The sequence below is a fragment of the Mycobacterium cookii genome (genome assembly GCF_010727945.1).
In the GTDB taxonomy this organism is placed as follows: domain Bacteria; phylum Actinomycetota; class Actinomycetes; order Mycobacteriales; family Mycobacteriaceae; genus Mycobacterium; species Mycobacterium cookii.
In genome coordinates this window covers 114352-172022 of sequence record NZ_AP022569.1, presented here as the reverse complement: position 1 = coordinate 172022, position 57671 = coordinate 114352, and the positions used below count along the sequence as shown (strand labels likewise).

Here is a 57671-nt window from a genome sequence, read left to right as displayed (position 1 = left end):
AGGCTTGCAAGGTGGTCACGAACATTTGGTGAATCGCGGCCGCTCGCGCACCGGCCTCCTGGTACATCGCGCCCTGGGCGGCGAACGCGGCCGCGGTCAGCGCCGAAACATCGTCCGCCGCAGCCGGCGCCAGGCTGGTGGTCGGGCTGGCTACGGCGGCATTCAGCGAACTCATCGCCGCGCCGATACCTGTCAAATCGCCAGCCGCCGATGTCAGCGCGTCCGGTTGTGTGATTACGAAAGACATATCCTTCTCTCCCAACGAGCGATGTGCGCCCTCCTCGGTTGAGAGCCGTGCCGTTACGTACAGCAAGCGGCAAAGAACCGACTCAACGATCAGGATGGCTGGCGCGCTGTTCTGATGTCATCCGGGTTAGCGTCCATAGGGCCCCCTGCTAGCTGTAAATAAGTCGTCCGCGAAACATACTGGGCGGGAACGATGCAACATAGCTCCGATCGGGGCAGCGGTGATCAGGTTTCCTGCGGTGTCCCACACGCCGGCCGGATGGGCGCTACCGTCGTCTATTCGCTTTGACAGGAGCAGGATTCGCGGGCTACCGGTCGGTAGCCCTTAGCGAGATGTGCAAATTGGCGGAGCGTGACCGGTAAGCGGAATTCCGGCTAGCGGGGGGCATCGAGTGGTGTCAGCCGGGAAGACAGCGATGGATTAAGGCGGAACGCTTGAGGCGCAACCTACAACTCCGGCCATCACCTCAACCACCGCGTCATTTAGCTTCATGGCAAGGAGCCACTCAGGTGATCACACATTTCATGACCACGCCCGACCAGATGCGTTCGATGGCAGGCCGTTTCGTGTTCTGCCAGGAGTTCATCACAGTGTTGGGCCGCAATTTCCAGGTCACCTACGAGGAGGCCAACGCCCTTGGCTCCAAGGTGCAGAACGCCGGCAACATCATGGCTGACACCGACAGTGCTGTCGACCCCAGTTGGGCGTAACACACGAATGCCTTTTCAGCACATGATCATAGTGACCGCCTGTCGACGATCGGCAGCGACGCCTGACGGCTCGAACAGCAGCCAGAAGGCTCGCGCCACGCGCCGGTGCGAGGCCACCGCATCAGGTGCGGCAGAACATCATCTGAATGTCGGTGAAGCCTTCAAGGCGGGCTGGTGTAGCTGAAATGCGTAGCTTCTCGCGGGCGTTGGTCGTGTTTTCGCTGCTTTGCGCGAGCGCGGCGTTGGGCTTCATGCTGAAGTCGCAATTACTCGGTCCATATACGCAGACAGAAGCGCTCAATTTTCTCGGTGTGATCATCGGGTTTCTGGTCACGATAGCGTCCATCGTCATGGGATTGATGATCAGCGCAGCGAAGAACTTCATCGAAACCACCGAAGATCGTTGGGCCAAGTACGCGGCGCTGCTGATTCGACTCGATCAGTCGATGCGCAATTACGGCCCAGGGTCAGAACCGATACGTAGGCGATTGCAGAGTTTTACCGCCGCAGGAATCGTCAATTTCTGGCGGCATGAGTCGATCCCGGCTGGTGTGAGCTACGTAGATGTGCGCGAAAAGTCCAGAGCGGACGTGCATCAGGTGCTCACCGACACCCTCAATCGCATCAAGCTCGACATCTTCCAATTAAAACCGTCTGATCCGCTCCATGAAAGATTAGCGGCCGACTGCATTGACCAGTACAAAGATTTCGCAATGGCCCGATGGTCCCTCGTCATGGAACCTGAACGTTCGATACCCGCGCCCTTTCTGAGAATGCTGATGTCTTGGCTCATGATCATATTCCTGTGCTTCGGCCTGCGGACGACAGCGAGTCCCTTGGTGATAATCGCCATCGCCTTAGCCGGGATTACCCTGAGTAGCATGACGTTCACGATCGCAGACATGGTGGATCCGTATGAAGGCCGATTCAACATCTCTAGTAAGAGCATGCGTAATGCGCTAGACGTCATGCTCATCCACAACATCACGCCCACCGATTGAGCCATCGACGCAGGGCCGACGCCACTATATACGTCAATTTCGTTGCGGCAGAACAATTTTCATAAGATCGGTGGCAGCATTGGGAGCAGGCCGCGGTCGGGGTCTACCGATCAACTCGTGAATGGAATGGTCACCTGCAGCGACGTCCCGCACCCTTGGGGACTGGCGATCTGCAGGTTACCGCCCAGTGCTTCGACGCGGTCTTTCAGTCCGATCAGTCCCGACCCGTTGTGTGAATCGGCGCCGCCGACGCCGTCGTCCTGAATCGACAAATAGAGCGCGGCGTCGTTGGTTTCCGCGTGGATGGTGACTTGGCCGGCGCGAGCGTACTTCGCGGTATTGGTCAGGGCTTCGGCGACCACGTAGTAAGCGGCGACCTCGACTGGATCAGGCAATCGTCGGTCGATAGCAATATTCAGCGTGACCGGAACCGGGCAGCGGCGCGCCAGTGTTTTCAGCGCGGGACTTAGCCCGCCTTGTGAGAGGGTCGCCGGATGGATCCCGCGGGAAATCTCTTGTAGATCTTTCGAGACCGCGGTCAAACCGTCGACCACGCGCGACAACTGGTCTTTGAGGTCGCGATGTTCGGGCGGCACGGAATCGGCAGCCAGCCGCAGTTGCAGTCCCAGTGACACCAGCCGCTGCTGGGCTCCGTCGTGGAGGTCGCGTTCTATCCGGCGCCGAGCATCATCAGCGGCGGCCACGATCCGCGCGCGCGAGGCCGTCAGTTCGTCATGGGCGGCGGCGTTGGCGATGGCGGTGGCAACCAAGTCGGCGAAATCACCGAGACGCACCTCGATGTCCGGTGGCATCATGTCAGGCTCGGCAGCGCCGACGCCAACCACGCCCCAGACCCGACCATCTACGGTGATGGGAACCCCCACTGTGCAACCGAGTTCATTGTCGCGCATGCGTTCGGCGATCGGACCAACAGCGTTCTCAAGCTCCGCGCCGTCCAGGCGTGCGGGGCGACCGCTGTGCAACACGCGCGTCGCGATATTGTCGCCCGCCAAGCTCGCGCGCTCGCCGACGACCAGAGGATTGTGGATCCTCGGGTCAGTACGAGACAGCGCGACGATGGCCAACTCCTCGCCGTCAAAGCGGCCCACTGCCACGTTGTCGGTATTCAAGTACCGACCCACTTCGTCGGCGACCGCTGCGAAGACCTCCGACGGGCTGGCGCCCCGCGCAACCAATGTCGCGACGCGCCGCAATGATGCCTGCTGCTCGGCGAGCTCGCGAAGTTCGTCCCGACGTGCGTCCGACACGCTAGCCTCTGAGCAGTCGGATGATCCAGGCCCGGCTGTCCGCCGGGTCGATGACGTCGTCGAGTTCGAACGTGGTGGCCGAGGTGAGCGCCTTGCCATGCTGATAGGCAGCCTCGACCAGCTTGTCGAATAGGTTTTGTCGTTCGACCGGATCTGTCACTGCGGCAAGCTCTTTGCTGAACCCGAGGCGCACAGCACCTTCGAGACCCATCCCGCCGATCTCCCCGGTCGGCCAGGCGACCGTAAACTCCGGCGCGTGGAAGGAGCCTCCGGCCATCGCCATCGCGCCCAACCCATAACCCTTGCGCAGGATGATCATTCCGAACGGCACGGTCAGCCTCGCACCGACGATGAACAGCCGGCTGAATCGCCGGACTGCGGCCTCGACTTCGGCATCCGGCCCGACCATGAACCCCGGTGTGTCACACAGCGAAATGATCGGTAGTCCCGCCGATTCGCAGAGCGTCAGAAAGTCGGCGATCTTGTCGGCGGCTTCGGCGTCGATGGCCCCGCCGAGATGATGGCTGCTGTTGGCGAGCAACCCGAATGGGATGCCTTCGACGCGGACGAACGCGGTGACCACGCCGACGCCGTAGTCGGCCCGCAGCTCCAGGACGGACCCAACGTCGACGATCGCCTCGATCGCATGATGAACGTCGTAGGCACGTAATCGGTTCTCCGGCACCACATGTCGTGCCCGCCGCGGATCCGGAGCCGTCCAGTCGTCGATCCCTCCGTGGAAGTACGACAGGTACTGCTTGGCCAGCGACACCGCGTGCGCTTCGTCGCGGGCGACCAGGCCGACGACACCGTTGCGCCGCTGCACGTCGATGGGACCGATGTCTTCCGGCCGGTATTCGCCGAGTCCGCCGCCTTCGATCATCGCCGGGCCACCCATGCCGATGTTGGCGTCCGGGGTCGCGATGATCACGTCGCAGGTGCCGGCCAGCGCCGCGTTGCCGGCGAAGCAGCGCCCGGACACGATCGACACCAGCGGCACCTTGCCGCTCAGCGCACCGAGGGAACGGAACGTCATCAACTCCAGACCCGCCATATTCGCCACGTCAGTGTCGCCCGGCCGCCCGCCGCCGCCTTCGGCGAACAGCACCACCGGCAGCTTGCGACGTGCCGCCAGGTCGAAGACACGATCGGTTTTGGCGTGGTTGCGCATGCCCTGCGTGCCGGCCAGCACCGTGTAGTCGTAGGACAGCACCGCCGTCTCGACACCGCCGATGTGTGCCACCCCGGCGACCAGACCATCGGCCGGGGTGTTGGCGATCAGGTCCTCCTCCGAACGCCGGCTGCGCTGCGCGGCGACCGCCAGCGCGCCGTATTCGACGAAACTCCCGGGGTCCACCAGGTCGGCGATGTTCTCTCTGGCGCTGCGTCGACTCTGCTTGTGCCGCTTGGCAATCGCCGCTGGGCGCCCCTCGTCGAGGGTGAGCAGGTGGCGTCGTCGGACATCGTCGAGGTCATCGCGCGACCGGTCCAAGTCGACGGCGGCGACATCGCTGGCCGCCGCGCCCTCGCCGGTCCGGACGAAGATCACCAGCGGGTCTCCGGTCCCGACGACCTGCCCAGGCGCGACCAGCGTCCGGACCGCGCGCACGGCGTCCGGGGCGGTCAGCACGTGCTGCATCTTCATCGCCTCGAGCACCACCAGTTGCGCGCCCGCAGCGAAATCCGTGTCCTCCGGAGCGATCTCGATCACGGTGCCGGCGAGCTGCGCGCGCAGCACTTCTTCACCCGCCCGCAGTTCGACCGGTGCGACTCGAATCTCCGGGCGGCGGCCCTGGGCGGTACGCGCGAAACCGGCAAGGTTTTCGTCGAGGAAACCCGTTGTGAACGTGCCTGATTGCAGCTGGCTGCTGGACAGCACCTCGCGCAGCAACCCGATGTTGGTGCGGATACCCTCGATGTGGAACTCCAACAGCGCGGTCTGCGCTTTGCGCACCGCCGCGGGAAACGACGGTTCGCGTACCTGAGTGATCACCTTGGCCAGCAACGAGTCGTAGCGCGGGCTCGGCGTCAAGCCCGGGCGGCCGTAGGTGTCGACGCGCACGCCGGGTCCGGTCGGCGGCGAGAACACGCTCAGCGTGCCCGCCGTCGGCGAGAACGTCCCGTCGGCGGCGAGAGTTTCCATGTTGACCCGGGCCTGGATCGCGATACCCCGGGCCAACGCCGGCTCGCCGCTGGCCTCCCTGCCGTCGTCGCTGATTCCCGCGGGCAGGGCGAGCTCGTCGAAGGTCGCGCCGCGGGCGATCGCCAACTGCACGGCCACCAGGTCGAGCCCGGTGGTCTCTTCGGTGACGGTGTGCTCGACCTGGATTCGCGGGTTGACCTCGAGGAACACGAATCGCTCTCCGGCGAACAGGAATTCGACGGTCGCCAGCCCGCGGTAGTCGGCTCGCGCGCACAACGTCGCGGCGGCACGGTGCAGTTCACGTCGCAGCGTGTCGGAAAGGCCTTGTGCGGGCGCGATTTCGATCAGCTTCTGATGCCGGCGCTGGATGCTGCAGTCGCGGTCGCCGAGTGCCAGCGCCCGGGACACCGGCCCCGACGGCGCCGCGACGATCTGCACCTCGATGTGCCGGGCATCCGCCAGACGAGCTTCGGCGAACAGTGACCCGTCGCCGAACCCCAACTCCGCCTCGCCGGCGCACTGCCGGTAGGCGTCGTCGACCTGATCTGCGCTGCGGACGACTCGCATCCCCCGGCCACCACCACCGGCCAGCGCTTTGATGACGATCCCATCCTTGTGCTCGGCGGCGAATGCACGAATGTCCTCGATGCTGCTGGGCCCGTCGGTGGCGGGAAGCACCGGCACGTCGGCGGCGACGGCGGCACGACGGGCCGAGGATTTGTTGCCGAACAGTTCCAGCGCTGCGGCGTCCGGTCCGACGAAGGTGAAGCCAGCCGCCGCGCACGCCCGCGCGAATCCGGTTTGCTCGCTGAGAAAGCCATAGCCGGGATGGATCAGCTCGGCGCCGGACTCCTTGGCCGCCGACAGGATCGCCGCATGGTCGAGGTAGGCGGCCGGACCGGCCCCGGGCAGGGCGATCGCCTCGTCAGCAGCGTGCACGTGCGGGCTGTCCGCATCGTCCTCGGCATACACGGCGACCGTGCCGAGCCCCAACTCGACTGCGGTGCGGATGATCCGGAGCGCGATCTCGCCGCGGTTCGCAATCAGCAGGCGCGTCACGTCCCGTCCTTTGTCCGGTCGTCCATTCCCCATCCGGATCACATCATGCCGCGACCAGGTTTTCTGGCTTTCACCGGATCACAGGGGCTAGCTTCATGCCATGAAGCAATACATCGTCGGAGCGTTGGCTGCCGTCGTGACCACGGGCGGGCTGGTCGCCGTCGCGCCATCGGCGAGCGCCGGTTGTATCGATCCCGGGGAGGCGGGGCACCCGTTCGCAAAGATGTGTGACGGCCCGATCGACGACGGCATGTGGGAACGCTGTTTGACGACTTTCCCAAATGGGCCGCTGCATCCCGCCGAAACCGACTGCAACACCATGAGCGTTGGTGACCCGCCCAAAGAAGCCGACCCGATATTCAGCACGCCGCCGACGCATATCGACCCGTAGCGGCAAGCGTCCGGCGGGGGCGGAAACAGGGTCTATCATCGCCAAGGGGCGGCCGGTACGCCAGCGTCAGCTGACCCCGGCGGGAGGCATCGGGGCTTCGACCGCGAAAGGCCGAGCAATGAGCGATAAGCCGAATGTCCTGATCATCTGGGGCGACGACATCGGGCAGAGCAACCTCAGTTGCTACAGCAACGGGCTGATGGGCTACCGGACCCCCAACATCGACCGCGTCGCCGCCGAAGGGGTGCTGTTCACCGACTATTACGCGGAGCAGAGTTGCACCGCCGGACGGGCGGCGTTCATCACCGGCCAGAACCCGTACCGCACCGGCCTGACCAAGGTGGGCCTGCCCGGGGCGTCGCTGGGCCTGCAAGCACAGGACCCGACGATCGCGACGGCGCTCAAGGCGCAGGGCTATGCCACTGGCCAGTTCGGCAAAAACCATCTCGGCGACCGCGACGAGCACCTGCCCACGATGCACGGCTTCGACGAGTTCTTCGGCAACCTGTACCACCTCAACGCCGAAGAGGAACCCGAACTGCCGGACTATCCGAAGGACCCGGAGTTCCGCAAGAAATTCGGGCCGCGCGGCGTGCTGCACACCTGGGCCAACGGCGACGGCACCCAGCGCATCGAGGACACCGGCCCGCTCACCAAGAAGCGGATGGAAACCTGCGACCGCGAATTCCGCGACGCCGCAGTCGGTTTCATCAAGAAACAGCACGAGGCCGAAACGCCGTTCTTCGTGTGGTTCAACACCACGCACATGCATTTCCGTACCCACACCGCGCCCGAAAGCGTGGGCCGCGCGGGCCGCTGGCAATCGCGCTACCACGACACGATGCTGGATCACGACGACACGGTCGGCAGCATGCTGGACCTGCTCGACGAGCTGGGCATTGCCGAGAACACGATCGTCATGTACTCCACCGACAACGGACCCCACATGAACAGCTGGCCCGACGCCGGCATGACCCCGTTCCGTAACGAGAAGAACTCCAACTGGGAGGGCGCCTACCGCGTGCCGGCGATGGTGCGCTGGCCGGGGCACATCCCGGCCGGCTCGGTGTTGAACGGCATCGTCAGCCACAACGACTGGTTCGTCACGCTGTTGTCGGCGGCGGGTGTACCCGACATCGCCGAGCGGCTTTGCGAGGGCGCAGATCTCAACGGCACGACCTACAAGGTGCACCTCGACGGGCACGACCAGTTGGCATACATCACCGGCCAGACCGATGAGAGCCCGCGCAAGCACTTCTTCTATGTCTCCGACGACGGCGACCTCACGGCACTGCGGTTCGACAACTGGAAGTTGGTCTTCCTCGAGCAGCGGTGCGTGGGCACCTTGGCGATCTGGGCGGAGCCGTACGTCCAACTGCGCGTGCCCAAGCTGTTCAACCTGCGCACCGATCCCTATGAGCGAGCGGACATTACGTCGAACACGTACTACGACTGGATGATTGACCGCATCTTCTTGTTCGTTCCGGCTCAGGCTTACGTCGCGAAGATGCTGGAGACGTTGGTCGAGTTCCCGCAGCGACAGAGATCTGCGAGCTTCAGCCTGGACCAGGTAATGGCCAAGTTGCAGGACGCTACTACTGGCAGCAGCTGAGCGAGTCCGATGCAGCGCGACGACCCGCTGCCGTCCTGGCGAGCCGGCGGCACGCGGGACGCGCTGGAGGAGTTTTTGGCGGCGGCCGAGCAGGTGCCGATCGCCGATCGGGTCGCCTACTTCGACAACGACGGCACACTGTGGTGCGAGCGGCCGAGCTATGTGCAGCTCGACTTCTTCCTCGACTCGCTGCGCAAGCGTGTGGCTGTGGACCCGTCGATCGGCGAGCGTGCCGAATTCGCCGCGCTGCTCACCGGCGATCAGGCGGGGGTTGCCGAGATCGGGCTGGAACACGTTGCGCTCGCGCTCGCCGGTCTGTTCGACTGCATGACACCCGAGGAGTTCGCTTCCGCGGCAAGGGAATTCATGAGCGGTGCGGCGCACGCGACGCTAGGCCGGCCGATCCGCTCGGTGACTTATCAGCCGATGCTCGAACTCGTCGCCGAGCTGCGGCGGCGCGACTTCACGGTCGGGATCGTCACCGGCGGTGGGACGGAGTTCGTCCGGGCGATCAGCGACGGCCTCTACGGTGTGCCGGCCGAGCTGGTGGTGGGCACCCTGATCGGCTACGACGTCAGCCGTGACGGCCAAGGCCCACCGGTCATCCGGCGCAACAGTGGACTGCTCGGCGTCGCGAACGAGGGCAGCGCCAAGGTTGCCAACATCCAGACCCAGCTGGGCCGTCGACCGATCCTTGCGGCCGGCAACTCCGGGGGCGACCGGGAGATGCTGGAATGGGCGCAGGCCACTGGGTTTCCGAGCCTTGCGCTGCTGATCGACCATGACGACGCCGAGCGCGAATTTCAGTACACCAGCACGGCGCAGACGTTCGCCGAGACCGAGCCGATCACCGATGTGGGAGCCCGTTTGGGATGGACCGTTGTGAGCATGGCCCGAGACTGGGAAGTCATCTTCCCGGCGGTGCCTTGACTGGATTTTCACACGCCGGAAAATTCGGACTGCCGCGGCTCACGCCATCAACTGGGCCGCGACCGTCGCGCCTAATTCCCAGCATGCCTGCAACTCGGCCTTGCCCGGCTTGCCTGACACGACCACATACTCGGCGGCCTTGACCCAACCGAGGCCCGTTGTGATGGAGTCGATTCCACGCTCGGCCCCCTCGGTTCCCTCATTGCCGTGCAGATAGAGACCGAAGGGCCGCCCCTTCGTGGCATCCACGCAGGGGTAGTAGATGACGTCGAAGGCGTGTTTGAGGGCACCGCTCATATAGCCCAGGTTCGCGGGAGTCCCGAGCAGGTATCCGTCAGCCTCGAGCACGTCGGTCGCCGACAGGGTCAACGCCGGGCGGCGCACAACGTCCACTCCCTCGATGTCGGGATCGGTCGCCCCGGATACCACCGCCTCGAACATCTCCTGGGTATGCGGCGATGGGGTGTGGTGAATGATCAACAGTCTCTTGGTCATTGCAAGTTGAGCAGCGATTCGATTCCGATAGTCAGGCCGGGGAATTCGGCGACTCGGCGCACCGCCAAGAGCACGCCCGGCACGAACGACGTGCGGTCCATGCTGTCGTGCCGGATGGTCAGGGTCTCCCCCGCGGTGCCGAACAGCACCTCCTGATGCGCGACCAGTCCGGCCAGTCGTACCGAGTGCACCGGGACGCCGTCGACGTCGGCACCACGGGCACCGGGGAGACCCGTGGTGGTGGCATCCGGGTTGGGCGGCAAGTCTTTTCGTGCTTCGGCGATCAATGCGGCGGTCCGCGCCGCGGTGCCCGACGGCGCGTCGGCCTTCTGCGGGTGATGCAGTTCGATGACTTCGACCGACTCGTAGAACGGCGCAGCCTGTTGGGCGAAATGCATGGACAGCACCGCCCCGATGGCGAAGTTGGGTGCGATGAGCACCGAGACGCCGGGTTTGGCGGCCAGCCATGACCGCACCTGTTGCAGCCGTTCGTCGGTGAACCCGGTGGTTCCCACGACGGCGTGGATCCCGTTGTCGATGAGAAACTGCAGGTTCTTCATGACGACGTCGGGGTGGGTGAAGTCGATGACGACCTCGGTCTTGTTGTCGGTCAGCAGGCTCAGCGGGTCGTCCGCGTCGACTTCGGCGGACAGGGTCAGATCGTCTGCGGCCTCGACCGCCTGCACCATCGTCGCGCCGACTTTGCCTTTCGATCCCAGCACTGCAACTCGCATGGCCTTCACCCTAGACGGCGCCTGTACGCGGGTTCGAGAGCCGTTCGAGCTCGTCGATCCGCTTCAGCGCGACATCTAGCTGTGCCTCGTCGAACACCTCGAAGTGGTTGATCCTGCCGGCGTCGAACGTGAGGAGTATGACTTCCCGCCACTCGGCGTCGACACCCTCGCGCGACGACCCGTGCGCGCAGTGGGTAACGAGCCCCCCGAGGTCGCTCAATCGATGCACCGCTTCGACATACACGTTGACATTCGGTGCGAGATCCCAGGTGGCCTGAAGGTAAGCCTCCAAATCACCCGGCGCGAACGCTCGACCTCGTCGGTGGTCGATGTTTACCCAGTCGGGCGTCGTCGGCGGCAACTCGTGTCGGTTCACCGCGGTGTACGCCCGCACGATGGCCGACCACGCGTCGGCGTGGGCGGCGGCTTCACCGGCGAGGTAGCGGGCATCGAGTTCCGCGATGGCGGCGTCGATGTCGTCTGGGTCGAACACGACCTTGGCCGTGCCACGGTTGTCGGCGTCGATCTCGAGGATGCTGAGCGCCTCGGTGTAGAAGGCATCGGGCCGCTGGTCTCGGCCCGACATGCGCGAAAGAGTGAGGGCGAGGCGCTCGCCGCGGGTCGCAATGACTGTCGACACAATATGTGCGACCCCGAGATCGGCGAGGGCTCGCATGGTTGCAATGTCGACGTCCCGCCCGTGTTGGTTTCCGGCGTTCACGACCCGACGGCGATCGTCGGTATAGGTGTCGTCGGCCAGTAACTCCACCATTGCGGCCCAGTCACGGGCCGCGAAATGCGCTAGCTGTCGTTCACCTAGTCGGCTCGCCGCGTTTTCCAGTCGCGTTGGTTGCGAGTGCAATTCGTCAAAGCGGGCAAGCGCCGTGTCGAGGTCTGACTCGTCGAAGACCTCGAACCGGCAGATCTTGTCGCCTTCGAATACGAACAGGGCGATCTCCCGCCATTCGAAACCGAAGCCCTCCCGTGAAGTCCCGGTGATTATCGCTGTGACGACCACCCCCAGGTTGCTCAGCCGGTGCACCGCTTCGATGTAACCCGTGACGTTTGGGGCCACGTCATAGGTAGCACTCAAGTATGGCGCCACGTCGCCGGGCACGAACGCTCTACCGCGCCGATGATCGATGTTGACCACGCCCTCCGTCGTCGGAAGGGCTTCATGCCGGTTGTATGCGGCTTGGACCTGAGTTACGGCCATCCACGTGCGCGCGTGAGCGGCGGCTTCACCGGCGAGGTAGCGGGCATCGAGTTCCTCGAAGGCCGCATCGATATCGTCTGGATCAAATATTACTGCGACAGTGAGCCGGTTATCGGCGTCGATCTCGATCATGCTGAGCATCTCAGCGGTGACCTCACTTGATGCCGAGCCCCGCACCGAGGAACGAATGCGAATAACTGTGAGGTGTTGTCCACGTGTCGCGATCACGGTTGACGTAAGGCCCTCGAATCCGACCTCGGCTACTGCTCGCATATTCGCCAAATGGGCAGCACGACCGCGTAAGTCACCGGCGTTGATCACCCGACGGCGATCGCTGGAGTCAACGTCCTCGGCCATTGTCTCAGCCAACGCGGCCCAGTCGCGCGCGCCGAAGTATTTCCAATAGCGATCGGCGACTTGGCTTGCGGCGTTCTCCAGTCGCGTTGGGTGTGAGTGCAATTCGTCGAAGCGGGCGAGCGCGGCGTCGAGGTCTGTTTCGTCGAAAAGCTCGAAGCGGCAGATCTTGTCGCCTTCAAATACGAACACGGCCACCTCGCGCCATTCGAAGGCGAAGCCGGCCTGTGAGGTGCCAGTGACTACTTCAGTGACGACCACCCCAAGGTTGCCCAACCGGTGGACAGCTTCGAGGTGCCCCTTGACGTTCGGCGCGACGTCATAGGTAGCGCGCAGCCAGGGGATCGTGTCGCCGGTCGCGAACGCTATTCCCCGACGATGATCGATGTTCACTAAGTCCGCCGTCGTCGGGGGGAGTTCGTGTCGGTTATACGCGGCTTGGACCTGCGCGATGGCCGTCCACGTGTGCGCATGTGGGGCCGCTTCGCCGGCGAGATAGCGAGCGTCGAGTTCTGCGAACGCGGCGTCGATATCGTTGGCGTCGAACGCTATGAAGGCTGTGATCCGATCTTCGGCGTTGATCTCGACGAGCTGTAGGAAGTCGACGTGAAACGGGTCGGGTTCGGCATGGCCGCGCGAGAATTGGGCACGGAGGAGGGCGAGACGACCTCCGCGGGTGGCTAAGACATCTGCTGTCGCATTCGTGATGTCGACGTCGGCGACTGCCCGCAAGTCTTCGATCAATGCATCCCGACCGGGTCTGATGCCGCCGCCCACGACAAAGCGGCGATCGTCGCTGTAAAGGTCGGCGGTCAGCATGTCCGCGATCGCGTGCCAGTCTCTGGTGGCGAAATGCGCTTGGAACCGTTCGTACACTCGGCTTGCCGCGTTTTCCACTGGTCGCGCTTGCGGGTGCAACTCACCGAAGCGAGCGAGCGCGGCGTCGAGGTCTGTTTCATCGAATAGCTCAGAGCGGCTTATCCGGTCGCCTTCGACGGTCAGGAGTTGAATCATCCGCCACTCGGCGTAGAATCCCTCCCGCGTGGTTCCTTGCAACTCACGGGTAACGACGCCGCCGAAATCGCTGAGTCGATGCACCGTTTCGATGTTGATTCTGAGGTCTGGCGTGGCGTTCCAAAGTTCGCGGACTAATGCGGATTGATCACTCGCGTCGGCCTTTATGAGTCGCCGGTGGTCGACAGTGACCCAGTCCGTTGCGGGTATTTCGTGCCGGTTGAACGCGTCGTTGAATCGCGAGATCACCGACCAGGTGCGCGCGTGGGCGCGGGCCTCGCCGGCAATGTATCGAGCGTCTAGTTCTGCGAAGGCGGCGTCGATCTTGTCGACGTCAAACCCAACCTTCGCCGCGATCCGGTTTTCGGCGTCGAGTTCAACGATATTGAGCACTTCGACGCTGAGTTCACCAACCCCAGCTGCGTTGTTAGAGCCGCGGATACGAATTAGGGCGAGGCGCGCTCCCCGGATCGCCACGACGGTCGCCGCGATGTTCTCAGTCCCCAATTCGGCGACGGCTCGCATCTCCGCCATGTAGCCAGCTCGACCGTGTCGGACGCCGGCATTCATGACCCGACGGCGATCTTCAGTGGAAATGTCGTCGGCGAGCAGCTGCTCCATGGCATCCCAGTTGCGGGCTAGGAAGTGGCTCCAGAATCGTTGATCCACTTGAGTTGCAGCGTTTTCCAGCCGCGGCGTCGGCGGGTGTAATTCGTCGAAGCGCGCGAGCGCGGCGTCGAGGTCTGCTTCATCGAATATCTCGCTGCGGCTAATCATGTCGCCGTCGACGGTCGAAATGTTGACCGCCCGCCACTCGGCATCAAAGCCCGCTTGCGACGTCCCACGCGCAATGTAGGTGATAGCTAAGCCGACGTCATTGAGGCGGTGCACGGCTTCGATGTAGACGCGGCCGTGCGGCACGACCTCCCACGTCGCACGGATGAGCGCAGTTAGGTCATCCGCCTCGACACGTTGCGTCGACCGATGGTCGATGTTGACCCAACCCGGCGTCGTCGACGGTAGTTGGTGCTGATTGAGCCCGGCGAAGGCCCGCGTAATAACCGACCAGGTGCGCGCGTGGACGGCCGCCTCGCCAGCGAGGTATCGGACGTCGAGCTCCGCGAATGCGCCGTCAGCGTCGTCCGCTTCGATCACGACGATTTCGGAGATTCGGTTGCTGTCGTTGATCCCGACAACGGCAAGCGCCGCAACGGAAAACGCCTCAGGCCCATCATCCTTGTTTGTGAAGACGAAACGAACCAGTGCGAGGCGCTCTCCGCGGGTTGCAACGGCCGACCTCACACTGATGGTCCAGAGGTCTTTGGTTGCACGCCAGTTCGCCATCTCGGCATCTCGACCGCGTCGGATCCCGGCGTTGACGACCGGACGGCGATCGTCTGCGGAAACGTCGTCGGCGAGCAGTTCGGCCATCGCATCCCAGTCGCAGACCGCAAAATGGGCAAAAAATTGCTCAACCGTGCGGGTTGCTGCGTTTTCCAATTGCACTGTGCGCGGACGCAGTTCCTCGAAACGCGCGAGCGCGGCGTCGAGATCTTTCTCGTCGAAGAGTTCACAACGGCTGAGCAGATCGCCGTCGAAAGTGAAAATTGCATTCTCCCGCCATTCGGCCTCGAAGCCGTGTCGCGAAGTCCCATGTGCCGCCTGGCTGACGACGGCCCCGAAGTCGGTGAGGCAATGCACCGCCTCAACGTAGACGTGGATATCCGGCGCGTCCTCCCACAAGTCGCGGATGTAGGCGGTCATGTCGCCAGTTGCGAACGCCGCTCCGCGTCGATGGTCGATGTTGACCCAGTTCGACGTCAGCTCGGGGAGTTCGTGTCGGTTGATCGCGGCGAAGGCGTGCGCGATGAGGGACCAGATCTTATGGTGGCCGGCTGCTTCGCCGGCGAGGTACCGGGCATCGAGTTCTTCGACGGCAGAGCCAATGTCGTTAGAGTCGAACAGGACCTGCGCTGCGATCCTCTCCTCTGCGTCGATCTCAATGACGTTAACTATCTCGGTGTTGAAGTCCTCCGGCCGCTGATCTGGCCCCAACCATCTGGTCCGACCCAGGAATAGGCGTTCGCCCCGGGTCGCAATGATTTCCGACGTGATGTTCGTGATCAAGCCGATGTCGGCGGCCACGCGCAGGTCTTCGAACGCTGCATCTCGACCGTGTCGAACCCCGGCATTCACGACCCGACGTCGATCGTCGCAGTAATAATCATCGGCGAAGTCCTGCCCCATCGCATCCCAGTCACGCGCCGCGAAGTGCGCCAGGAACCGCTCCTGCACTGGATGCTCCAGCCGTGGCGCCTGCGGCTGTAGCTCCTCAAAGCGGGCAAGCGCGGCGTCAAGGTCCGCGTCGTCGTAAATCTCGCAGCGGCTGATGACATCGCCCTCGACCATGAAGATGTCGGTCATGCGCCACTCGCCCTCGAAACCGCCTTGGGACGTCCCGTTCGACACAAGGCCGACGACTGCGCCGAGATCGCTTAGCAGCTGTACGGACTCGATATGGATTCGGTAATCGCCGTCGCTCAACGCCGCACCAATGTATGCCTTTAGGTCACCTGACCCGACCGCGGCAAGGGACCGATGGTCGATGTCGACAAACTCGTCAGTCGTCGCGAACACCTCGCGTCTGTTAATCGCGGCACACATCTGCGAGATGGCCGACCACGTCTGCGCGTGAGCGGAGGCTTCTCCGGCGAGGTAGCGAGCATCCAACTCCGCAAAAGCGGCGTGGATGTCGTCGACGTCGAATACGACGAAGGCTGCGATTCGGTCCTCGGTATCGATCCCAACTACGCCCAGCACCTCGATCTGAAAAGCATTCGGAGCGTGGCTGCGGTCCGAGAAACCGAGGCGCACGAGGGCGAGGCGCGCGGCGCGGGTCGCGATGACGGTCGACGTGACGTCTGTGGAGAGAAGTTCGGCGATTGCCCGCATGTTCGCCATCTGGGCGTCTCGCCCGTGTAGGACTTCGCCGCTCACCACCTGGCGGCGATCGTCGTTGAAGAAGTCGTCGGCCAGGATCTCCGCCATCGCATCCCAGTCGCCGGCCGCGAAATGCGCCAGGAAACTCTTGGCCACTTGGCTTGCCGCATTTTCCAGCGTCCGCGCCGTGCGATCGAGTTCATCAAATCGTGCAAGCGCGGCGTCGAGGTCTGCTTCGTCGAAGATTTCGCAGCGGTTGCATAAATCGCCTTCGACCGTGAACAGCGTGATCTGCCGCCACTCGGCTTCAAAGTCGTCTTGCGAAGTCCCGCGCGACGCGTGCGTAACGACCACTCCAAAGTCGCTCAGCCGATGGACAGACTCGATCAACGTGTAGAGGTCCGGTGTCAGGTCCCGCGAGGCGCGAACGTACGCGTTCAAACCATCGGCGTCCAATGTCGTGCGTAGCCGGTGGTCGATCATCGAAGCGTCCGGCGTCATCGGTAATGTCTCGTTCCGGTTGGCCGCAGCATTGCCCCCTGCGATGAGCGACCAGGTGTGGGCATGAGCTGCCGCTTGCCCAGCGAGATAGCGGTTTTCAAGTTCCTCGAGGGCAGCATCTATATCTTCGAGGTCGAACCCGACATGAGCTACTACCCTCTCGTCGCCGTCGACCTCGACAACGCCGAGGGCCTCTGCGTAAAACGCCTCGGGTCCCTGATCTCGCCCTGAGTAGCGAAGACGACAGAGCGCCAAGCGATCTCCGCGGATCGCAATAGCGGTCGATGTAATGTGCTGTGCGCCTAGTCCGGCGGCCGTCTGCACGCCTCCGACTATCGCGTCGCGACCCTGTCGGATGCCGGCGTTCGCAATGCGGCGGCGATCTTCGTCGACGACGTCGTTGGCCATCATTGTTCCCAACGCCGCCCAGTCACGTGCGGCGAAGTACGCGTTCACGCGGTCCACCGTCCGGGTTGCCGTGTTCGCCAACAGCGGCGCCGGCCGGCCGAGCTGATCGAACGTGGCAAGCGCGGCTGCCAGGTCGTCCTCGTCGAAGAACTCGCAACGGTTGACAATGTCGCCATCAACCGTCGTGAGACCGACCCCCTGCCATGCGGCGTCGAAGCCTTCGTGTGAAATACCATGCGCCGCATAGCTGTACACCGCGCCGAGGTCGGTCAACCGGTGCACAGCCTGGACGTGAGGTCGGATGTTTTGCCCCGGGTCCCACCCGGCACGGACATACGCGGAAAGGTCGGTGGCCCCAAACGCCGCCGAACGGCGGTGGTCAACAAATGCTGTTCCTGGGCTTATGGCCGGAAGCTCCTGACGACCAATCGAGGCGAACGATTTCGCGATCACCGTCCACGTGCGGGCATGAGCGGCCGCTTCGCCAGCGAGATAGCGGTTTTCAAGTTCCTCGAGGGCAGCGTCGAGGTCGTCGGCATCGAACACGACGACCGCCGCCATCCGCTCGTCGGCATCGATCTCGACGACCGCGAGCATCTCGACACTGAACGCGTCGGGGCTTTGATCGCCTCCTGAGAATCGGTAATGATTTAGTGTGACGCGCTGTCCGCGTGTCGCAATGACCGTTGATTCCACATTCTGGGTTCCGGCAGCGGCGTACGCATGCACGCCGAGTTCGGCATCTCGACCATGCAGGTTCCCTGCGTTCACGACTCGACGCCGATCTTCAATGGAGAATCCGGCGGACAGCATTTCGGCCATTACGTCCCAGTCTTGGGCGCCGAAGCACGCCTGAAAGCGCTTATCCACTTGGCTTGCCGTGTTTTCCAGCCGCCGTGCGGGCGGGCCGAACTCATTGAAAGCCGCGATGGCAGCGTCGAAGTCTTCCTCGTCGAACATTTCGCAGCGACTCATCCGATCGCCCGCTGCCTTGAGGACGGTGATCTCCCGCCACACGGCTTCGAAGCCTTCTGCCGTACTCCCGTGCACCACGTGGGTGACGACGGCGCCGATGTCGTTCAGCCGGTTCACATCAGCGATGTACAGCGTCGACTCTGGCATGAGCTCCCACGAGGCGTCGAGGTACGCCGACAGATCGCCAGGCGCGAACCCCCGGCCTCGCCGGTGGTCGATAGTGACCACATCCGGCGTCATGAGGGGTAGCTCATGCCGGTTGAGTGCCATGTAACCCTGGATGACGGCTGACCACACTGTTGAGTACGGTGCTGCTTCGCCGGCGAGATAACGGGCATCGAGCTCCGTGATTGCGGCGTCGAGGTCGTCGGGGTCGAAGGTGAGGATCGCCGCGATCCGCTCGTCGGCATCGAGGTCGAGGATGCTCAGGACGTCGGTGCGGAATGCGTCGGCTCGCGGGTCGCGGCCCAATGCGCGCGAGCGACTGAGGAGGAGCCGGCCGCCCCGCACCGCAACAGTGTCGAAAGTCATTCGCTTGACGCCGATCTCGGCGAGCGCCGAGAATTCAGCGACCACGGCGTCGCGGCCCGTTCGGAGTTCCGCGCCCACCAGGCGCCGGCGGTCGTCGCGGAAAACGTCGTCAGCCAACGCTCCGGCCAAGCCGTCCCAATCGCGGGCCGCGAACTGTGCCTGCATGCGCTCGTAAGCTCGGGTCGCAGCGTTTCTTAGCTGCAAAGTCGTCCGGCTGAGTTCATCGAATCGCGCGAGCGCGGCCTCAAAGTCGTCGTCGTCGTCGAAGATTTCGCACCGGGTGATCCGCTCACCATCGACCGTCAAGATGTCGATCGCCCGCCACTCGGCATCGAAGCCTTCGGGCGAAGTCCCCGATCCGGTGTGGGTTATGACCGCGCCGAAAGTGTTGAGCCGATGCACCGTCTCGATATGGATGCTGAGATCTGGCGTCAGGTCCCACATGGCACGTAGGGATGCGGTCATTGTGCTGGACGAGAACGGGGTTGCTCGTCGGTTGTCGACTGTGACCCAGTCCGCTGCGGGAAGTTCGTGCCGGTTGAACGCGGCGTAAGCTCCTGCGACGACCGACCACGTGCGCGCATACACTGCCGCTTCGCCAGCGAGATAGCGGGCGTCGAGCTCCGCGATGGCGGCATCGATGTGGTCGACGTCGAATGAGACGATCGCGACGATCCGCTCGTCGGTGTCAATCTCGACGAGGCCGAAGACCTCAGTGACGAACGCCCCGGGACCTTGGTCGCTGCCCGAGAAGTGGGTACGCATGAGGACAAGGCGTTCCCCGCGGGTCGCGATGATGGTCGACGAAACGTTCGTGATCCAAAGGTCCACGATTGTTCGCATGTCCGCCATGTGTGCGTCCCGACCGTGCTGGATTCCCGCGCCGACCACTCCACGGCGATCGTCACTGCAGAAGTCATCGGCCAGCAGCTCCGCCATGGCGTCCCAGTCGCGTGCCCTCAGGTGCACCGCAAAGTGTTCCGTCACATGGCTTGCCGCGTTTTCCAGTCGTGGCTTCGGCTGGGTGAGGTCCTCGAACTTTGCCAGCGCCGCGTCGAGGTCTGCCTCGTCGAAGAGTTCAGCGCGGTCGATCAGGTCGCCATCGACCGTCATGATGTCGATCGTCCGCCACTCAGCCTCGAAGCCCTCTCGCGAGGTCAACCGCGCTGAATGAGTGACGACCGCTCCCAAGTTGCTAAGCCGATGCACGGCCTCGACGTAGGGTCTGACTTCTTGATGGACGTCCCAGCCAGCACGCAAATATTCCATCAGCTCACCGGCCGCAAAAGCTGTTCCCTTGCGGTGATCGATGTCGACGAAATCGGTTGTTGTTGAGGGCAGCTCGCGTCGGCTCAGCGCAGTGAAGACACCGCTGATGACTGACCACGTGTGCGCGTGAACCATCGCTTCACCGGCCAGGTAGCGCGCATCGAGCTCCGCGATGGCCGCGTCAAAGTCCTCGAGGTCGAACACTACGACACGCGCGATTCGCTCCTCGGCATCGATCTCCATGATTTGAAGGGCATCGTTCTGAATCGCCTGGGGGTCACGGCCCGATACGCGAATTCCTGTGAGGGCGATGCGTTCGCCCCGAGCCGCCAGCACGTCCAACATCGTCATCGTGAAACCGACACCAACGGTTGCCTGAGCGTCTTTGATGTTGGCATCCCGACCATGCAGTATCCCGGCGTTCACTACTCGCCGGCGATCGTCGACCGAGACGTTCTCGGCCGTCATTTGAGTCACGGCGTGCCACTCGCCGGCAGCAACGTGCGAGTAAAGGCGCTTAAATACACGCGTTGCGGTGTTCTCCAGACCCGGTACCGAGCGGCTGAGTTCGTCGAATCTCGCGAGCGCGGCATCGAGGTCTCCCTCGTCGAATAGCTCGCTCCGGTTACACAGGTCGCCTTGAACCGCTATGAGGTGGATCTCGCGCCACTCCGCCTCAAAGCCATCTTGCGAGGTGCCACGAATGGCGTGGGTGACGATTGCCCCGCGATCGCTCAACCTGTGGACGGTTTCGATGCGATAACTGGCGTCCGGCATTTGATCCCAGGAGGCGCGGGCGTAGGCCTTAACCTCACCGGGTGCGAACGGTGTCACCCTGCGGTGGTCAATATTCGCAAAGTCCCCAGTTGTGGCAGGGATTTCATGCCGGTTCAATGCGTCGTAGGAATCCTTGACTGCCGACCACGTTCGTGCATGGGCTGCCGCTTCACCGGCAAGGTATCGGGCATCGAGCTCCGCGATAGCGGCATCGAAATCTTCGAGGTCGAGCTCAACGACAGCAGCGATACGGCCATCAAGGTCGGTCTCAACGACGCCAAAGAACTCAGCGAGAAACGGTTGCTGCTTATCACCGAGTTCGACGTGGTTACGAGTGAGCACTAGGCGGCTCCCGCGAGTCGCGATGACCTCAACCGCGATGTTCGCCCCGAGATCAGCGACCACCCGAAAGTTCTCAATATCGGCATCCCGGCCGCGACGGGTTCCGGCGCCGGTGATCCGCCTTCGATCGTCGCTGTAATGATCGTCGGCCAGAATCGAAGCGGCAGCGTCCCATTCGCGCGCGCTGACGTGTGCAATGAGGCGCGCATTTGCCCGGCTTGCGGTGTTTTCCAGCCGCAGTGCTGGCCGGCTGAGCTGGTCGAAGCTAGCGATCGCGGCGTCGAGATCGGCCTCATCGAATACCTCAGTGCGATTGACCAGTTCGCCGTCGACCGTGAGAACCGCGATTCCACGCCACTCGGCGTCAAATCCCCCTTGCGAGGTCTCATATGCCGCATAGGTGACGACTGCTCCGCGTTCGGCCAGCCGATGCACGGCCTCGACATACACCTTGCTGTCTTGATTCGGGTCTGGCCCGGCGCCGATCGATGCGATCAGGTCACCGACCCCCATCGCGATCTCCCGCCGGCGGTCGATGTTGACACAATCCGGCGTCGTCAACGGTGGCTCGTGCCGATTGATCGCCGCGTAGCTGCCAGAGATCACCGACCACGTTTGCGCGTTGGCAGCCCCTTCGCCAGCGAGGAATCGCGAATCAAGCTCCGCGACAGCGGCTTCGAAGTCGTCACGGTCGAACACGACGATCGCAGAGATTTGGTCGTGAGAGTTGATTTCGACAACGGCCAGCAGCTCGTTGAAGAATTCCCGGGATTCGCCACCGGCGCCCGAGGCGCGCACAAGTGCGAGGCGTGCCCCCCGGGCTGCCATGGAGACGGACCCCATATGCATGACCCCGACGTCCGCGTACGCCCGGAGGCTCGCAAGCTCGGCATCCCGGCCGTGTCGGATCCCCGCGTTTACGACCCGCCGCCGATCGTCGTTCGAGATGTCGTCGGCAAGTACTTTCGCCAGCTCATCCCAGTCGCGGGCCGCGAAATGCGCCAGGTAGCGCTTAGCCACCTGGCTCGCTGCGTTTTCCAGCCGTCGCTCCCGCGGGTGCAGTTCGTCAAAACGGGCAAGCGCCGAGTCGAGGTCCGCATCGTCGAATGCTTCGCAGCGATTGACCATGTCGCCTTCGACCGTCAAGAGGTCGACCCCGTGCCACTCCGCGTCGAAGCCCTCGTGCGAAACGCCATGTCCTGCATGGGTACAGACCGCTCCAAGCTCGCTGAGGCGATGCACAACCTCGACGTAGGTTCGGATGTCTTGGCCGAGTTCCCACCCTGCGCGGAAGTATTCGATCAGGTCACCGGGCGCGAACGCTGCCCCCCGGCGGTGGTCGATGCTCACGCAGTCCGGCGTGGTGGGCGGTACCTCGTGCCTGTTGAGCGCGGCGTGACCGCGCGCGATGACCGACCACGTGTGCGCGTAGGCGGCCGCTTCACCGGCGACGAATCGGGCATCGAGCTCGGCGATGGCGGCGTCGAAGTCTTCGAGGTCGAAAATGACGATCGCCGCAATCTGATTGTGCGAGCTGATTTCGACGACGGCCAGCGCATCCGACAGGAACTCCTCGGACCCGCGATCGTGGCCCGCGCTGCGCGTGAGAATGAGGCGCTGCCCACGGGCTGCGATCACGACGGACGTTATGTGCATGAATCCGGCGTCAGCGGTCGCCCGCAGATTTGCGATCTCGGCATCTCGACCGTGTCGGGCGCCTGCGTTTACAACTCGCCGGCGATCATCGATAGCAACGTCTTTGGCCAGTACCTCCGCGAGCGCATCCCAGTCGCGGGCTGCGAAGTGCGCCAAGTAGCGCTCGACCGCTTGGCTTGCTGCGCTTTCCAGCCGCGGTGCCGGCGGGCTCAGCTCGTCGAACGTCGCGATCGCGGCGTCGAGGTCTCCCTCGTTGAACAATTCGGAGCGGCTGACCATATCGCCTTCGACAGCAAGCACGTTGACATCGCGCCACTCGGCATCGAAGTCTTCTTGTGAGATCCCTCGTGCCAGGTGGGTGACGACCGCTCCGACCTTGTTGAGCCGATGCACCTCCCCGACGTAGATCTCGGTGTCGGGCGAGTCGTCCCACGCCGCATGGATGTACGCGATCATGTCGCCGTCCGCGAACGCCGCTCCGCGACGGTGGTCGATGCTCACCCAATCGGGCGTCGTGGCGAGGAGCTCGCGCCGGTTGAACGCGGCATAAGCACCCGCGACGATCGACCATGTGTGCTCGTAGCCGGCCGCTTCGCCGACGAGGTATCGGGCGTCGAGTTCTCTTATGGCAGAGTCGAAGTCGTCGAGGTCGAAAGCAACCAACGCCACGATCCGCTCGTCGGTGCCGATTTCCGCGATGCGGAGCATCTCGGTGCGAAACGCGTCCGGCCGCTGGTCTCGACCCGAAAACACGGTACGAGTGAGCACGAGGCGCTGCCCGCGAATCGCAAGAACCCGTGACGTCATGTTCTTGACTCCGACGTCCGCGATCGCACGCGCGTTGGCAAGCTCGGTGGCGTGGTCAGCGCCCTCGCGGTGGAGTCCTCGCCTCCGGTCGTCGACCCGAACGTCGTCGGCCAGCAGCGCGTCGATCTCGTCCCAGCGACGGTCTGCGAAGAGCTCGTTGACTCGCTCGTCGGCTCGGCTCGCGGCATTCTCGAAACGTCGCGCTGGTGGGCGTTCTCCTTCGAATCGAGCGTGGAGGGCGTCTAATTCGGCAATCGCGGCGTCGATGTCTTCGACGTCGAACCAGATCTGCAACGCGACTCGACCATCATCGTCTATGGCGTAAAGCTGGAGTAGCTCGTCGTAGGGCGCCCCAGGGTCTACGTCGGCGCTGCTCGTTATCAGTCGAGAGAGAGCCAGCCGCTCTCCTCGAGCCGCGACCATCACGTGGTGGATACGCGCCGTGCCCGCCTCGAGCTCACGCCTTACTCCGAGTCGCGCCGCGTCGGATGGCATTGTGAGACCGACGACCTTTCGGCGGCTCTCGATCGAGGCCCCGGGTGCGAACAGCTCCTCGACCTCATCCCAGGCCTGACGGTGAATAGCATCCATCACGCGTTCGCCCACTCGCAGGGCCTCGTTGTCCAGCTCGATGCTCGGCGCTTCGGGCGGCGTCGAGGGAGGCGAAACGACACGCTCGTCGAGCATGGATCGCGCCCTATCGGCCAGCGCCGCAGCACCTTTCCGCTCGTACAGGTTGGCCGCGCGTTCGGCGGCGGCTCGCGCGCCCGCGGAATCTCCGGCAGCGGCCAGCACTGTTGCCAATGACTGACAGGCGTCACCGTGATCGACCAAGCCGTCGGTGCGTTCGGCCAGAGCGATGGCAGCCTGCGCGACTCGCCGAGCCTCTTCATGATTACCACTGCGCGAGAGCAACTGAGAACGAAGCGTGCGCCAGGCGATCGACGGCTTCAACGCATGGCCTGCGAGACGCTCACTCTCCGTGCATAATTCGTCGGCTTCGGCGTCCCGGTCGAGCGCCACGCAGGCGCGACCGAGTAGCGCGGCAGTCTCGGCGGTGTCGGCGTCCAGACCCATGCGACGAAAACCTTTGTAAGCCTTACGCAGGTGCGGCTCGGCCGTGGCCGGATCGGCCAAGACGAGCTCCACGATGCCGGCGAACTGCTCGACTTCCAGAAGGGCATGGCGCAGACCGAGTTCGGTGACCGTGCGCCGTGCGGAGTCGATCATCCGTCGGGCTGCCGCATCGCGGCCGCGGAACGCCTCCAACACGGCCTGGCATCGCGTCGACGTCGCTTCGACCGCCGGCGAGTCCGTCGTAATCCGCAGCAGCCGCACCACGTCAAGACACCGCCCGCCCGCACGTGGCACCGGATTCGGGCCCCACAACGCAGCGAGTGGCGCGCCGGCCAGTACCGCGTTGACCCGGCGATGATCACGCGCCCGCCGCGCCGCGGTGAGGGCGTCGTCGAGCGCGACCTCGCAATCGCCGATCCTCCCGAGGCGGGCCAGGCACGAGGCCCGAACGGTATGGGCTTTGGCTTCGCCTGCGGCGTCGTCTAATTCGGCCAGCTTGTTGGCGGCAGCGCTCAGTGCGGTTTCAGCCTCGTCCAATCGCTCGGGATGGATCAGCATCGACAACTGGCCGTCGAAACACGTTGCCCATGCTGCCAGCCGCCCGGAATGCATTGTCGCCGACTGCAATTGGGCGACTGCACCTACCGCTGACGTCACATCACCCGCGGCAAGCAGAGCCTCGCAACGCGCGACGAGTAGCTCGGCGGCCTGATCGTCGCGGTCGGGCAGGTCGTCGTCGATCTCCTCCAAGGCGTGCAGGGCTTGGTCGTAGAGGTCCGCGGCGCCTTCGTAGCCCAGCCGGGCCATCGCTTGATCTGCGGCGCGCCGAGAATACTCAACGGCCTTGGCCGCGTTACCCGCCCATGCACATTCGAAGTAGTGATGCGCCAGTTCGGCCAGCAGCTCGTCGTCGGCGCCGGGCTGGGTCTCCAGTGTTGCGGCGATGCGTTGATGCAGCCGCATGCGTCGCACCGAGGGCAGCTCGGCAAGCAGCGACTGTCGAACGAGGGCGTGGTTGAACCGGTAGCGGCCACCGGGCTCTTCGAGGATGATCCCGGCCTTGCACGCCTCGTCGAACGCGTCGACGAGATCTTGGTCGGTCACCTGCTCCACGAACTCGAGTGCGAACCGGTTGCCAACGACGGCGGCCGCGGCAAGGGCTTTGTTCGTCTCCACCGGAAGCCGAGACAGCCTGCGGCTCACAGCCTCTCGGACACCCTGAGGCAGCGTGCTCGGATCCCACGAGCCCCCGCTTTCGTCGACGTGGCGCAGAGCCTCGATGAGAAAGAAGGGGTTGCCGCCCGTCACGGATGCCAATGCGCGACCGAGCTCTTCGTCGTCGTAGCCGGCCTTGGCTACGTACGCGCTGACGTCATCCTCATTGAGACCACTGAGATTGATCCGGTTGGATGTGCCGTCGCGGTGAAGGTCGGCGAGCATCGCGGCCAGGGGGTGGGACCGGTCCAGATCGGTACTGCGGTAGGTGCCGACGATCTGCACCCGGGCGTGATCGCCGAAGCGCAGGAAGTGTCGCAACAGAAGCAGTGTCGGCTTGGCTGCCCAGTGCAGGTCGTCGAGTACAAGGACAATGGGCGATGCCGCGGAAGCCGTTTCCAATAGCGCAACCACGGCGTCGAACAGTGCGTAACGTTCGGTATCCGGGTCCGCCCGGGTCGGCGCGGCCACATCGGGTAGGACGTCGGTCAGCGCGGGGACCAGTGGGAGTAGTGCTTCCACGCCGCGCGTCGCCCGAAGCCGGCTGCTGCCGAGGCAGGGCACGAGCGAGCGGAGCGCTTCGGTGAACGGCTGGTACGGCGCGCCGAGATCCTCATCGCAGCGGCCATACAACACGACCGCTCCTTGCTGGTAAGCCTGCTGCGACCACTCGCCGGCCAAGCGTGTCTTGCCCACCCCGGGTTCGCCGGCGATCAGCACGGCATGCGCACCGCCGGCCAGCGCGGTCTGCCACGCGGACACGAGTCCGTCGAGTTCGCGGCCACGTCCGACGAATGGGCCGGAGCCGGTCAGCACTGCCGGGAGGCCGGGCCGCTCCAAGGGCGACTCGCTCACCTCCTCCGGCCGATCGTCGTCTGCGGTTTCCAGCCGCAGCTCGAAGACGTGCTCGGGGCGGGCCAGGTTTTTGAGCTGACGCATCCCGAGGTCGGCGAGCACGACGTCGTCGGGCAACGAGTCGATGACGAGTTCGGCGGTCGCGCCCGAGCACAGGATCTGGCCACCCACTGCCAACGACCGCAGCCGCGCAGCCCGGTTCACCGCCCTACCGAAGTAATCGCCGTCGCGGAGCTCGACCTCTCCGGTGTGCAGCGCGATCCGGATCCGCATCGGCGCCCGAAGGCCCCACTGCTCGTGGGTGATCGCGTCTTGCAGCTCCATAGCGGCCGCTGCTGCCGCCGACGGTCGCTCGAAGACCGAGAACGTGGCATCGCCCTCGCCGCGTGTCTTGATCAGCCGTCCTCCGCGTGAGGTGACGACCTGTTCGGCGAGTTCGTCGTGTCGGGCCAGCGCCACCGCCATGGCGTCGGCGTCGGCCTCCCATGTGGCGGTGGACCCCTCGATGTCGGTGAGCAGAAAAGTCACCGCGCGCATGACGGACGGAAGTTGTTGTGCGACAACGATGTCCAGCGCCGAGTCCTGTGCGACGATCGCGGTCTCGAGCTTGCGGAGCTCTGGCCCAGGATCGATCCCCAATTCGTCGGCCAGCACCGTGCGCGCCCGTTTGAAAGCGGCCAGGGCTTCACCTTGCCGCCCGGCGCGGTAGAGCGCGAGCATCAGTTGAGCCCATCGTCTTTCCCGCAGGGGCGCCTCGGACACCGCCGTCTCGAGTTCACCGATGATTTCCGCGGCACGGCCCGTCGCGAGCAGCGCGTCGGCCCGATCCTCGATCAACGCGGCATGGCCTTCGTTCCAGCGCGTCTTCTCCGATGTGCCCGGCCGACCGTCCGGCAGTTCGGGGATACCGCGCCAGAGGGCGAGTGCCTCCTCGAAGTGAGCCACTGCTTGGCTGATGTCGCCGGCGGCAGCGGCATCGCGCCCATGGCGGGCCGCGGATCTGTACCGCGCAGCGTCGACATCGCACTCGGCGAGGGCCCAGCCCGCTCCCTCCGTCACGACGACGCCGTCGCCCAGCGCACGGCGCAGCGAGGAGATGTGGGTCTGTAACGCCTTCGCGGCAGTGCGGGGCGGATCTTCGCCCCAGAGCAACTCAAAGAGGGTGTCGGCGGATACCACAGAACCGCCGTGCAGCCCGAGCATCGTCAGGACTGCGCGTGGTTTGGCGCCCGGAATCGAGACCGGCGCACCATCCCGCCGGACCTGAAGAGGTCCCAAAACCCCCAGCTCCACGATGTGAAGAGTAGTCACGTCCCATATCGTCAGGGAGGCTATTCAACAGACGGTCAAGATCGAGTAAAGGTTCCGCCCCGCCCACCGATTCGTAACCGTGCGTTCACCGAGTAGAACTTTGCCAAAGGGCGCACGAACTGAAAGCCTCCTGTTGTACCCACCAACAGTGCCCCGATGCACTGACCAGCTTCACGAAAGGAAGCGGATGATGACGATCGCACGCGGCTTGGCCGCTGGCGCGATGTTCGCCGGTGTCGCTCTCGGACTAGCGGCTCCGGCGTCCGGGGACCCGTTGAACGGTCACTACATCGAGACCGAGACGTACCCCGACGGTCACCAGGTCAACAGCGACTGGTACTTCACCCCGTGCGGCGACGGGTGTGCGCAGATCCAGCACCTGGGGCAGGCGCATCTGGTCGACGGCAAGTGGACACTCGACGGCCACGGCGGCGTGTCCTGTGAGCAAGGCGGCGACATCCCCAAAGCCATCCATTTCGTCTACTCGTGGGACGCGAACACCCTCGACGGGACGGTTCAGATCACCAACAACGTCGACGCCTGCGGTAACCCCAAGGGCTACCAGGAGACCAACCAGTTGCACCTGGCGCCGGCGCCCTAGTCGGCGCTACGCGTCGATCACCACGCGGCCGCCGGCAGCGCGCGAGACGCACACCAACATCTCGCCGTCGGTTTCTCCCGCGCGGCCGCGCCGATCGACGTCTCCGGCGATCACCCTGACCTTGCAGGTGCCGCAGAAGCCCTGCCGGCAGGAATACGCGGTCGTCGGATCGGCGTCGAGCATCACGTCGAGCGCCGACCTGTTCGCGGCCACATCGAGCACGCGCTGCGAGCGCGCGAGTTCCAGCTCGAACGGGATGCCGTCGACGACGGGCGGTGGGCTGAATCGCTCATAGTGCAGCGGCGCTTTGGCATGCTGGCCTCTACCGGCGCGCACCGATTCCAGCATCGCCGTCGGCCCGCACACATACACCGCCGTTGCAGGTTTCGCCGCGGCCAGTAGATCGTCGGATGTGGCGAATCCCCCACGCTCGTCGTCCGCCCACACCGTGACCCGCTCGGGTGCCAACGACACCACCTCGTCGAGCAACGGCATGTATTCCCGGCTGCGGCCGGCATAGATTGCGCGCCAATTCATTCCGCGTTGTTGGGCCGCCCGCATCATCGACAGAATCGGCGTCACGCCGATACCGCCGATCACGAACAACACGTCATGCTCGTCGCCGCCGAGGTAGAAGGCGTTGCGCGGACCCTCGAACACCAGCGGGTCGCCAACGTCGAACGCGTCGTGCATCTCGATCGAGCCGCCGCCGCCGTCGGCGATCCGGCGCACGGCGATCCGGTAATCCGTTCGCCGCCCGGGTGATCCGCACAGCGAGTACTGCCGACGACGGCCGGACGGCAGTTGGACGTCGATGTGACTTCCCGGCGTCCACGAGGGCAGCAGGCCGCCGTCGACGTCAGCGAACGTCAACGCAACCACATCCGGAGTGATCAGTTCGCGTTTGGTGACGACCGCGGTACGCGTCCGCACGACCGGCACCACGCGAGACGGCGTCCAGGGTGTCGCGGCGGCGAACCCACTGAGCATCGTGCCCAGGCCCCACAACGCCGTGTAGAGCCGGTCCCGCTTGCGGCGACCGTAGATGTCGGCAGGCCTGCTGGCCCAAATGCTTTCCGGCACAACGACCTCAAGATTGCCGGACGTCATAGCGGGCCAATAGCCGGATCAGCGACGGACTGATCCGGCGCATCGCGTAGCCCACCTTGGACTCGGCGGCGATCGGCACCACCGGCGGCCCGCTCTTGACTGCCTTGACGATCGCCTTGGCGGTCGCCTCCGGCGTGTAATTGCGGCGACGGTATGCGGCGTCCGCCCGGTGCCGGGCGCGGTCCTGCTCGTCGGCCGACATGCCGGCGTAGACAGTGTTTTTGGCGATGTTGGTGTTGACGAATCCCGGGCACACCGCGGTGACGGTGATGCCGTCGTCCGCGAGGTCGGCGCGCAACGATTCGCTGAACGCCAGCACGGCGGCCTTGGTGGTGCCGTAGGCAATCATCGACTTCGACGGCAGGAACGCCGCGGCACTCGACACGTTGATGATCGTGCCGCCCTGGCCGCGGTCGACCATTTGCGTTGCGAACGCCCGGCTTCCGTTGAGCACGCCGCGCAGGTTGACGCCCAGGATGTTGTCCCAGTGTTCCGGTGTGGTCTCCAGGAATCGGCCTGCCATCCCGATGCCGGCGTTGTTCACCAGGATGTCGACCACGCCGTGTTCTTTGTTGACTTGCGCGGCAAGGTCGTTCATCGCCGACTCGTCGCTGACGTCGGCCTGGTATGCCGCGGCGCGAGCACCGGCCTCCCGGACGGCCTTGGCGGTCTCCTGCGCTGCGGCGAGATCACGGTCGACGATCACGACAGTCTCGGCGCCGTTGCGGGCCAACTCGAGTGCGGTGGCACGCCCGATTCCGGCGCCCGCCCCGGTGATCAAGGCCAGCTTGCCGCGCACGTCGCGTGGACCGGTGCGCTCGACGTCGGCCGGCGCTTCGCCGTCGACGACATGGTCGATCCATTCCGCGGCCAACCGGGCGATGACGTCGGGCCTCGCCGCCACCACCCAGTGACCGCCCTCGATCGGAACGACCCTGCTGCCCAACGGAATCGAGCCGGTGAAGCGCTGCAATGCGGGGGTGACGAAGACATCCTTGCGCGGCACCAGCACCTGCACCGGGACGGTGGTGTGCGGCAACGTCGCACCCGGTGCCATGAACGGGCCGGGCATGTTTGCCCGGTACAGGTTGAGCCCGTTGACGTAGTCACCTGTCGATCGCACCGGGTCATTGCGCCGGGCCTGGGTGCTCGAGTTGCCGATGCGCCCAAATGCCTCAACGAGTTTGATGCCCACACCCGCTCGGACCATGAGCTCCGGCAGACCCGGCGTCAAGAAGAACCAGATGTATCCCGATGCCAAAAATTGCCGGACCACGTCGACGACGCCGCGTGGACTGCGCGCTGACCGCAAGAACTTTCCGGCGTAATTCAGGTGCGGACCGGAGATCGACGTGAACGACGCGACCTTGTTCATCACCGTCTCGTCGGTGACGGCGGCCCAAGACTGAATCGAGCCCCAGTCGTGGGCCAGTAGATGTACCTGTCCAACACCGAGGCTGTCGATGACCGCACCGATATCGGAGATCAATTGGGGAAAGCGGTAATTCGCTTTGCTCGCCGGGCGGCTCGACTCGCCGGCACCGCGGACATCGAACGCTACAAAGTTGTAGCGTCCAATGAGATACGCGGCCACCCCGTCCCACAGATGGTGATTGTCCGGATATCCGTGGATCGCCAGCACGGTCGGCCGTTGTGGGTCGATCGCGGTGTAGGCATGCACAGCCAATGTGACGCCGTCCGAGGCGGTCACAGAACTGCGAATGGGCGCGTCGGGACTACTCAAGATGGTCATCGAATCCTCCAGGCTCAATGCGCGGCGCGCGCGGCGGGCGAGACGGCGAGATAGTCCACAGCCCGCTCGACCCCGCCCAGTTGCGACGGGTGGAAATTCGGCAGGTAGTACACGCCGATCGCCCGCACGAACCGCAGCGGACCGGGCACCAGACCCCGTCGCGCCGCGTTGAAGTAGTCCCGCCAGCGCGGTTTCGCGCCGGGCGGCAGATCGCGGTCCACCGAGTACAGGAACCGGACGCCGCGAATCCACATCAGCAGCATCATCGGCGACACCACCAACTGGGTGCGCAACTGGCGCCAGTAGCCGGCCCGCAGGTGCTTCATCACGTCGAACGCGACGGCCTTGTGCTCGACTTCCTCCGCACCGTGCCAGCGCAGCATGTCGAGCATCACCGGGTCGGTGCCGATCGCATCGTGCGCCGGGCTGTCCAGAATCCACTCGCCCAGGATCGCGGTGTAATGCTCGACCGCCGCGACCACCGACACCTGCTCGAGCAGCCAACTGTGCCGGCGCCGCTGACTCCAGCGCGGCCGATCGCCCATCAACTTGCCGAACAGCCACTCGATCTGATCGGTGAACGGCGTCAGGTCCACACCCTTGGCGGCGAAGTAGTCCAGCACGCCGGAGTGCGTCTGGGAATGCATCGCCTCCTGACCGATGAACCCCTGCACGTCGAGGCGCAGTTGGTCGTCCTTGATCAGCGGCAGCGTCTTCTTGAACACGTCGACGAAGAAATCTTCGCCGGCGGGCAACAGCAGGTGCAGCACGTTGAGGACGTGCGTGGTGAACGGCTCACCCGGCACGTAGTGCAGCGGCAGCGCGGACCAGTCGAACTCGACGTCGCGCGCCTCGAGGACCAGCCGTTCGTGATCGTCCGGCGCCGCGCGACCTGGCTGGTGCGGACCGACGGCTTCGTCGTTGACCGTGAACATTGGCAGCAGCATACCCGGTACCCGGGGTATCGGGAATCCCGCGAGCTCAGATCGGCGCTGCGCCGCGCAGATGCTCGAAGATCAGCGACGTCTGGGTGCCGGCGACGTCGGCGTCGGCGTTGAGGTTTTCGACCACGAACGAACGCAGGTCTTCGGTGTCGCGGGCCGCGACATGCAGGATGAAGTCGTCGGCGCCGGCCAGAAAGTAGACGTCCATCACCTGAGGCCTGCGACGAATCTGCTGGATGAAGCCGCGGATCTTGCCGCGTGCGTTGGACTGCAGGCTGACCGAGATCATTGCCTGCAGCGGCAATCCCACTGCGGCAGGGTCGATGTCGGCGTAGAAGCCGCGGATGACACCTGACTCCATCAATCGCCGGACCCGACCGTGGCACGTCGACGGCGCGATGGCGAGTTCCTCGGCCAGCGCGCTGTTGGTGATGCGGGCATCGGCGTGCAGCAAGGCCAGTATTCGGCGGTCGATGCCGTCCAAATTGGCGGCCCGAAGATCCTTCGGCCGCACCGCGGCATTGTCGACGCGTTCCGTATTTACTTCGGTCATTTGATGATTATACGAGCGTGTCTTCGTGGTAATTGCACCATAACTGAAGCTTCTTCACACTTGACCGTATGCATATCGGCATTCCGACCGAGACCAAAAACAACGAGTTCCGGGTGGCGATCACCCCGTCCGGCGTTGCCGAATTGACCCGCCGCGGCCATGACGTGCTGATCCAGTCCGGTGCGGGCGAAGGCTCGGCCATCACCGACAGCGATTTCAAGGCGGCGGGCGCGGAGCTGATCGCCGGCGCCGAAGACGTGTGGGCCGATGCCGAGGTGGTGCTCAAGGTCAAGGAACCGACGCCCATCGAATATTCGCGACTGCGTCGTGGCCAGACACTGTTCACCTATCTGCACCTGGCTGCATCGCGGTCGTGCACTGAAGCGCTGCTGGCGGCGGGCACCACATCGATCGCCTACGAAACCGTGCAAACCGCCGACGGTGCGTTGCCGTTGCTCGCGCCGATGAGCGAGGTTGCCGGGCGGTTGTCCGCTCAAGTCGGCGCCTATCACCTGATGCGCACAGAGGGCGGTCGCGGCGTGTTGATGGGCGGCGTGCCGGGCGTCGAGCCGGCCAACGTTGTCGTCATCGGCGCGGGGACTGCCGGCTACCACGGGGCGCGGATCGCCGCCGGGATGGGCGCGTCGGTCACGGTGCTCGACGTCAACCTCGGCAAGCTGCGTGAGCTCGACCACGTCTTCGGCGGCCGGGTGCAGACCCGTTATTCGACGGCCCTGGAGATCGAGGCTGCCGTCAAGAAGGCGGACCTGGTGATCGGTGCGGTGCTGGTGCCGGGAGCCAAAGCCCCGACGCTGGTGCCGAATTCGCTTGTCGCGCGCATGAAACCGGGCGCGGTCCTGGTGGACATCGCGATCGACCAGGGCGGCTGCTTCGAAGACTCGCGTCCCACCACCCACGACCAGCCGACGTTCCGCGTGCACGACACGGTGTTCTACTGCGTGGCGAACATGCCCGCCGCGGTGCCCGCGACGTCAACGGTCGCGTTGACCAATGCCACCATGCCGTACGTCATTCAACTCGCCGATAACGGTTGGCGGGCCGCCTGTCGGTCGAATCCTGCTCTGGCCAAAGGGCTTTCGACCCACAATGGTGAGCTGTTGTCCCAGCGGGTGGCCGCCGATCTGGCGCTGCCGTTCAGTGACCCTGCCGCCATGCTGGTCTGACGCCCACGTTCGTGCTACACAAACCGCGTGACTTCACTAGCCGATGACACGCGCTGGCTGGACGCCGTCGATCAGGCCGCGTTGGTCGCAGCCGGCGAGGTGACGCCGCTAGAACTGCTCGAGGCGGCCATCGAGCGGATCGAGCGCATCGACCCGGTGCTCAACGCGGTGGTGATCCGCTGGTTCGACCACGCCCGTGACACCGCACGAAGTGACCTGCCGAACGGGCCGTTTCGCGGCGTGCCATTTCTGATCAAAGACCTGTTCGCGAGCTACGCCGGGCAGCGCATCACCAACGGCAATGTCGCACTGAAGAACCAGAATTCGGTCTCACCCGCCGACACCACACTGGTGAGCCGTTTCCGCGACGCCGGCCTGGTCATCGCCGGCCGGACCAACAGTCCCGAACTCGGCAGCGTGCCCACCACCGAGCCGCTCGCCTGGGGCGCGACGCACAACCCGTGGGACACCACGCGTTCACCCGGCGGATCCAGTGGTGGCGCGGCGGCCGCCGTCGCCAGCGGCATGGTGCCGTTCGCGCACGCCAGCGACGGCGGCGGTTCCATCCGCATTCCCGCGTCGTGCTGCGGACTGGTCGGCCTCAAACCCAGTCAGGGTCGGATCTCGCTCGGCCCGATCCGCGACGAGACGGCGTTGTCGGTGGAGCTGTGCGTCAGCCGCACCGTACGTGATACCGCAGCACTGCTCGACGCGGTGCGCGGGCCCGCGGTCGGCGACACGGTGATTGCACCGGCTCCGTCGCGCAGTTATGTCGAGGAGCTCGACGCCGATCCCGGTCGACTGCGGATCGGTCTGCTCGATCACCATCCGCAAGGCGGTGCCGTCGCACCGGAATGTGCGGCGGCCGCCCGGTCGGTCGGCACGTTGCTCGAATCATTCGGCCATACAGTCGAATTCGCGTGGCCACCGGCACTGGAGGACGGCAGCCTGCGGTTACACTTCGCGGCGCTGTGGAGCACCAACATGGGCGTCGGCCTGAAGCGGTTCGAAGAACAGATCGGACGTTCGCTGGCCGCAGACGAATTCGAGCCGATGAACCGCGTCCAGGCCGACATTGCTGCGCATTTCACCGCGGTCGACTATGCGCTGGCGTTCTCCGCGGCGACCCACTTCCGCCGGGCACTGCAGGCCTGGTGGGCCGATGGGTGGGACCTGTTGCTCACCCCTACGGTCGCCGAGCTGCCGATACCGCTGGGCACTATCGCGAACGACCCGGACAATCCGCTGGCCACCGTGGAGCGCGCGTTCCAGTTCATCCCGTTCACGCCGCCGTTCAACATGAGCGGCCAGCCCGCGATCAATGTGCCGGTCGAGTGGACCGATGCCGGGCTGCCCGTTGGCGTGCAGTTGGTCGCCGGCTACGGACGCGAAGACGTCCTACTGAGGGTGGCCAGCCAACTGGAGATGGGAAAACCCTGGGCGCACCGCACGCCTAGCGTTGGTTAGACGTGGCCGAGCTTGTCGACGATGTCTTTCGCCGACCCGGCGACAGCCTGCCGGTACGCAGTTCCCGCCCAGAGGTTGGTGCCGTGCGGGTCTTCCATCTCGACCGCGGCCTTGCGGATCGGCGACGTCATCTGGTTGACCTCGGGATAACCCAGCGGCGCCACATGGTCGAGCATCCTGGTGAAATCGTTCGCGAGTCCGCGGGCATAACGGCCCGAAAACGCCCGCGTCACAACGGTTGTGTCGAATTGCGGATGGCCCAAGGCCGAACGGTGTGCTTCGTTGGTGCCGGCCTCGTCGGCCAGCAGCAGCGCGGTACCGATCTGGGCGGCGGCGGCTCCCCTACGCAACACCACGGCGACGTCTTCGGTGGTGCCCAACCCGCCGGCGGCGATCAGCGGGACATCGTGAGAGTGACCGATGCGATCCAGCAGCTCGGTCAACTGCATGGTCCCTGGTTCCATGTCGGGCGCGAACGTTCCGCGGTGCCCGCCGGCGCCCGGACCCTGAACAACCAGACCGTCCGCACCGGCGGCAACGGCCACCCCGGCCTCGTACGTCGACGTGACCGTGATGTAGAGCAACATGCCCAGTGCGCCGAACCGGCGCAACACATCCGGCGAGGGTGCGCCGAAGGTGAACGACACCAACTCGGGCCGCATGTCGGCGACCACCTCGAGCTTCTGCTGCCAACCGTCGTCGTCGCCGAAGTTCGGATAACCGACATGGACGTCGTAATGCTCAGCCAGCTCGTCGAGGAACTCGGCGTAGTTGTCCAACTGGTGCACGTCGGCCACGCTGGGCTGCGGCACGAAAAGATTGACACCGATCGGACCGGTGGTCGCGGCCCGTGCCGCGGCGATGTCGTCGGCGAGCCGGTCTGCACTCACATAGCCGGCGGCCAGGAAGCCGAGGCCGCCGGCGTTGGACACCGCCGCCGCCAGCGCGGGCGTCCCAGGGCCGCCCGCCATCGGCGCACCCACGATCGGCACGTCGAGATCCCAGAAGCCCAGTACCATGACCGCTACCCCGTCATCGCCCGAAGTTGTTGTGGCAGAGATTTTTTCGACGAATACGGACCGAGAACAGCCGCGCCATAGGTCTTGCCGAGTAGTCGGCGTGCCACCGCGTTAACCTCGTCCAGGGTGACCTCATCGAGCTCCTGCAGCGTCCGGTCGATACTTCGGTGTTCAGCGTAGTTGAGTTCGCCGCGACCGATGCGATTCATCCGCGAACTGGAATCCTCCAGCCCGAGCACCAGGCCGCCGCGCAGCGAGCCCTTGGCGATCCGGCATTCCGACTCGGCGATGCCGTCGCGCGCGACGTCCTGCAACACGTCGGCGGTCACCCGCGCCACCTCGGCGAACCGCTCAGGCAGGCATGCGGCGTACACCGACAGGGCGCCGGTGTCAGAGAACATGTCCTGCGACGAGTAGACCGAGTACGCCAGCCCGCGGGACTCCCGAACCTGCTGGAACAGACGAGAACTCAGGCCACCGCCCAGTGCGGTGTTGAGCACCGTCAACGCCCAGCGATGTTTCCAGTGCCGACCCGGCGTGCGCACCCCGAGGTAGACATGGGTCTGCTCGGCGTCCCGGTTGGCCAACGTCAGTCGCGGCTTGCCGGTCACTCGGCCGGCGCCCTTGCGCGGCGGCACCGCACGGTTGCCGCGGACCAACCGCGGGCCGAAGTGCTGGCGCACCAACGCGACAACTTCGTCGTGGTCGATGTTGCCGGCCACCGCGACCACCATCCGCTCGGGCGTGTAGCGCCGCTGATGGAACGAATGCAGTTGTGCGCGGGTCATCTCCGACACCGACTGCACGCTGCCGATCACCGGACGGCCCACCGGATGGTCACCGAACACCGCCGACAGGAACTGGTCGGCCAGCGCGTCCTCGGGGTCGTCGTCGCGCATCGCGATCTCCTCGAGGACGACGTCGCGTTCCACCTCGACGTCGTCGATCGCGCAGCGCCCGTTGAGCACCACGTCGCTGACCAAGTCGACGGCCAATTCGAGATCGTTGTCGAGCACATGCGCGTAGTAGCAGGTGTGCTCTTTGGCGGTGAACGCGTTCAACTCACCGCCGACGGCGTCCACAGCCTGCGCGATGTCGACCGCGGTGCGCGTGGGCGTCGACTTGAACAGCAGATGCTCGAGGAAATGCGCAGCCCCAGCCACCGTCGGCCCTTCGTCACGCGACCCGACGCCCACCCACACGCCGACGGAAGCGGATCGCACCGAGGGGAGATACTCGGTGACCACCCGCAACCCGCCGGGCAGGGCGGTGCGACGGAACGCGGTGGACGGTTCGGCGGTGTGCCTGCCGCGGCGCAGCGATTGCGTCCCCGGGCTAGCTGCTGGCGGTCGCGGCATCTGCTGGTGCGGTCTCCGGGTTGGCAGCTGGTTCACCGTTGCCGGATTCGGCGGCGGCCGCATCATCGTCGACGAGGACCAGCGAGATCTTGCCCCGCTTGTCGATGTCGGCGATCTCCACGCGGAGTTTGTCGCCGACGCTGACCACGTCCTCCACCTTGGCGATGCGCTTGCCCCTGCCGAGCTTGGAGATGTGCACCAGCCCGTCACGGCCGGGCAGCAACGACACGAACGCACCGAAATCGGTTGTCTTGACCACGGTTCCAAGGAACCGCTCGCCGGTCTTGGGCAGCTGCGGGTTGGCGATCGCGTTGATCTTGTCGATCGCGGCCTGCGCCGACGGGCCGCTGGTGGCACCGACGAACACGGTGCCGTCGTCCTCGATGGAGATCTGCGCGCCGGTCTCCTCGGTGATGGAGTTGATCATCTTGCCCTTGGGGCCGATGACCTCACCGATCTTGTCGATCGGGACCTTGATGGTGGTGACCACCGGCGCGTACGGGCTCATCTGGTCGGGCTCGTCGATCGCCTCGGCCATCACCTCGAGAATGGTCAGACGCGCATCCTTGGCCTGCGCGAGCGCACCCGCGAGCACCTGCGACGGGATCCCGTCGAGCTTGGTGTCCAGCTGCAGCGCGGTGACGAAGTCCTTCGTGCCGGCGCACTTGAAGTCCATGTCGCCGAACGCATCTTCGGCGCCGAGGATGTCGGTGAGCGTGACGAAGCGGCGCTCGGTCTTGCCATCGACTTCGACATCGTCGGACACCAGACCCATCGCGATACCGGCCACCGGCGCCTTCAGCGGGACCCCGGCGTTCAGCAGCGAGAGCGTGGATGCACAGACCGAACCCATTGACGTGGAGCCGTTGGAACTCAACGCTTCTGAGACCTGACGGATGGCGTACGGGAACTCCTCGACGCTCGGCAGCACCGGCATCAGCGCCCGCTCGGCCAGCGCGCCGTGCCCGATCTCGCGTCGCTTGGGTGAGCCCACCCGACCGGTCTCGCCGGTGGAGAACGGCGGGAAGTTGTAGTGGTGCATGTAGCGCTTGCTGGTGTCGGGCCCCAGCGAGTCGATCTGCTGGGCCATCTTGACCATGTCGAGCGTGGTCACACCCATGATCTGGGTCTCGCCGCGCTCGAACAGTGCGCTGCCGTGTGCCCGCGGCACGACGGCAACCTCGGCTGACAACGCGCGGATGTCGGTGATGCCACGACCGTCGATGCGGAAGTGGTCGGTCAGGATACGCTGCCGCACAAGCTTTTTGGTCAGCGAGCGGAACGCGGCGCTGACCTCTTTCTCGCGGCCCTCGTAGGTGTCGGCGAGCCGCTCGAGCACCTCGGCCTTGAGTTCGTCGGTGCGCTGGTCGCGCTCGGCCTTGCCGCCGATGGCCAGCGCCTTGGCCAACTCGTCGGTCGCCACCGACGAAACCGAGTAATAGACGTCGTCGCCGTAGTCGGGGAACACCGGGTAGTCACCGGTCGGCTTGGCCGCCTTCTCGGCCAGCTCCTGCTGCGCGGTACACAACGCGGCGATGAACGGCTTGGCGGCCTCCAGGCCCTCCGCCACAACGCTTTCGGTCGGCGCACCGGCGCCACCGTCGATCAGATCGATGACGTTCTCGGTGGCCTCGGCCTCGACCATCATGATCGCTATGTCATTTTCGTCGGCATTACCGACAATGCGGCCGGCCACGACCATGTCGAACACCGCGCCTTCAAGCTGCTCGACGGTGGGGAACGCAACCCACTGGCCGTTGATCAGCGCGACGCGCACGCCGCCGACGGGGCCGGCGAACGGCAGCCCGGAAATCTGCGTCGATGCCGATGCGGCGTTGATGGCCAGCACGTCGTACAGATCCTTGGGATCCAAGCTCAGGATGGTGACCACGACCTGGATCTCGTTACGCAGGCCCGAGACGAACGTCGGACGCAGCGGCCGGTCGATGAGCCGGCAGGTCAGGATCGCGTCGGTGGACGGCCGGCCCTCGCGACGGAAGAACGAACCGGGGATACGACCGGCGGCATACATCCGCTCCTCGACATCGATCGTCAAGGGGAAGAAGTCGAAGTGCTCTTTGGGACTCTTGCTGGCGGTGGTCGCCGACAGCAGCATGGTCTCGTCGTCGAGGTAGGCGACGACGGCTCCGGCGGCTTGCTGGGCAAGACGACCGGTCTCAAAACGGATGGTGCGGGTGCCGAAGCTCCCGTTGTCGATGGTGGCGGTCGATTCGAACACGCCCTCGTCAATTTCTGCTACAGACATATGCGTCCGTGCGGCCTCTCTGATTTCATTCAGCTATTTCGCGCAGGCACGGGTCAACCCGGATGGCTGCAGGAGTCAGAATGCGGCGACGGCCGTCGATCGAAGCGGCCGAGCTGCCCCCGAATTGGGGAGCACGGCAGCCACTACCGAAGACCGCGCGATACAGACTTGTCTTCTTTCGAAGTCCTGTTGTGCCTCGCTGGAACGGTGCGCGCGAATTACGCGCCCCGCACCGTGCTCGGGCCGACTGGCCCAAAACATCATTGATTCTACATGCCGACCTGGCGGTTCCTACCCGGGCGGCGATCCTGGCCGCGCAGCGTCAGCGACGCAGGCCCAGTCGCTCGATCAGCGACCGGTAGCGCTCGACGTCGATCTGGGCGACGTACTTGAGCAGACGACGGCGGCGTCCGACCAGCAACAGCAGCCCGCGCCGGGAGTGGTGGTCGTGCTTGTGGAGCTTCAGGTGCTCGGTCAGGTCGGCGATCCGCCTGGTCAGCAGCGCGACCTGGGCTTCAGGGGAGCCGGTGTCCGTCTCGTGCAGGCCGTATGAGCCCAGGATTTCTTTTTTCTGCTCGGCGGTAAGCGCCACGAATTATCTCCATCAATCGGTCCGCGATCATTCTTCAGGCTGCGGCCGCCGCGAACTGCAGCGCGCGCCATGTCGCCGGGAAGTCTAGCAGCGACCGACCTGTGTGCCTGAATCTGCAGCTCAGGTGGCAGAAAGCAGAGTCCGCGCCTTGTCGGTGTCGGCGTTCATCGCGTCGACCAGATCGCCGACCGATCCGAACTTTTCCTGTCCCCGGATGCGGGCGACGAAGTCCAGCGCCACATGCTGTCCGTACAGGTCAGCGGCGGTGTCGAGGACAAATGCCTCGACCGTGCGGGTCCGTCCGGAGAACGTCGGGTTGGTACCCACCGACACCGCGGCCTGGTATCGCTCGCCGGGCACCACGCTCCCGGTCACCGGCCCGTGACCCAGGACGGTGAACCAGGCGGCGTAGACACCGTCGGCCGGGATGGCCGAGTGCATGGGCGGGGCCACGTTGGCGGTCGGGAAACCCATCTCGGTCCCCCGCCCGTCGCCGCGGACCACCACACCTTCCACCCGGTGCGGACGGCCCAGCGCCTCCGCCGCTGCCACCACGTCTCCGGCGTCGACGCAGGACCGGATGTACGTCGAGGAGAACGTCACGGTCTCGCTGTTGTGGTGCTCTGCCACCAGCGACATCGCTTCCACGGCGAATCCGAATCGCTCGCCTGCGCGGCGCAGGGTATCGACGGTGCCTGCGGCTTTCTTGCCGAAGGTGAAGTTCTCCCCGACCACCACCTCGACCACGTGCAGGTTCTCCACGAGCAACTCGTGGACGTACCGCTCGGGCGTGAGCTTCATGAAATGCGTGGTGAACGGCATCACCAGAAAGACGTCGATGCCGAACTCCTCGGCCAGCTCGGCCCGACGGGTCAGCGTCGTCAGCTGAGCGGGGTGGCTGCCGGGATGCACGACTTCCATCGGGTGCGGGTCGAACGTCATCAACACCGTCGGCACACCGCGGGCGCGGCCCGACTTCACCGCGTGCTCGATCAGCTCGGCATGTCCGCGGTGTAGACCGTCGAACACCCCGATGGTGAGCACACACCTACCCCAGTCCGTGGGTATCTCGCTCTGCCCCCGCCACCGCTGCACGACAATCAGCCTACGACCCTAGGTAGCGAGCGGTCGTGCGAGAGCCGCAGATCAGGTGAGGATTGCTTAAACTTCCGTTGTGCGCGCTGACCCCCCTGCCGAGGAGCCCCATGGGCTGAGCGCGGTTGCCCAGGACTATCTCAAGATCATCTGGAACGCCCAGGAGTGGTCGTTGGAGAAGGTCAGCACCAAGATGTTGGCCGACAAGCTCGGGGTGTCGGCAAGCACCGCCTCGGAATCCATCCGCAAACTCGCCGAGCAGGGTCTGGTCGACCACGAGAAGTACGGCGCGGTCACGCTGACGGAGTCGGGTCGACGGGCAGCATTGGCGATGGTCCGGCGTCACCGGCTGCTGGAGGCCTTTCTGGTCAAGGAGCTCGGCTACGGGTGGGACGAGGTGCACGACGAAGCCGAGGTGCTCGAGCACGCGGTGTCCGACCGGTTGGTGGCACGCATCGACGCCAAGCTGGGCTTCCCTCAGCGTGATCCGCACGGTGATCCGATTCCCGGCTCCGACGGGCAGGTGCCGACCCCGCCCGCTCGCCAGCTGTGGTCGTGCGCCGACGGCGACGTCGGCACCGTGGCGCGGATATCCGACAAAGACCCCGAGATGCTGCGCTACTTCGACAGCATCGGCATCAGCCTCGACTCGCGGTTGCGGGTGCTCACCCGACGTGAATTCGCCGGGATGATTTCGGTCGCGGTCGAGTCGGCAGACGGCAAGCCCGCCACCGTCGACTTGGGAAGCCCTGCCGCTCAAGCCATTTGGATGGTCTAGCGACCGCGTCGACGACGCTTGCTCTGCGACCACCCGCTAGTGTTCGATCAGTTTTTTCCGCAGCACCTTGCCGGTCTCGTTGCGCGGCAACTGGTCGATGAACACGACGTCGCGCGGAATCTTATGCCGGGCGAGGTGGGCCCGCACGTAGGACTTGATCTCGTCGGCGTCCGGGCCGGAGTCCTCTCGGCTGACCACGAACGCCGCCAATCGCTTTCCGAATTCCGCGTCGTCGACGCCGATGACCGCGGCCTCGATGACGCCGGGATGGTCGGCGAGCAGATTCTCGACTTCCAGCGGGAACACGTTCTCGCCGCCGGAGACGATCATGTCGTCATCGCGGCCGTCGACGAACCACAGGCCGGTCTCGTCGAAATGTCCAGTGTCACCCGTGGATAGCAAGCCGTCGACGATTTCTTTGTGACCGCCGTCGGTGTATCCGGAAAAGCTCAAACCACTGGACACGAACAGGGTGCCGACGCGGCCGGGCTCGGTGATGCGGCGACGCTGTTCGTCGTAGGCGGCGAGTGTGCAACCGAGCGGTGGCCGGCCGACGGTGCCCGGAGCGTGGCGCAGCTCCTGCGGTGTCGCGACGGTGGCGACCGCCACCTCGGTGGACCCGTAGAGGTTGTACAGCACCGGGCCGAACGCGTCATCGGTGCGGCGACAAAGGTCCGGAGACAGCGAAGAGCCCGCGGCGAACACCACTTTCAGCGAAGAGGTGTCGTATTGCGCCACGGCCTCGGGCCCGAGATCGAGGATGCGCTGCAGCATGGTGGGCACCAGGATCAGCGTGGACGCTCGATGTTCAGCGATCGCCTTCAACGTCGACTCCGGGTCGAAGCGGCTTGCCATCGCCACCTGGTTGCCCAGCGCCAAGCCGAGCGCGCAGGTCGCCAGGCCGGTCGCGTGGAACAGAGGCGCGGCGACGCAGTAGGTGCCGTTGCGCGGCCAGGGAATCCGGTCGAGCACCTGAGCCGACTGCAGTGGATCGATCCTGTTGCGGGGCGCGCCCTTTGGCGTTCCGGTCGTCCCACTGGTCAGCAGAACGAGTCCGCCCGGCTGCCGCGGGGCAGGCAGTGGCGACGTCGACTGGCCATCGATCAACTCGTCGTGCTGGTCGCCGACGATCCGCACGGTGTCCGACGGCAGGACGTCGAGGAGTTCGCGGAATTCCTCGTCGGCGAGAACGCAGCTCACCTGTTCCCGCGCGGCGACATCGGCCAGTTGCGGCCCGGCGAAGCCGCTGTTCATCAGGACCAACCGAACGCCCAGCTTGTTCGCCGCCCCCACCGTCGCCATCAGGTGGCGGCTGTTGCGATGCAGTGCCGCCACCACCGCACCCGACCGAATTCCCTTGGCCGCCAGCGCACGGGCCAACGCATTGGAATTCCGGTCGAGCTCACTGAAGCTGAGCGTGCCGCGTTCGTCGGTGAGCGCCGGCGCGTCGCCGAAACGGTCGGCGGCGTTGGCGAGGAGTCCGCCGAAAGCACCGTAGCGCCGCAGGGCAAGGAACGCCCGGACGGCTTCGTCGGGCCGCAGCAGGTCGACCATGCCGCGCCGCTGCAGCACTCGCGCCGCGGCGAGTCGGTCGCGTATCTGGTTCAAGGCAGAGCTTTTCACGCAGTGTTGGCTTCAGCGATCGTGGTACGCAGGAAGTGCCCGGCGACCTGCAGACTGGTGAGCCCGCCGTCGCGCGGCCACAGCCAGTAGCCATGCATCAGACCCGGCCACATGTGCTCGTCGCAACGACCGCCCGATTCGACCACCTGCCTGGCGAACACCTCGGCGTCCGCTCGCATGACTTCCCTTGATCCGTAATGTATTTGGATCGGCGGCAGATTGGACAGCTCGGCGTTCAACAGGCACAGCCGGGGGTCGTCGGCGTCGTGGTCGCCGACGTAGAGCGCGATCGCCCGGGCGGCGGCACGCGGATCCAGAGGCTGACGCCGGGTGCGCGCGTCGGCGATGCAGGCCCGGTACAGCGGATCGATGAGCGGACCGAACAGCGCGAGGGCCGCCGGAGCCGGCAGTCCCTCGCGACGCAGCCGCAGGGCCAGCGCGACCGCGAGATGCCCACCGGCCGAATCTCCGGCGACGACGATCTTCGCCGGATCGTGTCCCTGCGCGAGCAGCCAGCGGTACGCGGCGATCGCGTCGTCTTCAGCCGCCGGGAACGGGTGTTCCGGCGCCAACCGGTAGTCGATGGCGAACGTGGGCATCCCGGAGTATTCGGACAGATGCGAGGCGAATCCGCGGTGCGTACGCGCCGAGCAGATCAGGTAGCCGCTGCCGTGCAGCACCAGGACCACCCCCGCGGCCGCCGAGGCGTCATGGGCCTCAGGGGCCCAGACCCACTCGCCACGCACCGGCCCGGAGACCCGTTCGACCCGAACGCCGGGGACCACCGGGGCGGTCCGGGCGATCAGATGATCGGCTGTCGGCCGCAGCGCCGCGAGCAGCCATCGTTGTGACACCAGCACGTTGAGCATGATGTTGAAGGTCAGTCGTGACGCCGGGACGTAGCTCAACTGGTCGACCACGGCGAGCGATCTGCGCCGCAGCACCTTCGCCGTGGTCCGGGCGCTCATCCGGCGAGCAGGCCCTTGGCGATGTGGGTCACCTGCACCTCGTTGCTGCCGGCGTAGATCATCAGCGATTTCGCGTCACGTGCCAATTGTTCGACGCGGTACTCGGCCATATAGCCGTTGCCGCCGAACAGCTGTACCGCGTCCATCGCCACGTCGGTGGCAGCCTCCGACGAATACAGTTTGATCGCCGAGGCTTCGGCCAGCGACGGAACCCTTCCGGCCTGAGCCTTCTCGAGGGTTTGAAACACCATGTTCTGCACGTTAATGCGCGCGACCTCCATCTTGGCCAGCTTGAGCTGAATCAGTTGGAACTGGCCGATGTTCTTGCCCCAGAGAGTTCGGGTCTTCGCGTAGTCGACGCAGAGCCGATGGCATTCGTTGATGATCCCCAGCGACATCAGCGCGACCCCGAGCCGTTCGGCGGCGAAGTTCGCCCGGGCACTGTCGCGGCCGTCACCGCTGGTGTGCTGTTCGGTCTCGCCGAGCAGCCGGTCGGGAGTCAGCCGGATGCTGTCGAAAAACAGTTCCCCGGTCGGCGACGACATGATGCCCATTTTCTTGAACGGCTTGCCTTGGACGAGCCCGGGCATGCCGGCGTCGAGCACGAACGGCAACACCGGCCGGTTGCGCCGATCCGACGAGCCGTCATCAAGCTTGGCGTAGACGACGAGCACATCGGCGTACGGGCCGTTGGTGATGAAGGTCTTCTGGCCGTTGAGGATGTAATCGTCACCATCGCGCTTGACGGTGGTCTTCATGCCGCCGAACGCGTCCGAGCCGGAGTCCGGCTCGGTGATCGCCCACGCAGCGATCTTCTCCAGCGTCATCAATTTCGGTAGCCACCGCTCCTTTTGGGCCAAGGTGCCGCGGCTCATGATCGTCGCGGCGCCCAGCCCGAGGCTGACGCCCACGGCGCTGAGCAGACCCAGGCTCACACCGGCCAATTCGGATATCAGCACCGCAGCCATCGGGGCCTGCGGCCCCAGTCCGCCCAATCCTCCGGATGACCGCTTTTCGGTGCCGGATTCCAGGTGCGATGGTCGGCTCTGGCTCGCTCCTTCGTCGCTGCGATGCTCACTCGCCGCCGCCTCCAGGTTCGCGCGTTCCTTGTCCAGCATCGTCTTGACCGCTTCGGCGGCAAGCACATCCAGACCGAACTCGCTGAACAGCTTGCGCGCCAACGGATACGGCGACAATTCACCGGTCTCCAGCACGTCGAGCTGGGGGCGGATCTCTTTGTCGATGAACTCTCGCACCGTGTCCCGCATGATGAGGTCGGTGTCGGACCACTCAAACATCTTCTGCTCCTGGGTTATTGCGGTAGCCTTGCGGCGATGTCGTCGATCAGCCAGGGACCATCGGTCTCGATGGTGTCGGTGTCGTGCCAACCCGACAGTGCCGAAATCGCGCCGCCCTGAACGGCATACACCTTGCCGGTGATCGGGCACTTCTCGGTCGCCAGGTAGGCCACCAGCGGTGAGATGTTCGCCGGGCTGAACAGGTCGAGCTCGCCTTCTTCGGGTTCGCTCATCAGCGACCCCATCCCGGGCGTGGCCAGCGTCAGCCTGGTGCGGGCGATCGGCGCGATCGCGTTGACCCGCACGCCGTAGCGCTCGAGCTCCTCGGCGGCAATCAGCGTCATGGCCGCGATCCCCGCCTTGGCCGACCCGTAGTTCACTTGGCCCGCGTTCGGGATGGTCACCCCGGAGCCCGACGCGGTGTTGATCACCGCGGCCAGTGGTTGGTCGCCGGCCTTCGACTGCGCCTTCCAGTACGCGGCGGCATGGTGCAGCATCGCGAAGTGGCCCTTGAGGTGCACGGCGATGACGGCGTCCCATTGCGCTTCCTCCATACCGGCGATGAAGGAGTCCCGCAGGATGCCGGCATTGTTGACCAACACGTCGAGCCGGCCAAACTCGTCAATCGCCTGCTGCACAGCGCTGTTCGCGCCGTCCCAGGTGGCGACGTTCTCGGTGTTGGCCACCGCGGTACCGCCGGCCGCGACGATTTCGTCGACCACCTCGTGCGCCGGGCCGCTGTCGGCGCCTTCACCGGCGTTGCTGCCGCCCAGATCGTTGACGACGATCCTGGCTCCTTCTTTGGCGAACAGCAGTGCGTGTTCGCGCCCGATGCCGCGCCCGGCGCCGGTGATCACCGCGACCCGGCCTTCCAATGCACCCACGTGGTTCTCCTGTCTAATCGCTGATTTCGGCCAAGCCGTCGGTGATGACGAAATCGGCGCCACGCGCCGTCTCGAACGCGTAGGTGGTGCTGCCGTTGTTCCGAGTCTTCGTCCAGATCCGGGTCTCGAGGTCGTCGCCGGGCAGCACCGGTTTGGAGAATCGCACCGCGAACCGCTTGAGCCGGTTGACATCCGAGCCGGCCAGTTCGGTGAGCACCGCCCAGGAGGTGAACGCCATGGTGCACAGCCCGTGCGCGATGATCCCCGGCAGGCCGGCGTCTCGCGCTATTTCCTCGTCCAGGTGGATCGGCATCGGATCGCCGGCCGCCGGCGAGTAACGGAACGTCTGGTCGTTGTCGATGTGCTGGACGACCTTGGCCACCGGCGCGCTGCCGCGGAGCGCGTCGTCGAACTTGTGGTCGGGACTCAGCTCGCCGACCGACTTGCCGACCGACATACCCCGCACGAACGTCGTGACGTATTGCTCGTTGACGAGTTCGCCGTCCTCGGTGCGACATTCGAGGACGATGGCGGCGCGGGTGCCCTTCTCCAATCCCTGGTATCCGATCATCTTGCCCCGCGAGACCAGCTTGTCACCGGGACGGATCGGACGGTGGAAGTGAAAGTCCTGCTCGCCATGGACGATTCGCGGAATCGCCTCGACTGGCATCACGTCGACGGCCGGGGTGAGCAGCGCCTCGAAGACGGGCACGATCGCGAACACCGGCGGTGCGACGTCCCCGCTGCGGTGCGCCTCGATCGGGTCGTTGGTGGCGGCCGCGTATTCCGCGAGGCGCTCCCTGGTGACCTCGAACCGCTCGTCGTCGGTCCAACGATCCAGACCGGTGTCGTCGAACTCCAGTGTTTCGGTCACGCCTGAGCCGATGCCAGCGCGTCGAGCTGGTCCAGCGTCTTGTCCAGTTGCTTGACGCCGTCCTTCTCCACCGCCTTGCCCAGCGCGCCCTTGATCAGCGCGCCCTCGAAGTCACCGAATACCGCGAATAGCGAACCGCTTTCGGCCGGCGCGATGGTGAACGTGAATTGCGCTTTGACGCCGGCCATTCCGGTGCCCGACAGCACCAGCTTGCGCGGAGCGTCGACCGAGTCGATCGTCCACACGATCTTGTTGGCCATCCCGAGCATGACGATCTTGGCGGTCAGCTTGGTGTCCTCGGTCAGCGTGGCCGGCGGATCCTCCAGCCACTTCTCGTGCACGGTGAACCACTTGTCCCAGTTGGCAAGGTCGGTGACGGTCCCCCACAACGCTTCTGGAGCGGCGGACAGTTCCCGGGTCGCTTCGATGTGTCCCACGATCGATCCTCTTCCTCGAGTGTTGGTGTGGTTTAGCGTTCTGCGCGCTGGTAGGCGGTGACGACGGCCGCGCCGCCGAGACCGATGTTGTGTTGGAGCGCCGCGGTCACGTTGTCGACTTGCCGCTTGTCGGCCGCGCCGCGTAGCTGCCAGGTCAACTCGGCGCACTGCGCCAAGCCGGTGGCTCCCAGCGGGTGGCCCTTGGAAATCAGGCCGCCGGAGGGGTTGACCACCCAGCGTCCGCCGTAGGTGACGTCGCCGTTGTCGATCAGTTTGGGCGCCTCGCCCTCGCCGCACAGACCCAGCGCCTCGTACAGCAGCAATTCATTGGCGGAGAAGCAGTCGTGCAGCTCGATCACCTGGAAGTCCGCCGGCCCGAGGCCGGATTGGTCGTAGACACGTTGCGCGGCTGCGACATTCATGTGGTGACCGATGAGTCCTTTGCAGGTGCCGTCGAAGCTGTTGGCGAAGTCGGTGGTCATGGCCTGTCCGACGATCTCCACCGCCTGCCCCGCGAGGCCGTGCTTGTCGACGAAGGCCTCGGAGGCCAGGATCGCCGCACCGGAGCCGTCTGACGTCGGCGAGCACTGCAGCTTCGTCAACGGGTCGTAGATCATCCGCGCCGCCAAGATGTCGTCCAGTGAATATGACTCCTGGAATTGGGCGTACGGGTTGTTGACGGAGTGCTTGTGGTTCTTGTAGCCGATCTTGGCGAAATGCTCTGCGGTGCTGCCGTATTCCTTCATGTGCTCGCGGCCCGCGGCCCCGAACATCCACGGCGCCGGCGGGAATCGCACTTCGGAGATCTCGGCCAACGCCAGGATGTGCTTGTCCATCGGGTTGGTGCGGTCGTCGTAGGTCGACTCCAGCGAGCCGGGCTTCATCTTCTCGAACCCGAGCGCGATCGTGCAGTCGGCCAGACCACCGCGAATCGCTTGGGCTGCAAGGAACAACGCGGTCGACCCGGTCGAGCAGTTGTTGTTGACGTTGACGATCGGGATCCCCGTGATGCCCAGTTCGTACAGCGCGCGCTGGCCGGACGTCGATTCGCCGTAGACGTAGCCGACGTAACCCTGCTCGACCGCGGCGTAGTCGATGCCGGCGTCCTCGAGCGCCTTGGTGCCGGATTCGCGAGCCATGTCGGGGTAATCCCAGTTCTCGCGACGACCGGGCTTTTCGAACTTCGTCATCCCTACACCGATGACGTAGACCTTGTTTGACATTGCACTCCTCGGGCTCGCTCACACTGTCGCTCGTCAAAAAGATACACACCTGATTGTATCTTTGCAACGGGCTTGGCAGGGCTGTCGCGGCCCCGCCGGCGAGGCGGGTCAGTCCAGGGAATCGGCCGTCAGCAGGCCGGAGATGATCATCCGCAGTTGTTCGCAGGCCCGGTCCCACCGCCGGCGCGCGCGGCCGGAATCGCGGTCGACGAAGCTGGCAAGCAGGATCCCCCGCAGTGCGTCCATTGCGGTGTAGACGAAGTTGCGCAGTTCTTTCTGCATGGAGTGGTCGGGCACCAACTGGGCGATGGCCGAGATGAGGGTGCTGTTGACCAGCGGTTCCACCCGCTCGATGTGCGCCGCCAACACGGCGTCGGTGCGAGCGGCGACCCAAAGTTCCACGGTCGCAACGAACATCGGCCCCTGATGGGCCTCCCAGAGGAAGTCCAGGACCGTCGAAACCGGATCACTGCTGGCTTTCATCCGGCCGAACTCGCGCATGGCGGCTTGGACCCGCTGCTCAGCGAGATGTTCGATCGCCGCGACCACCAGATCTTCTTTGGAGCGGAAGTGGTGGATCTGCGCCCCGCGGGTGACGCCGGCGTGTTCGGCGACGCGCGGCGTGGTCGTCCCGGCATAGCCATAGGACACCAGGCACTCGATGGTGGCGTCGAGCAGACGGTTGCGCATGGCGGCGCTGCGCTCCGCTTGCGTGCGCCGCGCCCGTCGTTCGCTGACTTCTGCCACTCACTCGCCTTCGTTCTACTTACATTCCGACTGGAATGTTACCTGACGCCGCCGGGCGGTGAACGCTAAAGCGTCGACGGCCGGATCACGACGACCGACTTGGTCCTCGAGCCGTCGTCGCGCAGCAGCGCGATGACCCGGCCGTCGGCGGTGTGCGCGGCATAGACGCCGTCGATGCCGGCCGGAGTCAGCGCGCGGCCGTTGGCGGCGGCATCGGCCTGCTCCTCGTCGAGTTGCCGGTGCGCAAACAGCGCCAAGCACGCCTCGTCCAGGGTGAGGCTCAACGCGGGTTCCTCGGCCAGATCGTCGAGTGTGTGCGCGAGGTCCAACCCGAACCGGCCGACCCGGGTGCGCCGCAGAGCCGTCAGGTGGCCGCCCACGCCCAAGGCCGCGCCGAGATCGCGGGCCAGCGCGCGGATGTAGGTTCCCGACGAGCAGTCCACCTCGACGTCGACGTCGACCAGTTCGTCATGTCGACGCACCGCGAGCACCTCGAACCGGTCGATGCGCACCGGCCGTGCCGCCAACTCGACGGCGCGACCCTCGCGGGCCAGCTTGTAGGCCCGCTGGCCGTCGACTTTGATCGCGCTGACCGCCGACGGGACCTGCGCGATGTCTCCGCGCAATGCGGCAGTGGCCGATTCGATCGCCTCGTCGGTCACGTTCTGCGCCGAAACCTGCTTCGTGACAATACCTTCCGCATCCTCGGTGTAGGTGGATTGACCCAGCCGGATGGTCGCCGCATAGGACTTGGCCGTCTCGGTCACCAGGCCCAGAATTTTGGTGGCGCGCTCGATGCCGATCACCAGCACACCGGTGGCCATCGGATCCAGCGTCCCGGCGTGGCCCACCCGGCGGGTGCCGAAAATACGCCGGCAACGCCCGACCACGTCATGGCTCGTCATGCCGGCCGGCTTGTCGACCACGACAAGACCTGCGCTCATAGCGTGATCGCCGTCAGCACCAAATCCCGGTCCACCGACCATCGTCCGGTCAGCGTGCTCAGCGGCGGACCGGTCAGCGTGGCGCCGTCGATCAATATCGTCGATTCGAACGATCCGGCCGAACCCGACTCGTCGACGGCGAAGGTGATGTGCGCGTCTTCGAAACCCAGCCACCGCTTGGTCAGTGGAAACCAAGCTTTGTACGTCGCTTCCTTGGCGCAGAACAGGATTCGGTCCCAGTGCACACCGGCGGGTAGCGCCGCCAGCTCGGCGCGCTCGGCCGGCAGGCTGATCGCGCCCAGCACCCCGTCGGGCAACACGTCGTGCGGTTCGGCGTCGACACCCACCGAGCGCACCGCACCGGCACGCCCCACCACCGCGCCGCGAAAACCCGCACAATGAGTCAGGCTGCCCACCACCCCGTCGGGCCAGCACGGTTCGCCCTTCTCCCCCTTGAGAATCGGCACCGGCGGAAAGCCCAACTCCCCCAGCGCGGTACGCGCGCAGTAGCGCACGGTGATGAATTCGTTGCGCCGCTTGGCCACCGACCGCGCGATCAGTGGCTCCTCTTCGGCCAACGGGGCCAAACCGGGCGGATCGGAATACAACTCGGCACATGCCATGTCCGCGATGTCGGGCAGCACGGCAGACATCAACGTCGTCAGCGTCATCGAGGCTACCGCTGCCGCAGGCGCTGGCGGAACTGCTGCGCCTGCGCCTTCATCTCCGGCGTGATGACGAAATGTCCGCCGAAGTCGTTCAGGAAACCCGGCGCGTACTGCGGGTCAGGCAGCACCTGGCGCAACCAGCTGTACGGCTTGCGGCGACGCCACTCCCGTGGGTAACCCACCGACACCTCTTCGAAGCGGACCTCGTCGTACCAGGTCGTGCGCGGAATGTGCAGGTGTCCGTATACCGAACACACCGCGTTGTAGCGGGTGTGCCAGTCGGCGGTCTCGGTGGTGCCACACCACAACGAGAACTCCGGCAGGAACAGCGCGTCACAGGGCTGGCGCACCATCGGGAAGTGGTTGACCAACACCGTCGGCGTCATCCAGTCCAGCTCGTCGAGGCGCTTGCGGGTGGTGGCCACCCGCTCGTGACACCACGCCTCGCGGGTGGGGTACGGCTGCGGTGACAGCAGGAACTCGTCGGTGCACACGACGTTGCGTTCCCGTGCGATCGCCAGGCCCTCGGCTTTGGTGGTCGCACCACGCGGCAGGAACGAGTAGTCGTACAGCAGGAACAGCGGCACGATGGTCGCCGGGCCGCCCCGCTCGGTCCACACCGGATACGGGTGCTCCGGAGTGACGACACCGAGTTCGTCGCAGATATTGACCAGATAGTCGTAGCGATCCCGACCGAAGACCTGCACCGGGTCTCTGTTGGTGGTCCACAGCTCGTGGTTGCCGGGCACCCAGATCACCTTGGCGAACCGTCGGCGCAACAGGTCCAACGCCCAGCGGATCTCGTCGGTGCGTTCAGCGACGTCGCCGCAGACGATCAGCCAGTCGTCCGGCGTCGACGGATAGAGCGACTCGGTGACGGGTTTGTTCCCGACGTGGCCGGTGTGCAGATCCGACACCGCCCACAGCGTCGGCTGCCGCGCCGTCGGGGGCTCCCGCCCGTCTTCTTGCCAAGCCACGGCTAACCAGCCTAGCCAGTCCGCGGTCGACACTCGTCCTGGCCGGACTAGAACAGGTTCTCGTTTAGGCTGTGGCGGCGCGGCCCCGACTTGTAAGCTTCCGCAAGAGTCGGAGAGTCAGCGCCAGCCGAGGGGGTGTCATGGTCGCCAAGCTGCGGCTACTCGCGGCGCTCGGGGCGGTGGTCACGGCGGTGACGGTGACCTGGCAGAGCGCGCCACCGGCCACTGACGTCGGCGCCCCGACGGTGCAACTGCGGTCCACCTATCTGCCGATGGACCCGCCGACGACGATGAAAAGCCCGATCCTGGCGACCACCGACCCCAGCCCGTTCGACCCGTGCAAGGACATTCCGTTCGACGCGGTTCAGCGGTTGGGTCTGGCCTTCACTCCACCTGCTCCTGAGGAAGGTCTGCGCTGCCACTACGACGCCGGCAATTACCAGCTGGCCGTCGAGCCGATCATCTGGCGCACCTACGATCAGTCGCTGCCGGCCGACGCCGTCGAAACCACGATCAACGGCCACCGGGCTGCGCAGTGGTGGAACCTCAAGCCCACCTACCACAACAGCTACTGGTACTTCTCCTGCATGGTCGCCTTCAAGACCAGCTACGGGGTCATCCAGCAGTCGCTGTTCTACTCGACGGTCTACTCCAGCCCCGAGGTCGACTGCCCGGCCACCAACCTGCAGCGCGCCAACGAGCTGTCGGCGTACTACAAGTTCTGAGTCGGCGCGGCCGGGTTGCGACATAACCTGATGCCGTGACGACCACCTCCGATCAGCCCGCAAGTTCGACGCTGCGCGCTCTGCCCCGACGAATCGCCGGCGGCGCGCTCGCCCGGGCGCTGCGACTGCCTGCGGCGACCCATCGCTACACGGTCAGTAGCGTCAAAATTCCGATGCGCGACGGCGTCGAACTGCTAGCTGATCAGTACGACCCCGTCGGCGACGCGGTCGGCACTCTGCTTGTCCGCGGACCATACGGCCGGGCGTTCCCGTTCTCGCTGGTGTTCGCCTACCTGCACGCCGCCCGCGGGTATCGCGTGATTCTGCAGAGCGTGCGGGGCACATTCGGGTCCGGCGGCCACTTTCAGCCGATGGTGCACGAGGCCGCAGACGGCGCCGACACGGTCGAGTGGTTGCGGCGCCAACCGTGGTTCACCGGCCGCTTCGCCACGATCGGGATCTCCTACCTCGGCTACACCCAGTGGGCGCTGCTAAAGGATCCGCCGCCGGAGTTGGCCGCCGCCGTCATCACCGCCGGTCCGCACGACTTCGCCGCCTCGGCGTGGGGTACCGGCTCGTTCACCGTCAACGACTTCCTGGGCTGGAGCAACTTGGTGGCGCACCAGGAGGACCCGGGCCGCATTCGGGCTGGGCTTCGCCAACTCCGCGCGCAGAAGGAGGTCGTCCGCGCCGCGGGCGAGGTGCCGTTGGGCGCGTCGGGCCGGACACTGCTCGGCGAGCGCGCGGGGTGGTGGGAGAACTGGCTCAATCACCCCGAAGACGACGCCGCGTTCTGGGATTCGATGGGCGTCGGCGCGGCCCTGGACCGGGTGCAGGTCCCGACGCTGCTGCTCAGCGGCTGGCAAGACCTGTTCCTGCCGCAGACTTTGCAGCAGTACCGCCAACTTCGCGAGCGCGGGGTCGAGGTCGCAATGACCATGGGGCCGTGGAATCACACTCAGCTGCTGTTCGCCGGTCTGCCCACGCTCGCCAAGGAGACCGGCGACTGGTTGGACACCCACGTGGCCGGTCGTCCGGCTCGGGCGCGGCCGAGCCGGGTGCGCTCCTTCGTGACCAATGAAGGTTGGCGGGAGTTGCCCGACTGGCCGCCCGCGACCACCGATCGCGCCCTGTACCTGCAACCGGGCGGCGGCTTGGGCGAGACGTCGCCGGCGGAAGGATTCTCGGCAAGCTTTCGGTACGACCCGGCCGAGCCGACGCCGACGATCGGGGGCCGGCTGCTCTCCCCCGACGGCGGCTATCGCGACGACGGCCCGCTGGCCACTCGCCGTGATGTGCTCAGCTTCACCAGCGACGTGCTCAGCGAAGATCTGCCCGTGTTCGGCCGCCCGATCGCGGAGTTGGCACATAGCTCCGACAATCCGCACGTCGATGTGTTCGTCCGGATCAGCGAAGTCGACGCGAAGGGTCGCTCGCGAAACGTCAGCGACGCCTACCGCCGCCTGGACGGTAGTGCCGGCGACGGCACCGTCCGACTCGAGCTCGACGAGATCGCGCACCGGTTCCGCGCCGGAACCCGCATTCGCGTGCTGATCGCGGGCGGCAGCCACCCCCGCTTCGCCCGCAACCTCGGCACCGGCGAGGCCATCGCGACGGGCAGCGAACTCAGACCAGCTGTGCACCAGGTGCACTTCGGTACGTCGCGGATCGTGCTCCCGGTGGGTTCTTGATGGACGCCTTCACCGAATGGCAAAGCGGTGCAACGGAAATCACGTGGAAGTCGACAACCGCCGCCAACGATGGAGCGCAAGTCAGCGTCTTCAGCCGTCGGTGCGGAACGCCTGGCGCACCGGCCTTGGTGTGCGTGCACGGCTTTCCCACCGCGAGCATCGACTTCTTCGCACTGACCCGCGAACTCGGCGCGGAATTCGACATCTTCCTGCTCGACTTCCCGGGTTACGGACTCTCCGACAAACCGGTTGCGCCATACGTGTATTCGCTCTACGACGATGCGCGCTTGCTGGTTCACGCGATCACGAACGTGTGGCAGCTCGACGACTACATCATGCTGACCCACGACCGTGGCACCAGCATCGGCATGATCGCGCTGCCCATGTTCAGCGCACAGCAGGACGCGAACCCGCCGGCCGAAGTCATCTTCACCAACGCCAATATCTATCTGCCGCTTGCCAATCTGACCGGCTTTCAGAAGGCGCTGCTGGACCCGACCGTGGCTCGCAGCACCGCTCGCGCGACCACTCCGGAGATGCTGGCCGCAGGTATGGGGGCGACGACCTTCATGCCGCGACGCGGCGTGGACGATCCCGAGATCGCTGCGCTGGCAAAGTGCTTCGCCCACAACGACGGGATCACGGTGTTACCGGACACCGTTCAATACCTCAACGAGCGCGCCGCTGACGAAACCAATTGGCTGCAAGCACTTTCCACCAGCGACGTCAACACCAGCCTGGTGTGGGGCCTGCACGACACTGTCGCACCGGTGCGGGTCGCGAATTATGTGTGGGATGAGTTCCTGCGCAGCAAGCCCGGATGGAACCGCTACTGGATACTGCCGACCGCCGATCACTACCTGCAGTGCGACGCCCCGGCGCAGCTGGCGCAGGTGGTGCGGCTCACCGCGGGCGCCGAGCCGACATCGCTGCGCACGCTCGGCGACAAGCCCGACGGCGCGGTTCTCGTCGACCAATCGCCCTGACGCTATTCAACTGCGTCGCGGACGCGGGCAACGACCTCGCGCAGCGACGTGTCGTCGTACACCGGCTCACCCAGCGACGCATTGATCGGCAGCTGCACCCAGCTCGTACAGCCCGCGTAGTCCGGCGTGCGGGGCAACTCCACCGGCGCCGTCAACGGCATGGCCTGCACGACCAGCACAACCAGCCGATGCTTGGGACGGAAGTCCACCCGATCCCGGCGTACCGACTCGGCTGTCCAGATATGCAGATCCTCGATCGCCTCGATGTTGTCCGGCCGGTTGACCGGCAGCGCCGCAACGACTTTGGCCGCTGCCCGTACCACCAGGCGATCCTCGGCACTGTCGGCGGCCGCAGCGTCGAGCAGGTCGCGAAATTCAGGTCGCACTCGCTCGGCGTGGCTGTGTGCGACCGTCGGGAACAGGACGAATTCGCCGGCCACGGTCGAATCGAAGCGCTTCTCGCCGATACCGCCCTTACGCAGCAGCACCCGTTGTCGGCCACCCAACAGCGCGTGCACCACCGCGCTCCACTCCTTGAGCGCGGGCGTCGTCGCGGTCGGGGCCACAGCTGTCACTGGGCTGCGGCAAGCCGACGCAGCGGCGGTGAGGTTTTCGGGGGCTGACGGCGCGGCGGCAAGTCGTGCAACAGCCGTGTCGTCGTCGCAGCAACCTCCGCCACGGCCTGCTCGAAGGCCTCGATATTGGCCTGCGACGGGTGCGTGACGCCGCTGACCTTGCGGATGTATTGCCGCGCCGCCGCGCTGATCTCCTGGGCGGTCGCCGGTGGTTCGAGCCCGCGTAACTCGGTGATGTTTCGGCACATCTCTCAACGATAAGGCGGTGCAGCCGGGAAAAACCGCGCTGACTACCGTTGCCCACATGGCTGACGACATCTTGCTGATCGAAACCGACGAGCGGGTACGGACTCTCACGCTGAATCGACCGACATCCCGTAACGCGCTGTCCTCGGCGCTGCGTGATCAATTCTTCGGGGCTCTGGCCGACGCCGAGGCCGACGAGGGCGTCGACGTCGTCATCCTCACCGGCAGCGACCCGGTGTTCTGCGCG

40 protein-coding genes and 1 pseudogene (2 of these 41 only partly in view) are annotated in these 57671 nt (G+C 65.3%); 13 read left to right on the top strand and 28 right to left on the bottom strand.

The genetic code is table 11. The features are described 5' to 3' along the window. Positions 1 to 247 carry the 5' portion of a PE family protein gene (locus G6N27_RS00810; protein WP_163774445.1) on the bottom strand. It extends 53 nt beyond the left edge of the window, so 247 of the gene's 300 nt are visible here — the first part of the coding sequence; the start codon lies at positions 245 to 247; its stop codon lies off the left edge, out of view. A gap of 572 nt (positions 248 to 819) precedes the next feature. Here G6N27_RS00810 and G6N27_RS00805 point away from each other — a divergent pair. Together G6N27_RS00805 and G6N27_RS00800 are read left to right on the top strand one after the other, a co-directional pair. Next, a pseudogene (locus tag G6N27_RS00805) lies at positions 820 to 957 on the top strand (type VII secretion protein EsxI); the annotation flags it as partial. Positions 958 to 1103: 146 nt separating this feature from the next. Continuing rightward, on the top strand, positions 1104 to 1958 hold the full coding sequence (locus tag G6N27_RS00800; RefSeq protein WP_163774443.1) for a bestrophin-like domain: 855 nt from the start codon (positions 1104 to 1106) through the stop codon (positions 1956 to 1958). 110 nt (positions 1959 to 2068) lie between these two features. Here the strand turns inward: G6N27_RS00800 and G6N27_RS00795 are convergent, their stop codons facing one another. Both G6N27_RS00795 and G6N27_RS00790 read right to left on the bottom strand, forming a co-directional pair. Next, positions 2069 to 3088 carry a sensor histidine kinase gene (locus tag G6N27_RS00795; RefSeq protein ID WP_232064820.1) on the bottom strand — a complete coding sequence of 340 codons (1020 nt, stop codon included), beginning with the start codon at positions 3086 to 3088 and terminating at the stop codon, positions 2069 to 2071. A 139-nt stretch (positions 3089 to 3227) separates the two neighbouring features. Then, positions 3228 to 6428, bottom strand: coding sequence for an acetyl-CoA carboxylase family protein (locus tag G6N27_RS00790; protein ID WP_232064817.1), 3201 nt, complete (start codon positions 6426 to 6428; stop codon positions 3228 to 3230). Between the two features lie 100 nt (positions 6429 to 6528). On the opposite strand from G6N27_RS00790, the gene G6N27_RS00785 reads away from it, so the two are divergent. The 3 genes from G6N27_RS00785 (at position 6529) to G6N27_RS00775 (ending at position 9361) form a co-directional block, all read left to right on the top strand. Further along, complete coding sequence (locus tag G6N27_RS00785) at positions 6529 to 6819, top strand: CDGP domain-containing protein (RefSeq protein WP_163774438.1); 291 nt, start codon at positions 6529 to 6531, stop codon at positions 6817 to 6819. Positions 6820 to 6937: 118 nt separating this feature from the next. Continuing rightward, positions 6938 to 8431 carry an arylsulfatase gene (locus G6N27_RS00780; protein ID WP_163774436.1) on the top strand — a complete coding sequence of 498 codons (1494 nt, stop codon included), beginning with the start codon at positions 6938 to 6940 and terminating at the stop codon, positions 8429 to 8431. 9 nt (positions 8432 to 8440) lie between these two features. Beyond that, on the top strand, positions 8441 to 9361 hold the full coding sequence (locus G6N27_RS00775) for an HAD family hydrolase (protein WP_163774435.1): 921 nt from the start codon (positions 8441 to 8443) through the stop codon (positions 9359 to 9361). Between the two features lie 39 nt (positions 9362 to 9400). On the opposite strand, the gene G6N27_RS00770 is transcribed toward G6N27_RS00775, so the two are convergent. The 3 genes from G6N27_RS00770 to G6N27_RS00760 are packed head-to-tail and all read right to left on the bottom strand — an operon-like array spanning position 9401 to position 27820. After that, a complete protein-coding gene (locus tag G6N27_RS00770; protein ID WP_163774433.1) occupies positions 9401 to 9856 on the bottom strand; it encodes a flavodoxin family protein in 456 nt (151 codons plus the stop codon). Further along, a complete protein-coding gene (dapB, locus tag G6N27_RS00765) occupies positions 9853 to 10590 on the bottom strand; it encodes a 4-hydroxy-tetrahydrodipicolinate reductase (protein WP_163774431.1) in 738 nt (245 codons plus the stop codon). The genes G6N27_RS00770 and dapB overlap by 4 nt, the downstream gene beginning before the upstream one ends. Before the next feature lie 10 nt (positions 10591 to 10600). Continuing rightward, on the bottom strand, positions 10601 to 27820 hold the full coding sequence (locus G6N27_RS00760) for a BTAD domain-containing putative transcriptional regulator (RefSeq protein WP_197746535.1): 17220 nt from the start codon (positions 27818 to 27820) through the stop codon (positions 10601 to 10603). A gap of 208 nt (positions 27821 to 28028) precedes the next feature. Between G6N27_RS00760 and G6N27_RS00720 the strand changes: the two genes are divergently transcribed. Further along, positions 28029 to 28439, top strand: a complete 411-nt coding sequence (locus G6N27_RS00720) for a hypothetical protein (protein WP_163774428.1) — start codon at positions 28029 to 28031, stop codon at positions 28437 to 28439. A gap of 6 nt (positions 28440 to 28445) precedes the next feature. Here the strand turns inward: G6N27_RS00720 and G6N27_RS00715 are convergent, their stop codons facing one another. The 4 genes from G6N27_RS00715 to aldR are packed head-to-tail and all read right to left on the bottom strand — an operon-like array spanning position 28446 to position 32799. After that, a complete protein-coding gene (locus G6N27_RS00715; RefSeq protein ID WP_163774427.1) occupies positions 28446 to 29549 on the bottom strand; it encodes a PDR/VanB family oxidoreductase in 1104 nt (367 codons plus the stop codon). Then, entirely contained in the window at positions 29530 to 31302 is a 1773-nt protein-coding gene (locus tag G6N27_RS00710) for an SDR family oxidoreductase (RefSeq protein WP_163774424.1), read from the bottom strand. Before G6N27_RS00710 ends, G6N27_RS00715 begins: the two co-directional genes overlap by 20 nt. Positions 31303 to 31316: 14 nt before the next feature. Next, positions 31317 to 32237 (bottom strand): metal-dependent hydrolase, encoded by a 921-nt coding sequence (locus G6N27_RS00705; protein ID WP_163774422.1) that lies wholly within the window; start codon positions 32235 to 32237, stop codon positions 31317 to 31319. A gap of 46 nt (positions 32238 to 32283) precedes the next feature. After that, the gene (aldR, locus tag G6N27_RS00700) at positions 32284 to 32799 is read right to left on the bottom strand and encodes an HTH-type transcriptional regulator AldR (RefSeq protein WP_163774420.1); all 516 of its coding nucleotides are present in this window, start codon (positions 32797 to 32799) and stop codon (positions 32284 to 32286) included. Between the two features lie 68 nt (positions 32800 to 32867). Here aldR and ald point away from each other — a divergent pair, with 68 nt between their 5' ends. Both ald and G6N27_RS00690 read left to right on the top strand, forming a co-directional pair. Continuing rightward, on the top strand, positions 32868 to 33983 hold the full coding sequence (ald, locus tag G6N27_RS00695) for an alanine dehydrogenase (RefSeq protein ID WP_163774418.1): 1116 nt from the start codon (positions 32868 to 32870) through the stop codon (positions 33981 to 33983). A 27-nt stretch (positions 33984 to 34010) separates the two neighbouring features. Further along, positions 34011 to 35450: an amidase gene (locus G6N27_RS00690; protein WP_163774416.1), complete on the top strand. Its 1440-nt coding sequence runs from the start codon at positions 34011 to 34013 to the stop codon at positions 35448 to 35450. Here the strand turns inward: G6N27_RS00690 and G6N27_RS00685 are convergent. From G6N27_RS00685 to G6N27_RS00665, 5 genes are all read right to left on the bottom strand, one after another. Further along, a complete protein-coding gene (locus G6N27_RS00685; RefSeq protein ID WP_163774414.1) occupies positions 35447 to 36469 on the bottom strand; it encodes a nitronate monooxygenase in 1023 nt (340 codons plus the stop codon). The genes G6N27_RS00690 and G6N27_RS00685 overlap by 4 nt on opposite strands. A gap of 5 nt (positions 36470 to 36474) precedes the next feature. Continuing rightward, positions 36475 to 37827, bottom strand: coding sequence for a M16 family metallopeptidase (locus G6N27_RS00680; RefSeq protein WP_163774412.1), 1353 nt, complete (start codon positions 37825 to 37827; stop codon positions 36475 to 36477). Beyond that, complete coding sequence (locus G6N27_RS00675; protein WP_163774410.1) at positions 37805 to 40093, bottom strand: polyribonucleotide nucleotidyltransferase; 2289 nt, start codon at positions 40091 to 40093, stop codon at positions 37805 to 37807. The genes G6N27_RS00680 and G6N27_RS00675 overlap by 23 nt, the downstream gene beginning before the upstream one ends. Before the next feature lie 322 nt (positions 40094 to 40415). Beyond that, on the bottom strand, positions 40416 to 40685 hold the full coding sequence (gene rpsO, locus G6N27_RS00670; protein WP_163774408.1) for a 30S ribosomal protein S15: 270 nt from the start codon (positions 40683 to 40685) through the stop codon (positions 40416 to 40418). Between the two features lie 120 nt (positions 40686 to 40805). Beyond that, complete coding sequence (locus tag G6N27_RS00665; RefSeq protein WP_163774406.1) at positions 40806 to 41780, bottom strand: bifunctional riboflavin kinase/FAD synthetase; 975 nt, start codon at positions 41778 to 41780, stop codon at positions 40806 to 40808. Positions 41781 to 41859: 79 nt separating this feature from the next. On the opposite strand from G6N27_RS00665, the gene mntR reads away from it, so the two are divergent. After that, on the top strand, positions 41860 to 42558 hold the full coding sequence (gene mntR / locus G6N27_RS00660) for a manganese-binding transcriptional regulator MntR (protein WP_163774404.1): 699 nt from the start codon (positions 41860 to 41862) through the stop codon (positions 42556 to 42558). Positions 42559 to 42594: 36 nt separating this feature from the next. Here mntR and G6N27_RS00655 read toward each other — a convergent pair whose 3' ends face one another. From G6N27_RS00655 to G6N27_RS00605, 11 genes are all read right to left on the bottom strand, one after another. Continuing rightward, positions 42595 to 44181: an acyl-CoA synthetase gene (locus G6N27_RS00655; protein WP_163774402.1), complete on the bottom strand. Its 1587-nt coding sequence runs from the start codon at positions 44179 to 44181 to the stop codon at positions 42595 to 42597. Then, positions 44178 to 45149, bottom strand: a complete 972-nt coding sequence (locus G6N27_RS00650) for an alpha/beta hydrolase (protein WP_163774400.1) — start codon at positions 45147 to 45149, stop codon at positions 44178 to 44180. Before G6N27_RS00650 ends, G6N27_RS00655 begins: the two co-directional genes overlap by 4 nt. Then, the gene (locus G6N27_RS00645; protein ID WP_163774398.1) at positions 45146 to 46447 is read right to left on the bottom strand and encodes an acyl-CoA dehydrogenase family protein; all 1302 of its coding nucleotides are present in this window, start codon (positions 46445 to 46447) and stop codon (positions 45146 to 45148) included. The genes G6N27_RS00650 and G6N27_RS00645 overlap by 4 nt, the downstream gene beginning before the upstream one ends. Positions 46448 to 46461: 14 nt before the next feature. Next, positions 46462 to 47331: an SDR family oxidoreductase gene (locus G6N27_RS00640; RefSeq protein WP_163774395.1), complete on the bottom strand. Its 870-nt coding sequence runs from the start codon at positions 47329 to 47331 to the stop codon at positions 46462 to 46464. A 13-nt stretch (positions 47332 to 47344) separates the two neighbouring features. After that, the gene (locus G6N27_RS00635; RefSeq protein ID WP_163774393.1) at positions 47345 to 48205 is read right to left on the bottom strand and encodes a MaoC/PaaZ C-terminal domain-containing protein; all 861 of its coding nucleotides are present in this window, start codon (positions 48203 to 48205) and stop codon (positions 47345 to 47347) included. After that, positions 48202 to 48642 carry a type II toxin-antitoxin system Rv0910 family toxin gene (locus G6N27_RS00630; RefSeq protein WP_163774391.1) on the bottom strand — a complete coding sequence of 147 codons (441 nt, stop codon included), beginning with the start codon at positions 48640 to 48642 and terminating at the stop codon, positions 48202 to 48204. The genes G6N27_RS00635 and G6N27_RS00630 overlap by 4 nt, the downstream gene beginning before the upstream one ends. A 32-nt stretch (positions 48643 to 48674) precedes the next feature. Further along, positions 48675 to 49865, bottom strand: a complete 1191-nt coding sequence (locus G6N27_RS00625; protein WP_163774389.1) for a lipid-transfer protein — start codon at positions 49863 to 49865, stop codon at positions 48675 to 48677. Positions 49866 to 49973: 108 nt separating this feature from the next. Continuing rightward, positions 49974 to 50555 (bottom strand): TetR/AcrR family transcriptional regulator, encoded by a 582-nt coding sequence (locus G6N27_RS00620; RefSeq protein ID WP_163781149.1) that lies wholly within the window; start codon positions 50553 to 50555, stop codon positions 49974 to 49976. A gap of 122 nt (positions 50556 to 50677) precedes the next feature. Continuing rightward, positions 50678 to 51598: a tRNA pseudouridine(55) synthase TruB gene (gene truB / locus G6N27_RS00615; protein ID WP_372513031.1), complete on the bottom strand. Its 921-nt coding sequence runs from the start codon at positions 51596 to 51598 to the stop codon at positions 50678 to 50680. Further along, positions 51553 to 52227, bottom strand: a complete 675-nt coding sequence (gene pptT / locus G6N27_RS00610; RefSeq protein ID WP_163774385.1) for a 4'-phosphopantetheinyl transferase PptT — start codon at positions 52225 to 52227, stop codon at positions 51553 to 51555. The genes truB and pptT overlap by 46 nt, the downstream gene beginning before the upstream one ends. A gap of 5 nt (positions 52228 to 52232) precedes the next feature. Beyond that, positions 52233 to 53201, bottom strand: coding sequence for a metallophosphoesterase family protein (locus G6N27_RS00605; protein ID WP_179963334.1), 969 nt, complete (start codon positions 53199 to 53201; stop codon positions 52233 to 52235). 140 nt (positions 53202 to 53341) lie between these two features. On the opposite strand from G6N27_RS00605, the gene G6N27_RS00600 reads away from it, so the two are divergent. The 3 genes from G6N27_RS00600 to G6N27_RS00590 are packed head-to-tail and all read left to right on the top strand — an operon-like array spanning position 53342 to position 56603. After that, a complete protein-coding gene (locus G6N27_RS00600; RefSeq protein ID WP_163774383.1) occupies positions 53342 to 53926 on the top strand; it encodes a DUF3558 domain-containing protein in 585 nt (194 codons plus the stop codon). A 35-nt stretch (positions 53927 to 53961) separates the two neighbouring features. Further along, complete coding sequence (locus G6N27_RS00595; protein WP_163774381.1) at positions 53962 to 55617, top strand: CocE/NonD family hydrolase; 1656 nt, start codon at positions 53962 to 53964, stop codon at positions 55615 to 55617. Beyond that, the gene (locus G6N27_RS00590; RefSeq protein WP_163774379.1) at positions 55617 to 56603 is read left to right on the top strand and encodes an alpha/beta fold hydrolase; all 987 of its coding nucleotides are present in this window, start codon (positions 55617 to 55619) and stop codon (positions 56601 to 56603) included. Before G6N27_RS00595 ends, G6N27_RS00590 begins: the two co-directional genes overlap by 1 nt. Before the next feature lie 2 nt (positions 56604 to 56605). Here the strand turns inward: G6N27_RS00590 and G6N27_RS00585 are convergent, their stop codons facing one another. After that, positions 56606 to 57169 carry a DUF1802 family protein gene (locus tag G6N27_RS00585; protein WP_163781145.1) on the bottom strand — a complete coding sequence of 188 codons (564 nt, stop codon included), beginning with the start codon at positions 57167 to 57169 and terminating at the stop codon, positions 56606 to 56608. 5 nt (positions 57170 to 57174) lie between these two features. Next, complete coding sequence (locus G6N27_RS00580) at positions 57175 to 57426, bottom strand: DUF2277 domain-containing protein (protein WP_163774377.1); 252 nt, start codon at positions 57424 to 57426, stop codon at positions 57175 to 57177. Between the two features lie 56 nt (positions 57427 to 57482). On the opposite strand from G6N27_RS00580, the gene G6N27_RS00575 reads away from it, so the two are divergent. Next, on the top strand, positions 57483 to 57671 hold the beginning of the coding sequence (locus tag G6N27_RS00575; RefSeq protein WP_163774375.1) for an enoyl-CoA hydratase. Its footprint extends 561 nt past the window's final position; 189 of the gene's 750 nt are visible here — the first part of the coding sequence; the start codon lies at positions 57483 to 57485; its stop codon lies beyond the right edge, outside the window.

What these genes read in the sequence shown, in the direction of transcription:
- G6N27_RS00800 (WP_163774443.1), top strand. Translation starts at nt 1,104, where the DNA reads ATGTCGGTGAAGCCTTCAAGGCGGGCTGGTGTAGCTGAAATGCGTAGC.
- G6N27_RS00785 (WP_163774438.1), top strand. Translation starts at nt 6,529, where the DNA reads ATGAAGCAATACATCGTCGGAGCGTTGGCTGCCGTCGTGACCACGGGC.
- G6N27_RS00780 (WP_163774436.1), top strand. Translation starts at nt 6,938, where the DNA reads ATGAGCGATAAGCCGAATGTCCTGATCATCTGGGGCGACGACATCGGG.
- G6N27_RS00775 (WP_163774435.1), top strand. Translation starts at nt 8,441, where the DNA reads ATGCAGCGCGACGACCCGCTGCCGTCCTGGCGAGCCGGCGGCACGCGG.
- G6N27_RS00770 (WP_163774433.1), bottom strand. Translation starts at nt 9,856, where the DNA reads ATGACCAAGAGACTGTTGATCATTCACCACACCCCATCGCCGCATACC.
- dapB (WP_163774431.1), bottom strand. Translation starts at nt 10,590, where the DNA reads ATGCGAGTTGCAGTGCTGGGATCGAAAGGCAAAGTCGGCGCGACGATG.
- G6N27_RS00720 (WP_163774428.1), top strand. Translation starts at nt 28,029, where the DNA reads ATGACGATCGCACGCGGCTTGGCCGCTGGCGCGATGTTCGCCGGTGTC.
- G6N27_RS00715 (WP_163774427.1), bottom strand. Translation starts at nt 29,549, where the DNA reads ATGACGTCCGGCAATCTTGAGGTCGTTGTGCCGGAAAGCATTTGGGCC.
- G6N27_RS00710 (WP_163774424.1), bottom strand. Translation starts at nt 31,302, where the DNA reads ATGACCATCTTGAGTAGTCCCGACGCGCCCATTCGCAGTTCTGTGACC.
- G6N27_RS00705 (WP_163774422.1), bottom strand. Translation starts at nt 32,237, where the DNA reads ATGTTCACGGTCAACGACGAAGCCGTCGGTCCGCACCAGCCAGGTCGC.
- aldR (WP_163774420.1), bottom strand. Translation starts at nt 32,799, where the DNA reads ATGACCGAAGTAAATACGGAACGCGTCGACAATGCCGCGGTGCGGCCG.
- ald (WP_163774418.1), top strand. Translation starts at nt 32,868, where the DNA reads ATGCATATCGGCATTCCGACCGAGACCAAAAACAACGAGTTCCGGGTG.
- G6N27_RS00685 (WP_163774414.1), bottom strand. Translation starts at nt 36,469, where the DNA reads ATGGTACTGGGCTTCTGGGATCTCGACGTGCCGATCGTGGGTGCGCCG.
- G6N27_RS00680 (WP_163774412.1), bottom strand. Translation starts at nt 37,827, where the DNA reads ATGCCGCGACCGCCAGCAGCTAGCCCGGGGACGCAATCGCTGCGCCGC.
- G6N27_RS00675 (WP_163774410.1), bottom strand. Translation starts at nt 40,093, where the DNA reads ATGTCTGTAGCAGAAATTGACGAGGGCGTGTTCGAATCGACCGCCACC.
- G6N27_RS00650 (WP_163774400.1), bottom strand. Translation starts at nt 45,149, where the DNA reads ATGAGCGCCCGGACCACGGCGAAGGTGCTGCGGCGCAGATCGCTCGCC.
- G6N27_RS00645 (WP_163774398.1), bottom strand. Translation starts at nt 46,447, where the DNA reads ATGTTTGAGTGGTCCGACACCGACCTCATCATGCGGGACACGGTGCGA.
- G6N27_RS00625 (WP_163774389.1), bottom strand. Translation starts at nt 49,865, where the DNA reads ATGTCAAACAAGGTCTACGTCATCGGTGTAGGGATGACGAAGTTCGAA.
- G6N27_RS00620 (WP_163781149.1), bottom strand. Translation starts at nt 50,555, where the DNA reads ATGCGCAACCGTCTGCTCGACGCCACCATCGAGTGCCTGGTGTCCTAT.
- truB (WP_372513031.1), bottom strand. Translation starts at nt 51,598, where the DNA reads ATGGTCGGTGGACCGGGATTTGGTGCTGACGGCGATCACGCTATGAGC.
- pptT (WP_163774385.1), bottom strand. Translation starts at nt 52,227, where the DNA reads ATGACGCTGACGACGTTGATGTCTGCCGTGCTGCCCGACATCGCGGAC.
- G6N27_RS00600 (WP_163774383.1), top strand. Translation starts at nt 53,342, where the DNA reads ATGGTCGCCAAGCTGCGGCTACTCGCGGCGCTCGGGGCGGTGGTCACG.
- G6N27_RS00590 (WP_163774379.1), top strand. Translation starts at nt 55,617, where the DNA reads ATGGACGCCTTCACCGAATGGCAAAGCGGTGCAACGGAAATCACGTGG.
- G6N27_RS00580 (WP_163774377.1), bottom strand. Translation starts at nt 57,426, where the DNA reads ATGTGCCGAAACATCACCGAGTTACGCGGGCTCGAACCACCGGCGACC.